Origin of the sequence: Shewanella sp. NKUCC06_TVS (assembly GCF_019345515.1) — a bacterium.
Taxonomy (GTDB): domain Bacteria; phylum Pseudomonadota; class Gammaproteobacteria; order Enterobacterales; family Shewanellaceae; genus Shewanella; species Shewanella oncorhynchi.
Genome location: NZ_JAHKQX010000004.1, coordinates 114,134 through 171,804, shown reverse-complemented (window position 1 = coordinate 171,804; position 57,671 = coordinate 114,134). Strand labels below are relative to the sequence as shown.

At 45.5% G+C, this 57,671-nt stretch carries 36 protein-coding genes (2 of these 36 running past the window's edge); 16 read left to right on the top strand and 20 right to left on the bottom strand.

The annotated features are described in order from the left end of the window. From KO531_RS06135 to aspA, 6 genes are all read right to left on the bottom strand, one after another. Nucleotides 1-885 carry the 5' portion of a porin gene (locus KO531_RS06135; RefSeq protein WP_105251337.1) on the bottom strand. It extends 183 nt beyond the left edge of the window, so the window shows 885 of its 1,068 coding nt (coding positions 1-885); the start codon lies at nt 883-885; its stop codon lies beyond the left edge, outside the window. A 230-nt stretch (nt 886-1,115) separates the two neighbouring features. Continuing rightward, nucleotides 1,116-1,841 (bottom strand): fumarate reductase iron-sulfur subunit, encoded by a 726-nt coding sequence (locus KO531_RS06130; RefSeq protein ID WP_113940031.1) that lies wholly within the window; start codon nt 1,839-1,841, stop codon nt 1,116-1,118. Then, nucleotides 1,838-3,847, bottom strand: a complete 2,010-nt coding sequence (locus KO531_RS06125; RefSeq protein WP_219250630.1) for a fumarate reductase flavoprotein subunit — start codon at nt 3,845-3,847, stop codon at nt 1,838-1,840. Before KO531_RS06125 ends, KO531_RS06130 begins: the two co-directional genes overlap by 4 nt. Nucleotides 3,848-3,998: 151 nt before the next feature. Next, the gene (locus KO531_RS06120; protein ID WP_168825590.1) at nt 3,999-4,724 is read right to left on the bottom strand and encodes a fumarate reductase cytochrome b subunit; all 726 of its coding nucleotides are present in this window, start codon (nt 4,722-4,724) and stop codon (nt 3,999-4,001) included. Nucleotides 4,725-4,863: 139 nt separating this feature from the next. Beyond that, entirely contained in the window at nt 4,864-6,165 is a 1,302-nt protein-coding gene (locus KO531_RS06115; protein WP_105251341.1) for an anaerobic C4-dicarboxylate transporter, read from the bottom strand. Nucleotides 6,166-6,279: 114 nt separating this feature from the next. After that, nucleotides 6,280-7,722 carry an aspartate ammonia-lyase gene (gene aspA, locus KO531_RS06110; protein ID WP_131524382.1) on the bottom strand — a complete coding sequence of 481 codons (1,443 nt, stop codon included), beginning with the start codon at nt 7,720-7,722 and terminating at the stop codon, nt 6,280-6,282. Between the two features lie 556 nt (nt 7,723-8,278). On the opposite strand from aspA, the gene ansB reads away from it, so the two are divergent. The 4 genes from ansB to yidZ all read left to right on the top strand — a co-directional run bounded on the left by ansB (nt 8,279) and on the right by yidZ (nt 15,043). Then, the gene (gene ansB, locus KO531_RS06105) at nt 8,279-9,337 is read left to right on the top strand and encodes an L-asparaginase 2 (RefSeq protein ID WP_219250629.1); all 1,059 of its coding nucleotides are present in this window, start codon (nt 8,279-8,281) and stop codon (nt 9,335-9,337) included. A gap of 485 nt (nt 9,338-9,822) precedes the next feature. Further along, complete coding sequence (locus tag KO531_RS06100; protein WP_251068853.1) at nt 9,823-12,657, top strand: M16 family metallopeptidase; 2,835 nt, start codon at nt 9,823-9,825, stop codon at nt 12,655-12,657. Between the two features lie 255 nt (nt 12,658-12,912). After that, a complete protein-coding gene (locus tag KO531_RS06095; RefSeq protein WP_219250628.1) occupies nt 12,913-14,109 on the top strand; it encodes an MFS transporter in 1,197 nt (398 codons plus the stop codon). Continuing rightward, nucleotides 14,078-15,043 (top strand): HTH-type transcriptional regulator YidZ, encoded by a 966-nt coding sequence (yidZ, locus tag KO531_RS06090; protein ID WP_219250627.1) that lies wholly within the window; start codon nt 14,078-14,080, stop codon nt 15,041-15,043. The genes KO531_RS06095 and yidZ overlap by 32 nt, the downstream gene beginning before the upstream one ends. A 17-nt stretch (nt 15,044-15,060) precedes the next feature. Here yidZ and KO531_RS06085 read toward each other — a convergent pair whose 3' ends face one another. After that, nucleotides 15,061-17,778: a DEAD/DEAH box helicase gene (locus KO531_RS06085; RefSeq protein WP_219250626.1), complete on the bottom strand. Its 2,718-nt coding sequence runs from the start codon at nt 17,776-17,778 to the stop codon at nt 15,061-15,063. Between the two features lie 372 nt (nt 17,779-18,150). Here KO531_RS06085 and KO531_RS06080 point away from each other — a divergent pair, with 372 nt between their 5' ends. Next, nucleotides 18,151-19,521, top strand: coding sequence for a DUF4397 domain-containing protein (locus KO531_RS06080; protein ID WP_198573419.1), 1,371 nt, complete (start codon nt 18,151-18,153; stop codon nt 19,519-19,521). A 249-nt stretch (nt 19,522-19,770) separates the two neighbouring features. Then, nucleotides 19,771-20,892 (top strand): sterol desaturase family protein, encoded by a 1,122-nt coding sequence (locus KO531_RS06075; protein ID WP_173247017.1) that lies wholly within the window; start codon nt 19,771-19,773, stop codon nt 20,890-20,892. 176 nt (nt 20,893-21,068) lie between these two features. Here KO531_RS06075 and KO531_RS06070 read toward each other — a convergent pair whose 3' ends face one another. Next, entirely contained in the window at nt 21,069-22,502 is a 1,434-nt protein-coding gene (locus tag KO531_RS06070) for a LysM peptidoglycan-binding domain-containing protein (protein ID WP_219250625.1), read from the bottom strand. Between the two features lie 210 nt (nt 22,503-22,712). Between KO531_RS06070 and KO531_RS06065 the strand changes: the two genes are divergently transcribed. From KO531_RS06065 to KO531_RS06050, 4 genes are all read left to right on the top strand, one after another. Further along, nucleotides 22,713-24,068: a leucine-rich repeat-containing protein kinase family protein gene (locus KO531_RS06065; protein WP_219250624.1), complete on the top strand. Its 1,356-nt coding sequence runs from the start codon at nt 22,713-22,715 to the stop codon at nt 24,066-24,068. Between the two features lie 296 nt (nt 24,069-24,364). After that, a complete protein-coding gene (locus KO531_RS06060; protein ID WP_219250623.1) occupies nt 24,365-25,579 on the top strand; it encodes an efflux RND transporter periplasmic adaptor subunit in 1,215 nt (404 codons plus the stop codon). Continuing rightward, the gene (locus KO531_RS06055; RefSeq protein WP_219250622.1) at nt 25,579-28,650 is read left to right on the top strand and encodes an efflux RND transporter permease subunit; all 3,072 of its coding nucleotides are present in this window, start codon (nt 25,579-25,581) and stop codon (nt 28,648-28,650) included. Before KO531_RS06060 ends, KO531_RS06055 begins: the two co-directional genes overlap by 1 nt. 199 nt (nt 28,651-28,849) lie before the next feature. Beyond that, a complete protein-coding gene (locus KO531_RS06050; RefSeq protein ID WP_219250621.1) occupies nt 28,850-30,667 on the top strand; it encodes a sel1 repeat family protein in 1,818 nt (605 codons plus the stop codon). 158 nt (nt 30,668-30,825) lie between these two features. On the opposite strand, the gene KO531_RS06045 is transcribed toward KO531_RS06050, so the two are convergent. Beyond that, the gene (locus tag KO531_RS06045; RefSeq protein ID WP_219250620.1) at nt 30,826-33,942 is read right to left on the bottom strand and encodes a M9 family metallopeptidase; all 3,117 of its coding nucleotides are present in this window, start codon (nt 33,940-33,942) and stop codon (nt 30,826-30,828) included. A 420-nt stretch (nt 33,943-34,362) separates the two neighbouring features. On the opposite strand from KO531_RS06045, the gene KO531_RS06040 reads away from it, so the two are divergent. Next, entirely contained in the window at nt 34,363-35,364 is a 1,002-nt protein-coding gene (locus KO531_RS06040) for an NAD(P)H-quinone oxidoreductase (protein ID WP_219250619.1), read from the top strand. Between the two features lie 490 nt (nt 35,365-35,854). Beyond that, nucleotides 35,855-36,259, top strand: a complete 405-nt coding sequence (locus KO531_RS06035; protein ID WP_105251357.1) for a hypothetical protein — start codon at nt 35,855-35,857, stop codon at nt 36,257-36,259. Between the two features lie 133 nt (nt 36,260-36,392). Here the strand turns inward: KO531_RS06035 and KO531_RS06030 are convergent, their stop codons facing one another. The 5 genes from KO531_RS06030 to cutA all read right to left on the bottom strand — a co-directional run bounded on the left by KO531_RS06030 (nt 36,393) and on the right by cutA (nt 43,051). Beyond that, complete coding sequence (locus KO531_RS06030) at nt 36,393-37,427, bottom strand: aldose epimerase family protein (protein WP_219250618.1); 1,035 nt, start codon at nt 37,425-37,427, stop codon at nt 36,393-36,395. A gap of 190 nt (nt 37,428-37,617) precedes the next feature. After that, nucleotides 37,618-38,763, bottom strand: a complete 1,146-nt coding sequence (galK, locus tag KO531_RS06025; protein ID WP_219250617.1) for a galactokinase — start codon at nt 38,761-38,763, stop codon at nt 37,618-37,620. 295 nt (nt 38,764-39,058) lie between these two features. Further along, nucleotides 39,059-40,714: a cation:proton antiporter family protein gene (locus KO531_RS06020; RefSeq protein ID WP_173246987.1), complete on the bottom strand. Its 1,656-nt coding sequence runs from the start codon at nt 40,712-40,714 to the stop codon at nt 39,059-39,061. 181 nt (nt 40,715-40,895) lie between these two features. After that, nucleotides 40,896-42,731, bottom strand: a complete 1,836-nt coding sequence (locus tag KO531_RS06015) for a protein-disulfide reductase DsbD (RefSeq protein WP_219250616.1) — start codon at nt 42,729-42,731, stop codon at nt 40,896-40,898. Further along, nucleotides 42,728-43,051, bottom strand: a complete 324-nt coding sequence (gene cutA, locus KO531_RS06010; RefSeq protein WP_113940010.1) for a divalent-cation tolerance protein CutA — start codon at nt 43,049-43,051, stop codon at nt 42,728-42,730. Before cutA ends, KO531_RS06015 begins: the two co-directional genes overlap by 4 nt. A gap of 225 nt (nt 43,052-43,276) precedes the next feature. Here cutA and KO531_RS06005 point away from each other — a divergent pair, with 225 nt between their 5' ends. Beyond that, nucleotides 43,277-43,873 (top strand): FxsA family protein, encoded by a 597-nt coding sequence (locus tag KO531_RS06005; protein ID WP_219250615.1) that lies wholly within the window; start codon nt 43,277-43,279, stop codon nt 43,871-43,873. 281 nt (nt 43,874-44,154) lie between these two features. Here KO531_RS06005 and KO531_RS06000 read toward each other — a convergent pair whose 3' ends face one another. The 3 genes from KO531_RS06000 to KO531_RS05990 all read right to left on the bottom strand — a co-directional run bounded on the left by KO531_RS06000 (nt 44,155) and on the right by KO531_RS05990 (nt 50,014). Then, on the bottom strand, nt 44,155-45,141 hold the full coding sequence (locus KO531_RS06000) for a DUF3187 family protein (RefSeq protein ID WP_251068850.1): 987 nt from the start codon (nt 45,139-45,141) through the stop codon (nt 44,155-44,157). 700 nt (nt 45,142-45,841) lie between these two features. Further along, a complete protein-coding gene (locus KO531_RS05995; RefSeq protein WP_219250614.1) occupies nt 45,842-48,928 on the bottom strand; it encodes an efflux RND transporter permease subunit in 3,087 nt (1,028 codons plus the stop codon). Nucleotides 48,929-48,931: 3 nt separating this feature from the next. Further along, on the bottom strand, nt 48,932-50,014 hold the full coding sequence (locus KO531_RS05990) for an efflux RND transporter periplasmic adaptor subunit (protein ID WP_105251364.1): 1,083 nt from the start codon (nt 50,012-50,014) through the stop codon (nt 48,932-48,934). A gap of 128 nt (nt 50,015-50,142) precedes the next feature. Between KO531_RS05990 and KO531_RS05985 the strand changes: the two genes are divergently transcribed. Continuing rightward, on the top strand, nt 50,143-51,132 hold the full coding sequence (locus KO531_RS05985; RefSeq protein ID WP_219250718.1) for a LysR family transcriptional regulator: 990 nt from the start codon (nt 50,143-50,145) through the stop codon (nt 51,130-51,132). A gap of 1 nt (nt 51,133) precedes the next feature. Here KO531_RS05985 and KO531_RS05980 read toward each other — a convergent pair whose 3' ends face one another. Continuing rightward, entirely contained in the window at nt 51,134-52,501 is a 1,368-nt protein-coding gene (locus KO531_RS05980; RefSeq protein ID WP_006086114.1) for an MATE family efflux transporter, read from the bottom strand. A 224-nt stretch (nt 52,502-52,725) separates the two neighbouring features. Here KO531_RS05980 and KO531_RS05975 point away from each other — a divergent pair, with 224 nt between their 5' ends. Both KO531_RS05975 and groL read left to right on the top strand, forming a co-directional pair. Beyond that, the gene (locus KO531_RS05975; RefSeq protein WP_006086113.1) at nt 52,726-53,016 is read left to right on the top strand and encodes a co-chaperone GroES; all 291 of its coding nucleotides are present in this window, start codon (nt 52,726-52,728) and stop codon (nt 53,014-53,016) included. 57 nt (nt 53,017-53,073) lie between these two features. After that, nucleotides 53,074-54,711: a chaperonin GroEL gene (gene groL / locus KO531_RS05970; protein WP_011847850.1), complete on the top strand. Its 1,638-nt coding sequence runs from the start codon at nt 53,074-53,076 to the stop codon at nt 54,709-54,711. Nucleotides 54,712-55,362: 651 nt separating this feature from the next. Here the strand turns inward: groL and KO531_RS05965 are convergent. Next, nucleotides 55,363-56,967, bottom strand: a complete 1,605-nt coding sequence (locus tag KO531_RS05965) for a non-canonical purine NTP pyrophosphatase (protein ID WP_219250613.1) — start codon at nt 56,965-56,967, stop codon at nt 55,363-55,365. Continuing rightward, on the bottom strand, nt 56,930-57,671 hold the 3' portion of the coding sequence (locus KO531_RS05960; protein ID WP_219250612.1) for a beta-ribofuranosylaminobenzene 5'-phosphate synthase family protein. Its footprint extends 218 nt past the window's final position; the window shows 742 of its 960 coding nt (coding positions 219-960); the start codon falls outside the window, past its right edge — the gene reads right to left on this strand; its stop codon occupies nt 56,930-56,932. Before KO531_RS05960 ends, KO531_RS05965 begins: the two co-directional genes overlap by 38 nt.

Genomic DNA, 57,671 nt, shown 5'->3' with positions numbered 1-57,671 from the left:
TCTGGACACGCCTAGCTTGATTTTATAGCTGTCAGTGATGGGATAGCTTGCAACTACATCCAGTGTTGAACCATCCAATGTTGTGCCATCGACGCTGTCTTTTTCAATGTTTTGGTAGGCTGCGGCGAGGAACAGAGAATTGAAATTTTTTGCTAGTGTTACACCGAATGTATTTTCATCCTTGTTGTCCTCTAACTCTTTATTATAAAAAGCTGCGGCAATGTAGATGAAGTCGGTTTTATAACGGATGCCCGTGTTAACGAAGTCACTGCCGCCACTGCCTTTATTGCCGTCGAATTGCGCATCGGCCGAAAATAACAGGTCGCCAAACTCTTTACGATAGGTCACGAGATTATTGAGCCTGAATGGGCTCGCACTGTCATAGGCCAGAGGTGTTCCTGAGCGGTTAAAGATATCAACGGGATCGGAAATCATTTCCTGTGTGACGGCTTGTTTACCTATGGCAACGCTACCAAAAAATCCCTTTAATCCGACATAGGCTTTGCGCGCATCGCCAAAGTCACCGTCATCTTTGATATCGACCTTAAATTCCCCTTTCGCAAAACCGACTAAGCCATTACCGAGTTGGTGCTCTGCAGCAAAACCTATCCGCGAGTTTGCATCGCCAACATCCCACACATCGTCCGAGTTAGTGTGGGTCAGGCCGAATGTTGGGCGTAAAGAACCATAAAAATTAAACTGGGTATCCGATGGCACTGATGGCTCATTTTCTTGAGCTTCGAGCATGGCGAGTCTCTGCTGAATTTGTTGTAATTCAGTGCGTAATTCGTCATTGGTTTCTGCTGTATTATTGGCTTGAACGGCAAAAATAGGTGTGGCAAAGCTCAGCACAAGTATGGCTGATGTAAGTTTAGACGGTTTCATTTATGTTTCCTTACATAACAACTACTCGCGTTCTGCTAATGGATTTTGTTGCCGATTGAGCGGTATCGCTAGTAGTAAGGAGCTGCACTTGTGATAGTGCTGGGGAGGCGCCTAACTAAGAAAATTAGGCTTCGTAACTCAGCAGCTGACAGATAAAACCTGCCAGCTGGCTTTGGAAAGGTGTTGCCCTAAAACCCCGCTAACGCAACGGGACTTTAGGTTAAGGAAAACTAGAGTATGCTTGCGGCCATTTTGCGGCGCAGGTAAGCGATTTGCTGCATGTGCGGCAAATCTTTGGGGCAGTTATCTTGGCAGCCGAGTAGCGTCATACAGCCGAAGACGCCATCTTGATTGCCTATCACATGGTAGAAATCATCCGCGCTGCGGCTGTCTCTGCTATCCATTTCAAAGCGAGCAATTTTCATCATGCCAACCGCGCCGACAAAGGTGTCACGCATTTGTTTGGTGGCGCAGGCCGACACACAAACGCCACATTCGACACAGCGTTCTAGCTCATAGATCCGCGCGGCTTCTTCGGGTGCCATTGGATTTTCGAGGCGATGAATGTCCTGATCATCGGGTCTAGGATGCAGCCACAGTTTTAAGCGTTCGGCTAATTCGCGCATAAATTTACCCGTGTTCACCGATAAGTCGCCAATCAGCTCGAAGCCGGGCAGCGGCATTAGGGTGATTTCGCCATTAGGATAATTTGCCGTTAACGTGCGACAGGCAAGCGTGGGGAAACCATTGATCACCATGGCGCAACTGCCACAGATGCCCGCGCGGCAGACAAAGTCGAACTGCAGTGACGGGTCTTGTAGCTCACGTAGTTGATTTAAGGCGATAAATACTGTCATGCCCGGTGTTTCAGTCAACTGATAACGTTCCATCTTTGGCTTGTCTTGGCCATCTTGCGGATCGTAGCGAAAGATATTAAAGCTGATTTGACGGCTCATAGTGGTTTGTTTCCTACCGGTTGGGCTGGAGTGATCGCTAAGGTATCGCTGAGGCGTTCATTAGGAGCCTGCAGGTGGCTTGGCAGCTCGTATGGCATCAGGGCTCGCTGCAGTGTGTTTCTATCGGGATCATCACCTAAGCTCGCGAGCACTTGATTGATTTCTTGTACGCGTTTTTCGGTATCTGGATGGGCGATAGTATTGTCGTTACCGTAGCCACGGTATCCCGGTGGTAGCTCCATTTTCATCACATCTAGCGCTTCATAACGCAGTACTGGTTCAAGTGATTCGGCATCTGGCCAAGTCGCCAGTGTGCGGTTGAGCCAATCTTTATCATTGCGTTGTGGGTAATCTTCCCGTGAATGGGCGCCGCGGCTTTCAGTGCGAGCCTCTGCGCCACAGGCGACGGTTAGGGCCACTTTCAACATACGGGTGACGCGCAGCGCTTCGACTAACTCAGGATTAGCGTGACGTTTTTTACATTTTAGGCCAAGATTTTTTGCCCGCAGCAGTAAGTCTTTCAAGCCTTTAATGGCTTTATCTAACTCGGGTCCATTACGGAAGATCCCGACGTAGTTCATCATGATGCGTTGCATTTCTTTCTTTATTTGGAAGGGGTTTTCTGTGCCGTTGCCTTCGATCAGTCCATCGATTTCTTGCTGCAATTTATTAATGAATTTTTGGGTCAGTGCGGTATCAATTTCTAAGTCGTTATTATCACAAAAATCAGCCACATATTTGCCGATGATCATGCCGCCGACCACAGTTTCTGCCACCGAATTACCGCCTAAACGGTTAAAACCATGCATGTCCCAACAGGCCGCTTCTCCGACACTGAACAGCCCTTTGAGTTGTGGACTCTCGCCTGTGGCATTGGTGCGCACGCCGCCCATGGAATAATGCTGGGTAGGCCTGACGGGGATCCAGTCTTTGCAAGGATCGATACCGAGGAAGTAATCACAAATCTCTTTCACTTCGCGCAGGTTGGTTTCGATATGTTCACGGCCCAGCTGCGTAATATCCAGCCACAGATGCGGGCCGTAAGGGCTTTCGACACCATTACCTTTACGCATGTGCTCTGTCATGCGACGGGAAACCACATCGCGGGAGGCGAGTTCTTTTTTCTCTGGCTCGTAATCTGGCATAAAGCGATGACCGTCTTTATCACGCAGAATACCGCCATCACCACGACAACCTTCAGTGGTAAGGATCCCCGCAGGCACTATGGCGGTGGGGTGAAACTGCACCGCTTCCATATTGCCTAAGGTGGCGACACCTGTGTCGAGTGCTAACGCTTGGCCTATGCCTTCGCAGATGGTGGCATTGGTCGATATTTCATAAATCTTGCCATAACCGCCGGTGGCGATGGTGGTGGATTTGGCGACATAAGCGCGCAATTCACCTGTGACTAAACAGCGGGCAATGACACCATGGCAACGCTTACCGTCATGGATCAGCGACAGGGCTTCAATCCGTTCATGTACTGGAATGCCCATGGAGATAGCTTGGTTATCGACCGCGTACAGTAAAGAGTGGCCAGTGCCGTCTGCGGTGTAACAAGTACGCCATTTTTTAGTGCCACCAAAATCGCGGGCATTGATCAGGCCGTGAGCTTCTTCGGCCTCATTGAGCGTTACCCTTTGCGCATTCATGATGACTTCACGCGGGCCGGCGGAAATTCTTGACCAAGGCACGCCCCAGTTGGTGAGTTCTCGGATCGCTTTCGGTGCAACGTGGGCAAACATGCGTGCGACGTCTTGATCGCAGCCCCAGTCAGAACCTTTGACTGTGTCTTGAAAGTGAATGTCTTCGTTATCACCCATGCCTTTAACAGTATTGCCTAGGCTGGCTTGCATTCCGCCCTGTGCGGCGGCCGAATGTGAACGTTTTGCGGGAATTAACGATAGCACTAAGGTATCTAGGCCTCGCTCTTTGGTGGCAATCGCGACTCTGAGGCCTGCCAATCCTGCGCCAATGACTAATGAGTCTGTATAAATGATTTTCAAATCAGATCCTTATCTAATAATTTAGATAACATTTCATGGATTTATCATTGCGCTCCTCGGGCATAGATGCGCGGCAACTATGTATCAGAGGAGGATCCGTATGTTGTTTGTCTTTCTATATAGGCTAGGTGCGCCGATAGCGTCATGCCCATTACTGAGGAATAAACGGTTGTACTGGCAAAACTAATTCGATACCAATATTGATATAGGTCACTAGGCTTAATGTGCCTAAACACAATAAATAGACGATCAATACTTGCGCTATAGTGCGGATAAGTGGGCGGTTACTACTCACACCCCACTTTAATATCACTCGGTATAAACCAACGATGCCGTGGAATAACACGATAGGTAAAAACACCACGTATAAGAGCCAAGCGTTATCGTGGTAAACCCGTTCGGCCGAAAGGTGAGGGCCAATATCAGGGTTTAAAATCATAGTGGCAAGATGGGCTGACACTAAGAAAAACAGTAAGAAACCGGTGATCATCTGCCAGAACCATGCTTGGGTATCTCTATGCTTGATAGTCGACATAAAGCCACGCATCGCTCGCCATTGGCCTAATTGCACTGGAAAACGACGTAGTGCGGTGGCGGCATGTACTGCAACAATCACCAGCATAATGACTGAAATGATCTGGGTCACTATGGGGAAGCCATGACCCGTCGAGCTAAACATACTGCCTTCTAAGAATTGCACCATGTGAAAAAAGGTTTCTTTACCAAATAAAATGCTCGCCTCGAAATGCATATGAAATAAGAGGAAAATACCTAATATAAGCCCTGTCACACTTTGTAAGCAGTCTGCTTTAGCCGACCAAGCTTGGCCAAATGGTCCGCCGTTAATGGCGGTAGGAACACGCGTTTTTGCTGACATTAATTCACCTCTTACTCGATTTGCTATGGCGTGAATGTACCTGCATCACGCCAAAACAAAGTCTATAGATACAGATTAAAAGAAGAGGGTTAATCCATTTGTAGGCATTAGCCCTGAGAGCACTTAGGGTAAAATTGAGCTACAGCATCATGCCGCCAAACAGGAAGGCTAATGCCACACTGGTGGCAATCGTCACAACGCCAGGGACCAGGAACGGATGGTTAAATACCGCCTTACCAATCCGTGTCGAGCCAGTATCATCCATCTCGACCGCAGCCAGTAGCGTGGGGTAAGTCGGTAATACAAACAGCGCGCTGACGGCGGCGAAAGAGGCTACGGCTGTCAATGGACTTACACCAATCGCCAAGGCTGCGGGCATTAGCGCTTTTGTTGTCGCGCCTTGGGAGTAGAGCAGCATGGAGGCAAAGAATAAGGTTACCGATAATAACCAAGGCTGACTTTGCAGTAAGGTGCCGGCAAGATCTTTGATTTCCTCGATATGATTCGACACTAAGGTATCGCCTAACCAAGCCACACCTAACACACAAACACAGGCTGACATGCCTGACTTGAAGGTGGCCGCGTTAGAGATTTCACTTGCGTCTAACTTACAGAAAATCGTAATAGCGGCAGCTGCCGTGAGCATCAGCACCATAATGGCGGCGTCGCGTGGCAATACAGGGTCAACAATCAAACCGACTTTGTCTGATATCGCAGTGGCATAGGCCATGACAGCCGCAATCGCCAGCAAGAAAATCATCACAGATCGTTTCGCGCCGGCTTTAATTTTGATCTCCGTTTTACCGCGTGTTTTGACTAAACCTTTGGCTAAGCGTTCTTGATAGACAGGATCATCGGCCAGTTCTTTACCCATTAAGTTGGCAACAACGGCGCCGACCATGCAGGCGAGAAAAGTTGAGGGAATACAAACGGCTAACAGTACTAAATAATCTACGCCAAACGGCTCTAAGATGCCTGAGAAGAACACGACAGCCGCTGAAATCGGTGAGGCGGTAATGGCGACTTGAGATGCGACAACGGCAATAGATAAGGGACGAGAGGGGCGAATGCCTTGCTCTTTTGCGACTTCGGCAATAACAGGTAAGGTGGAGAATGCTGTGTGGCCTGTACCCGCAAAAAGTGTCATGAAATAGGTGACGACAGGGGCCAGAAAGGTGATTTGTTTTGGATGCTTACGTAATAATTTTTCTGCCAGTGAGACTAAATAATCCATCCCTCCAGACACTTGCATGGCCGCAATCGCGGTGATAACTGACATAATGATGAGGATCACGTCAATCGGGATATTGCCCGGTTTGAGTCCCATCCCCGCGGTCAGTATCAGTACCCCGACACCGCCAGCGAAGCCGACTCCCATGCTACCCATCCTTGCACCAAGGTAAATAGCCCCGAGGACGATAATTATCTCTAATATAATCATAGTGTTAACTCTATTTTATTTTTAATTTCAATAGCCTACGCATGTTCACTCTGCGCAGGCTTATTCTTGAATCATCGAGTTATGGGCTGGGGAAGGCTCCCCAGCCCCACTGAGTTACACTTTGGCTTTGCTGGTGTTGCGTTTAGCCTGATATTTAGGATTCATCAGGTTTTCAACTGAGAGAATGTCATCGAGTTCTTCAACCGTTAACAAACCGCGTTCGAGTACCACTTCACGGACATTTTTACCCGTTTGGGCGCAAATTTTGCCTATGATGTCACCTTCATGGTGGCCGATGATTGGGTTAAGGTAGGTCACGATCCCGATAGAGTTCATCACATGGGCCATGCAGATCTCTGGATTGGCTGTGATACCTTCAACGCATTTTTCACGCAGGGAGATACAGGCATTACCCATCAAACTGAGCGACTCAAACATCGCCTGTCCAATCACAGGTTCCATTACGTTAAGCTGTAATTGACCTGCTTCGGCGGCCATAGTGATAGTGATATCGTTGCCGACAATCTTAAAGGCAACCTGATTGACGACCTCAGGGATCACAGGGTTAACCTTGGCTGGCATGATGGAGGAACCCGCTTGCAGCTCAGGAAGATTAATCTCCTTCAGACCTGTACGTGGACCCGATGAAAGTAAGCGTAGGTCGTTACAAATCTTGGACATTTTAATCGCCATACGCTTAATTGCACTGTGCAGCATAACGTAGGCACCACAATCGGATGTCGCTTCGATTAAATCTTCCGCTGGCACATAGGCGCGGCCAGTAATGTCTGCCAGATACTTAATGGCTAATGCAGAATAACCGACAGGCGTATTGAGCCCTGTACCAATGGCGGTTGCGCCTAAGTTCACTTCTAACAACAGCTCTTGGCAACGTTTGATGGACTTAATTTCTTCTCGCAATGTAACAGCAAAGGCATGAAACTCTTGGCCTAAGGTCATAGGCACGGCATCTTGCAATTGAGTGCGGCCCATTTTTAAGATGGTTTTAAACTCTGTGGCTTTAGTGTCGAAAGCGCTGATAAGGTCGGTTAATGCATCTAACAGAATATCGGTACTGTTGATGACCGCAATACGGAAACCTGTTGGATAGGCATCGTTAGTCGATTGGCATTTATTGACATGGTCATTAGGATTGATGACATCGTAACGGCCTTTTTCTAGCCCCATGATCTCCAGTGCAACGTTGGCTAATACCTCATTGGTATTCATGTTGACTGAAGTGCCTGCGCCTCCTTGATAAACATCGACCGGAAATTGATCAACAAATCGACCCGTTGTGAGTATCAGATCGCACGCTTCAATAATTTTGTCAGCGATTTCAGGACTTACAGCGCCTAATTCACTGTTAGCCATGGCAGCGGCTTTTTTTGTTAGCATCATGCCACGGACTAATTCAGGTACATCGGAAATTTTTTGATTACTCAGCTTAAAGTTTTCGATGGCACGCAATGTATGTATGCCATAATAAAATTCATTGGAAACTTCTTTCGTGCCCAATAAATCTTCTTCGATCCGTACGCTATTAGTATCTTTCATTTCGATCCTATTAAATCCAATTAATAGTAAGATATATCTCCGAGTATTGAGTTGTGGATGTGTACAATAAGTATACGTAACACATCAAGAATAACTCATCGAAAACATGAAGGAGAATCGTCTCCTTGACTATCGAAGTAGATCTTAACGCTTTGGCAATAACAGGATTAGGATGGTGATCACTTAACTGTATGAAATAGTGTATTTCTTTTTTTTCTTAGATAAGTCTCTCAACTCGGATCACTAGTGTGAGCCATTACTTTTTGATGCAAATTAGCTATAGATTTGTTATTCGTTAACCAATCGGCGACATATTTATTCAAGTGTTTTTAAAATTAAATAAACCATACGATATTTAATTGTCACTGCGTCAATAGCGAATAATCATTGATTAGTTAAATCTACTCAATAATAAATGCATGGTGTTTTCCTTAAAGTTTAAATAATCAATTAGATAACGCTAAATCTGTTATTTCATTTTAGTGAGAGCTATCACAGTGAGGCTTAGACAATAGTGCACACTGTGGGCGTTTATTATTAATCAAAGGATGTAAGCATGAATTTTCCAATGCGTAAGCTTTTGCTCTCGGTCACTTTAGGGTTATTTCTCTCCTCCACGGCGCAGGCGCTTCCACAGGTACGTATTATTGCCACGGGTGGCACTATTGCGGGAGTCGGACAATCGGCTACTGAGTCTAACTATCAGGCAGGTGAAGTGGGCATTAGTAGCTTAATTGCGGCCGTGCCTGAAATGAAACAACTTGCCGATATTCAAGGTGAGCAACTGGTTAAAGTCGGTTCGCAGGATATGAACGATAAAGTTTGGCTAGCCTTAGCCAAGCGCATCAATCTGCTATTGGCTGATAAAGATGTCGACGGTATCGTCATCACCCATGGTACTGATACCTTAGAGGAAACGGCGTATTTTTTAAATCTCACCATCAAGAGCGATAAGCCTGTAGTACTGGTTGGGGCAATGCGTCCATCAACTGCCATGAGTGCCGATGGCCCGATGAATCTGTATAACGCAGTCGCGACCGCCGCTAACCTCGAATCTAAAGGTCGAGGCGTGTTAGTGGTGATGAACGATACCGTATTGAATGCCCGCGATGTGACTAAGACTAACACTACAGATGTACACACTTTTGCCGCGCCTAACTTTGGCCCGCTTGGCGTTATCCATAACAGCAAGATTGAATACATGGGCAAAACTGAGCGTCAACATACAAGGCAAACGCCTTTTGATGTCAGCAAACTCGACAAGTTACCGCAGGTAGGCATAGTGTATAACTACGCCAATGCCAGCGATTTACCTGTCAAAGCTATGGTTGAAGCGGGTTTTGATGGCATAGTCAGCGCTGGTGTAGGTAATGGTAATATTTACCACTCAATATTTGATACCTTAGCTAAGGCGAGTCAAAAAGGCACCTTAGTCGTTCGCTCTAGCCGAGTGCCCACAGGCGCAACCACGCTTGATGCCGAGATAGACGATGCTAAATATGGCTTTATCGCAGCAGGTAATCTTAACCCGCAAAAAGCCCGCATTTTACTGATGCTGTCGTTAACGCAAAGCAAAGATCCACAGCAGATCCAACGTTGGTTTCAACAGTTTTAAGATTCAGCTGCGTGATAAAACAAAAGCCCTGTGAATATTCGTAGGGCTTTTGCATTTTGTCATTAATGGCTTACCTGTGAAGTTGTTTTTTCACGAGGCCATGAGCCGAAATATCTAAACAGTGTTGTGATTTTTAAAGCCAAAATTGTGAGGGTTCAACTCAGATTTTCAATCAAGATATTGCTCTGTAATTAAATTTAAGAAAGGGCTTGGCTAATTAAGCACTCAATATCTCACTAATATATGCATACCATTCCACAGTAACCATTAAATCCACAGCTGTTTCAGCTTCCTTCCTCGCTCATTATTTTTCGGCATATTCTGACTATATATCAAGGCGATAAACTATTTTTAGTACGGCATAAGGTATTGATTTTGTGACTTAAAGTGCTTTAGGTACTATAGTGAAAGCTTATTTTATCTGAAACATAGGTGAGCGCTTCCTAGGTTTCTTGTTTGATTTTGGGGGCAAAGTGCGAATTTTAATGAACAATTTCAAGGTAATTAGTTTTGTGCGTCAGTGGTTACTGCTGGCGTTTTTGAGTATGGCGTTGCCACTGCAGGCGAGTGAAGATCCGCTGTGGATGGGAACGACAGGCTTGCCTATGAGTGAGCGGATCCATACAGGTGAACTTGCCAATGGTATGCGTTATTTATTGGTGAGCAATAAGACGCCGGAGCAGGCGGTCATAGTGCGGATGCGGGTGGATGTAGGCTCTTTGATCGAGTCTGATACCGAGCAAGGATTAGTGCACTTTCTTGAGCATATGGCCTTTAATGGCTCGACCGGATTGGCGGCGGGGGAGATGATGCCGACATTGCAGCGCCTTGGCCTGAGTTTTGGCGCCGATACCAATGCTGTGACTGAGTTTCAGCAGACGGTTTATCAATTCAACTTGCCAAGTAATAGCCAAGATAAAATCGATACTGCTTTGTTTTTAATGCGAGAAATTGGCAGTAATCTATTACTTGACCCAGCGCTAATTGAACGTGAAAAAGCGGTAGTGTTGTCTGAACTGCGTGAACGTAGCGGTGCGGATCTTGAGAATTACCGTAACCAATTACAGTTTTTAATGCCAAACACATTGTTGTCAAAGCGCTTCCCCGTGGGTGAGGCGAACAGTATCAGTAATGCCAATCGCGAGGCGTTGCTGTCTTTATATCAGCGTTTTTATACACCCTCACGCACCACTTTAATTGTGGTGGGTGATATCGAGGTAGCCGCGGTAGAACAAAAGATAAAACAACAGTTTGCCAGTTGGAAAGCCGCGCCTTTGGCCACTAAAACCAAGGAACAAGCTATTGGTACTGTCGCAGAGCGCCAAAGTGTCGATGCGGCGGCATTTTTTGATCCAAGTCTGTCAACGTCAGTTTCCCTTGGCATGCTAAAACCCATCTCAGCGATTACCGATAGCCCTGCTGTGCGGGAGCAGGAAATGTTGCTCGAGCTTGCCCACGGCATCTTGTATCGCCGTATGGAGTCGCAATTACTGCATAGCCAAGGTTTATATGGTGTAAACCTGCAGGTTGGGCCGCAGTTTGATATTGCCTATGGCACACAAATGAGCCTAGGTACGCAGGAAAATAACTGGCAAGAGGGAATCGCACTCTTGGAGAAAACCCTGCGTCAAGCAAAAGAGTTTGGTTTTAGCCAGCAGGAAATTGACCAGCAAATCAAACGTATGCATAAGGGATATCAGCTAAGTGTCGCGGGTAGTAGTACCATTCACAGTGTGAATATTGCCGAGAGTCTAGTGTATTCGGTGGCGGGCAATCGCGTCCCTGTCGAACCTGATTGGCAGCTCGCATTTTTTGAAAAAATAATGCCAACAGTGACACCGCAAAAGCTAAGCCAAGTGTTTAATCAAACATGGAACGCCACGCCGTATTTGTATCTGACCAGCAATAAGCCCATTGAAAATGCTGAAAAACAGCTTATCGCCAGCTACGAGAAAAGCCGTAAACAAGCGGTGAGCGCACCAGCAATCAAGGCGATTGATGAGTTTGCTTATACTCAGTTTGGCGAGCAAGGCAAGTTAGTGGTCGACAGTCGCGATAAGGAAACGGGGATTCGCCAACTGCAATTTGCCAATGGCGTGCGCCTTAATCTTAAGCCTACCAACTTTAATAAAGGCACCACATTGGTCAGCCTAAACATTGGCTTTGGTGAAGTGCCATTCCCTGAGTTGGATGGTTTGTCTTATCTGTTTAACAGTGCGTTTGTGCAGGGGGGACTCAAGGCCCATGATTATGACAGTCTGCAGGATATTTTTGCTGGGCAAGATATTTCCATCAACTTAGGCCTGCGTGAGCAAAGTTTTGGCGGCGAGATTAGCACTAATGCCGCAGAGCTACGCACGCAGCTTGGCTTAATGACGGCTTATTTAATTGAGCCGGGTATGGATAAGCAGGCTGAGCAATTGTTTCGTGAACAAGTGATTGCCGAGCAACAAAGTATTCATAGCAACCCACAATCTGAGTTTTCTAATCAGTTTGCCCGTATCTCCCATAATGGTGATAAACGCTATGGTTATGGTGAGCCTGAAGAAATTCTCAAACGTCACTTTGGAGAATTAGCGCCGAGTTTCCATTCGGCCGTCGAGCAAGGGGCGATTGAACTCGCTATTGTGGGCGATTTTGACGAAGCGAGTGCCATTGCTGCTGTGGCTGAAACAATTGGCGCCATTAAGCGTAGCCCTATTGCTAATGCTCAGTCGATAGTACCTGTGTTTCCGAAAGTGCCCGTTCAGAAAACATTAACGCATTATGGTCAACTTGATATGGCGGCACTTGCCATGGTGTGGCCTACAACGGACATGACTCACTTGAGTCAACACGCGGGATTGGGTCTGCTGGAGCAAGTGCTAAGCATTCTATTAACGGAAAACGTGAGGGAGAAAGCGGGTGCGAGTTATTCGCCATCGGCCTTTTCTTACAACGATTTCAATGCCAGCGGTTATGGTTACTTAGGTTTGTTTAGCGTGACGACTCAAGCCATGTTGCCAACGGTTGCCGAGTATTTCACCGCCGCAGTTAAGCAAGTTAAAGCGCCTTCGGGGATCAGTGAGGACTTACTTAATCGAGCCCGCCAACCTGTGCTTGAGTGGATGCAAGCGGCGCCGCAAACCAATGGTTTTTGGTTAGATCTCACCTCAACCGCCCAGAGTCATCCCGGTCGTTTTGCTGCCTTTAAACAAAGGCAAGCGTTAGCGCAGCAGATGACAGTTGCAGAACTTAATAAATTGGCGCAGCAATATCTGCAAGACGATAGCAGTTTAATGATCCAAGTTCTGCCTGCACCGCCAGAACCTCAGCAATGAGTGTTGGGCTCATAGAATAGTAGACTGATCATTCACCGACATATCCCCTGTGGTCGCAAACCGCAGGGGATATTTTTCTACCTATTTCTTTCCCTATCTTCTGTTACCAACTTTTCTTTCACGTTCGTGGTGTTATGTCCCTCCCATAGGTCGTCAATGGAAATACCTGTTGTCGAAAATGCCACTCACAGATCTGCGCGAGTGAAACTAGGCTAGGCGTAACTTATGTGTGAGATGGCTAATGGGGTGAGGTATATGTTTCGATATCTATTGTGCAGTTTTTGTCTAGTGTTTTTGTACCCGACAGGGATAGATATGTACTTGGTCGGTTTGCCGCAAATTGCGCAGGATTTAGGGGCGAGTGAGGCGCAGCTGCATATTGCTTTTTCTGTGTATCTTGCGGGAATGGCGACTACTATGCTGTTTGCGGGGAGCTTAGCCGATAGGATTGGGCGTAAACCCATTACCTTGTTTGGCGCATTGCTGTTTGCTATTGCCTCTTACTTTGCCGGTAGTGCGCAAACCAGTGATCTCTTTTTAATGGCACGCTTTGCACAAGGGATAGGTGCGGGTTCTTGCTATGTTGTGGCTTTTGCGATTTTGCGTGATGTATTAGACGATAAACGCCGAGCAAAAGTGCTCTCTATGGTCAATGGCGTGACTTGCATTATCCCTGTGATAGCGCCTGTGATAGGCCATTTAATTATGCTTAAATTCCCATGGCCTAGCCTATTTAACACTATGGCGGGAATGGGATTAATGGTCTTAACCCTGTGTATTTTTGTATTGCGCGAAACCTATCCTAAACCGCAATTTCACACCACAGTTGAGCTGGGTGGGTATAAAGAATCCTTTAAACAGCGGTTTTTTCTCAGTCGCGTGGTGATAACGACTTTAGGTGTGACCACGATTTTAAGCTATGTAAATGTCTCTCCCATGTTGATCATGGGGCAGATGGGGTTTGACCGTGGGCAATATTCCAATACTATGGCAATGATGGCATTGGTGAGTATGTTAGCCTCATTTTCGACGCCCTTTTTGCTTAACCTGTTTAAAGAAAAATCGTTAATCTTGTTCTCTCAGACATTATTTGCCGCAGCGGCATTGGTGTTTATCTTGACTCAATTGGGCGGGGTTAGTCAGTCATTCAACCTGTTAGGTTTTGCTTTTGTTTGTTCCGGTTTTTCGATTGGATTTGGGGTCACCATGAGTCAGGCGCTCAGCCCATTTGTGGCTCGGGCTGGGGTTGCCAGCTCATTACTGGGAATTGCCCAAGTGTGTACTTCAGCTTTATATATTTGGGTGATGGGTCTGCTCGAAGTGAGTGCGATTAATATATTATTAGTGATCCTCGCTGTCGGTGCGCTGGTGAGCATTACACTGATCTTAGCGGTTCCTAAATTGCCGGAAATTGTAATTAATGACCAAATCCCTGAGTCGGCTCGATCTTAACTTATTGTTTATTTTGCAGCTTTTATTACAGGAGCGGAGTGTCTCTAAGGCTGCCAAAAAGCTCAATGTCACGCCATCCACTGTGAGTAAGTCGCTGGCCAAATTACGGGATTGGTTTGACGATCCCTTATTTGTCAAAACGCCGCAGGGATTTCAGTTAACGCCATTGGCTCACGGTATGGAGCAGGAGTTATCGGAATGGTTGCAAATGGGTAAGCAACTGATGGCTAAGCGCGGTGATGAGATGACCAAAGGGCTCACCTTCGAGTTAATGCTTGAGTCGCCTTTGTTGCTTATCATGCTTAATGAGCTGACTCAGGCCATTTATACTCAATACCCTGATGCAAAGGTGAAGGTACGAAATTGGGATTACGATTCACTCGAAGCGATTGTGCGTGGTGAAGCTGATATGGGGTTTACCGGCCGAGAAAGTCATCCACGTTCCAAGGAATCCCTTGATTTATTACCCTATTTTATCGATTTTGAGGTTTTATTTACCGATCTTCCTCAGGTGTATTTACGCCGCGATCATCCCGCCTTGCAGGAAGAGTGGAATATAGACACTTTCTTAAAATACTCGCATATCAATATCTTGTGGGAAAAGAGCGAAACCTGGGCCTTAGATGATGTGCTTATTGAGCTTGGTCTGAGTCGTAATATTGTGCTGACCTTGGCCAGTTTTGAGCAGTCACTGTTTGTCGCGGCAGAGCCTCACCACAACATGATGGCAATTGCGCCACAATATTGCGAACAATATGCTCGCCAATTACACCCTGACTTAGTGAGTCGTCCTATCCCGATAAGTGGCGAATATCTTGATAAACTCGCTATTCCTTTTACCTTAATTTGGCATAAGAGAAACAGCCACAACCCCAAAATCAATTGGTTGCGAAGCAAGATAAAAGCCATTTATCAACAGCGTGCGCATGATTAAGGCTGTTATTTACTGCATTAACTTGTTTGGGTAATACCCAATTGCTGACAAATATGTTGGATACAAAGTTCTCGCTGTTGGCACCATAGCCCGTAACTGACGGGGATAAGTTTAATGCCCGCGCGCTGTAAGAGTTTATACAGTTCAATATCGAAAAAGTCCGCCCAAGGTCCTGGGTAACCGATTAAATCTATTGCTAAATATTGGTTACCATAGTGACATAAAATATCCAGTTCTAGCCCCGCCATATGGTAGGCTCGCCAGACAGTTATGCCTTTTTCTTCAATCGCGAGTGCCACAGACTGGCCGAAGGTATCGAGGGAATCGACATAATTGTGTGCCGCTTGAAATTGGCCCGCCGATGCTAAGTAAGTTGCCAGTAAATTATTGTTGGGGAGCTCATGCGCTTGTACCGATAAAAATAGCCACTGCATTTGTTTAGCGCGGGTGATGGCGACATTGAACATATCTTCGCGATTTAAATACACGGCGGCGCGGCTGTCGTTGGCCGTAATGCTAAACGACAGCAGCATAATATCGCGTTCCTCACCTTGAAATCCAAAGGGTGTGGCAATCCGTAATTGGTGACGCTCGAGTTGTAGTGCGCTAAAGCGTGCGAGAATTTGCTGGGATAAATACTCCGTCTGATTGCGAAAGCAGGATAGTACACCAATGCTGGCGGGCACTAATGCATTCTCTTGTTCATCAATCAGTTGAGCTAACTTTTGAATTAATGCCTCCGCTTCTATGGCGTTAATGCCCTTGCTATCACGGCTGCCAGTCACATGGACTCTGTGTAAGTGCCCAGAGCTTGTGCAAGGTCTGTGCTGCATAATCTTCAGCATGCCTTGATAAAACTGCTGATTACTAAATTGGATCAGCTCAGGTTTACTCCGAAAATGCTCATTTAAAAATACCACTTGGGATTGGCTCGCAAGGGATTGCGATACTAAGTCGAGCATACTGGCATCACGGTAGCTCATTAGGCCGCGACAATCTGGGGCGAGTCCGAGTTGGGTCTGGATTTGGGTTTGTTTTGCGCGGGACAAAAACGAGAAATGGCGCAGCTGTTTGCTATCGCCCACCACCAGTGCCGCTTTTGCCCGCTGCAAGGCCGGTAAACAGGCGGCAATATTGGCTTGGGTGGCTTCATCAATAATCACTAGATCAAACATTTGCTGCTCCATGGGCAGCACTTTATGCAAGCTGGCAAGGCTCGATAACCAAATGGGAAAGGTTTGCTTTAAGGCATCAAAATCCGTTTTGTAGAAACCGTCGAGTTGCTTAGCGGACTGGCGGGCGCGTAACGCACTGGCAAAACTCACCAGTGTACTGCGCTTATGTTTGAGTAATTGGTTTAATCGATAGTGAGTTGCCAATTGTAAGTATTTGAGGCTTAAGTCTTCTTTTTGCGCTATCAGTGTCGTTAATTTATCGAGTTCATTCCATTGCTGGGCAAACCTTTTTATACCTGCACGGTAAGCCCAGTTGTAAAATCCTAAGCGCCAACGGGATTGTCCTTGTTGTAAGGTCGCCAGTTTTTGGCCGCGACGTATGGCATGGCGGCAATGACGTATAAAGTCCGCTTCCATTTTGACTTGCTGACGAGTCACAGTATTAAGTTGTTGTTTTGCATTGAGTAGCAACTTATCCGAGACGGCCTCATCAGATGCAGGGTGCTGACCATGGAGCATTTCATCAATCTGGTTTTTAAGGACTTTTATAAACTGCGGCGAGCCGGCTCGAATAAGACTGCTCCCAAGCTGGAATTGTTGTTGCAATTTATCGGCAATCACATCAACAGCAACATCAGTGTGGGCGACGATGAGGACAGATTTACCCCTTAATACCTGCTCTGCTGCCACAGTGGCTATGGTGTAACTCTTACCTGTTCCCGGCGGGCCTGAGATCTGCCCCAAAGTATGATTGGCCGCAATCTTTAAGGCCTGAATTTGCGCGCGGCTTAACAGCCCAGGAAGATAAGCCTCTTGCGTGTCTTCACTGGCGCTGATTGATGTTGTTTGTTGTGTTTCTGCGAATAGCGCTTTAAGCGGTGCTGATGGTTCAGCCGCTGTCATTAGTTTGTCGAGTTCGTGCAAAATGCCGCGACTTGCGATCGAACGTTCTGCCAAAATGATTTGGCTTCGACTGACAAGAAACTGCCCACGTTTACGGCATAAGCTAGTGAATTCAGCCTCATCGATCAGCTTGGGAAAATGCAATAAATGACTGGTATCGACATCGGCTTGGCCCGCCCGCAGCCAAGCTATCCAGCCACTGACATCCGTTGGATTATCGCGTAAATCTTGGCTTAGGCTATGTCCTTCAACGACTAATTTTTCTAATAGAGCTTCATTGATAGTGAATGGTCCGCTGCCAGCTAGAGTGTTATTGCTCTCTAGGTAGAGATTATCGCCGTCAGCCTGCAATTGGCATTCTCGATAAAGGAGTGGTGTCACGACTTTTCGTTTTTCGCCATTAAGGTCGACTGTGCCGCAGAAAAACAGACAGCAGTGCAATAATACCTTTTCGCGTAAATACAAAGCGCTACGTGCTAGTAATGCACTGGCGGGAGCAAATGGCACTGGCAAGCGGGGTAGGAAGCCACTGCTTAACTCGTCTTCATGTTGGAGTAATAGCTGATCTTGCTCGGCAAGCTTGTGGCTAGACCAGAGATTGATTTCGGCACTATCGTGTTGAAAACATTGTTTGTAGTAGTTGAGAATCCCTTGCAAATCCTATCCATCCCAAAGGCTTAATTGGCGATGCGAGAGTAACCTAATCGCATTAGTCGAACAAGGTTTGTACCGTCTGAGGATAGTTTATCCATAGTCGCTTTAAGCCTAAAAGAGAGGTGTTCGATAGAACAGTCATTTCCCACTGGAGCAGAATTTTTGAGAGGCGAGCAAAAGTATCAGCAGCCGCATTTGTATCAATTAAGGGCCTGAAAAGTGTGGTTTGTATCACTTTTCAGTGTGTTATTGAAATGTTTGTTAAGTGTTTGAGTTTGTAAAATATTTGTTTTTGTTTTTAGTGGAAATTGCCATTGTTGTCATTGTATAACTGCGTAGATTGAACTGAATTTTTGTCTGCTAATGAGGGAAACAATGATAAAAAGTAAGCTAAAGGGATTCGCTGCGGTGGCTGTTGCCTGTTTAGCGGTAACGGCATGTGGCTCAGATGATAATAATGAAGAGGGCACAGATCAAAATGCCACCTATGTGCAATTTTATAATGCTTCAGCTGGAAGCACTGCTACTGCACTCAAAGTTGCCGATAAAACCTATGAAAGTGTGATCTATGGGGACACTATGCCGCGATTTACGTCGACGGCTGGCGTAACTGCGATTGAAGTGATGGCTAAGGATGCCTCTGATAAAGATATCTCTATTTATAAAGAAAATATCGATTTGAAAGTTGCAACGGACCATTTCTTTGTATTACATGGTGATTTTACCGAACCTAAATTACTTAATATCAACTATTCTCGCACTGAACTCGATAAGCTCAACGAAGTGGCTGAAAACAGTAAAATGCAGCTCTTGATTGCCAATACTGCTGTACATGCCCAAGCCTTTGACGCTTATGTTTCTAAGTCGACCCAAACCTTTGCCGATGCCGTGATGTTAGGCAGTGTGGCCTACGGTGAAGTGTCGCAGCCGCAAGTGATGGATACGGGTGAATATAAGGTTTACCTCGCACCAGCGGGAACAATGAATGTTTCTTATACAACTGCGAACATTAAATTCAGTTCTAAGGTGCCTTATAAGCTGATTATCCGCGAAGGTTTTGGTGCTTCGGATTCAAAAATCACCTTGGACAGTGTCGATTCAACCACCAATGTTCGCAATCATGTAGCATTAGAAGCGAGTGTCGATTATCGCGTCTTTAACGGTTTAGGTTCGCACATTATCGATGTGAAAGTGGCTAGCAGTAAGCAAGATACTCTGTTTAGCGAAGTGCCATCTTTTGGGGTGACTAGCTATCAAGGTGCTGAGTTTAATGATTTTGGTGTGAGTGTGTTCGACCACGGTACGCAAAATAAATTGCTCGATAACGTGTTGATCACCCTTAACCAAGATGACATTAAAACCATCTTCATCTATGAGCAAACGACCGAGCAGGGCAGCCAAGTGAAGGCGATGGAGATGAAGCAAACTCAGACGCCAAGTCCCTATAGCTTTAAGTTCGACATTGTGAGTTTTGCCGATAAAAGCAATCTAACCGTGTATTTCTTAAAGGCAAATGACACGATTGAAACGGCTGTAAATAAGATCACCGCAGTCAATCCAGCAAGCCCTCAGTCATTGACTGTGCCAGCTGGCGAATATTCTATTAAGGTTATCGCTGTGGAAAACGGTACTAAAACCGTTGTCTATGCATCCGATTTAATGGATTTCAGCAATGAAGACAATGTGACTATGGTGCTGAATAAAGATCCTTCCACTAGTTTTGGTTATAACTTGATTAAGATCTAACCGCTATGGTGAGTGAACGGCTCTAATAAAACAGCGCTACTTAGGTAGCGCTTTTTTTGGCTGTTTTTGTGTGCTCGTTTTAGTGTGCTTAGTAGATTGAGCATTATTGTCTTAGCATTCACTTTTTATTGATTGTGGCTGCGGGGTTAATGTAGGCTGAACGGCAAAAATTAAGCCGAGCATTGCTGTGATGTGTATAACGCTGTGGTATGAATAACGCGAGCAATATAGGAAAAGGAGTTCACTGTGATGAGTAAAGGATTTAAAGACGGCCATTTCCAAATTGGTGAAGGCAGTATTAGCGGTACTATAGCGTGTATGTTAGCGATATTATCGTTTCTGGGTGTATTGGCGTTTCATTTTCCCGAATATCTCACTACTCCAGAATTACGCCAAAGCTATAATGTCGATGTTATTCGCAGCTTAATATTTGTCGCCTTAGTGGTATCGGGCAGTTTAGGTTTATTGAATTTTATTCGAAATAAAAATAAGCGTTTCGGCTTTGTGGCTTGGGTATTTGTAAGTTTAGCGATTGCTTTTGGTGGTCATCAAGTTGAAGTTGAGCCTTTTGCTAATCATAAGGTCTCACTGGGTTTAGATTGGTTTATTTTAGACTTATTAGGCTCAACCTTAATTTTCATTTTTATCGAGAAATGGCTACCCCATAAACCAGAACAAGCAATATTGAGACCCGAGTGGCAAGGAGATTTAAACCATTTTTTGGTGAATCACTTAGCGATTGGATTTGTATTATTGGTGGCAAACCAATTTGTGCAGTCGACCTTTTCTTGGGCTATTTCCAGCACAGTGCAAAGCTTTATCGCGGGTCTTCCCTTTGTGTTGCAACTGTTGTTGATTTTATTGGTCGCCGATTTAATGCAATATGCGGCGCACCGTGCCTACCATGAAATTCCTTTCCTGTGGCGCTTCCATTCGGTGCACCATAGCGCGAAACATTTAGATTGGTTGGCTGGTTCAAGGCAACATATGTTTGAGTTGATTGCTACCCGTTGTTTAGTGCTCACGCCGATTTTTATCTTGGGATTCTCCAAAGACATCATCAGTATTTATGTGATTATCGTTGGCGTGCAGGCGGTCTTTAATCATGCCAATGTGCAGGTTAACTTTGGCTGGCTACGTTACTTAATTGTCAGTCCGCAATTCCACCATTGGCACCATGCTTCTGATAAGGCGGCAATCGACCGTAACTATGCTGCCCATTTTTCTTTTTTAGATTACCTATTTGGGACTGCAGTTCGAGGTCAGAAAGAGTGGCCAGAGCAATATGGTGTCGTGGGCGATTACATGCCTGTTGGCATGTTTAAGCAGCAATTGTATCCCCTTGGTTTAGCGAAGAAAGACACAAAATAATGGCACTGCAACTGGAATGGTTTGTTTTGGAATGATTGTCCGGGAGTATTTGTTAGGTCAACTGAGTAGTAACGCTGAGCTGTGGCGGTTAACTCTGATATTGGGATAGAAACAAGCCCAACACAGCGCTTGGGAACCGCGCTTTGTTGGGCTTTTTGCCGTTCAAACTACAATCGTTATTCGGAAATTTTCAGTTCTTGGCCCGGCTTAATAATACTTTTGCCATTGAGCTGGTTCCACTTCATTAAGTCAGCCAGTTTAACCTTATTCTTACGGGCGATTTTATCCAGCGAATCACCAGATTTCACCTTGTAAGTAGTCGCTTTTACTGCAGGTTTATCGGTCGATGTTGAGGTAGTCGCTTTAGCTTTGGTCGACGACTTATTGCTCACTTTTTTATCTGTCTTCGCCTTGGTTTTAGTGGGTTCAGGCTCATTATCATTGCCTGCCATTGGCGTTAACAGTGTGAGCTCTTGGCCGATTTTTAGGCGGTCAGATGTCAGATTGTTAGCCTGTTTTAATGCTTTCACTGACATATCAAACTTGGCTGCGATTGTGCCTAGGCTGTCACCAGATTTGACAATATAGCTTTGGCTATCATAGCGTTTTTGAGCGTAGAGCTTGTCTTGATTTTCCTGATAATGACCTATGTTTTCCAGCGGTAAGGCGATTTGATATTTGCCTTTGCTGGGGATTACACCTTGGCGAAAGCCTGGGTTATAGGTTTTAAATTCTGCTTTGCTGAGCCCTGCTGCATTAGCAATCTGGCCAATATCTACGCCATTAGGTGCAGGCACTCTTTCCAAGAAAGGGCGGTTAGCAATAGGGGGGACTTTTAAACCGTAGTGGTTGGGATTTCGAATAATCTGAATAAATGCCAGCCACTTAGGAACTGTTTGTACTCGCTTAGCAGGGATACCCAGTGACCAAAAGTCCGTAGGTTTACCCTTGGCTTTGTTTTTATCAATGGCGGCTTTGATCACTAGCTCACCGGTATTGTAGGCGGCGACGGCGTTAATCCAGTCTTTGTCTAAGGTGTCGTATAGGTGCTGTAGATAGTCGAGCACTGCATCGGTTGAGGCCAGCGCATCTTTACGGCCATCGTAGGCAGAATTCACCGTTAAGCCAAAATTACGTCCAGTAGCAGGGATCATTTGCCACAGTCCTGCGGGGCCGTTAGCTTGTGCTAAAGGGTTATAGCCACTTTCGACTATGGGCAATAACGCCAATTCTAATGGCATGTTACGCGCTTCGAGCTGGCTGACTATGTAATATAAAAATGGCTCGGCGCGATCGCCAACCTGATTCATAAATTTTTGTTTATCATCGAAAAAGTTACGCTGTTTACGTACTTCGGCATCATCATGGACGTCAATGGTATTGGCGTGTTGGATCTTTTCCCACACATCGCTGTACTGCTCAACCACGGCGGGTGGCGTTTGATGCTGTTGTGGCGAGTGGTCGTTATCATTACTGACATCACTTGCAGTGGCATTGAATTCAGTGGTTGATGGGCTTGCTGATGTTGTAGCGCAACCGCTCAGTAGGGCCATTAGCATGGCAAGCATAAGCACTGTAAAAGAGTGCGTTTGGCGAAAATGTGTCCGCATGATTGTCCTGTGATGAGTTGACTGTGCATTCCATATTGGTGCACATGCTAATCTGTTTTCGAGTTTCTGGATAGCTCCCCCAAGTTTTACCTATAGTATCAAAGTTGTCTTAAGGCCGATTGTGCCGCCCTTTGATTGCAGATCCTGCGTTTAGCTTTATCGATTTATACGCTACCATAGCCGCGATTTTTCATTGACTTGGGTAGCAAAGTGCAGACGTTAGCGCAGTTAAGGGCAGGGCAGTTACAAGGGATCACACGTTTACAATTGGTTGAGGATTTAACCGAGTTCCCGCGGGAGATTTTTGATTTAGCCGATACCCTCGAAATCCTCGATTTATCGCATAATCAACTGAGCACTTTGCCCGAGGATTTACACCGCTTATCGCATTTAAAGATAATTTTCGCCTCGAATAATCGCTTTGAACATTTGCCTGAGGCATTAGGGCGTTGCACAAATTTAGAGATGATTGGCTTTAAGGCCAATCAAATCAAAACAGTGACTGCTGCGGCATTACCGCTGCAAACCCGCTGGCTCATCCTAACCGATAACCTCATTGAGACGTTGCCTACGGCCATGGGCGATTTACATCGTCTGCAAAAATTAGCCTTAGCGGGTAACCGTTTAACAGCCTTGCCCGAGTCGATGGCCAATTGCCGCAACTTAGAGTTAGTGCGTTTATCGGCCAATCAACTCCACGCACTGCCAGCTTGGTTACTCAGTTTGCCCAAACTGACTTGGCTCGCCTTTGCGGGAAATCCATTCAGCCATACCTTAGTCGATCCCCACGCCGATGTGGCCACAGTGGCGAATGTGACTCTGGGTGATATCAAGTTGGCTGAGAAGCTTGGCGAAGGGGCTTCTGGGGTCATTTATCGAGGCGATTGGTTGAATCAAGCCATGATAGCCGCGACGGGGTCGGCGCAGATTGCGGTAAAACTCTTTAAGGGTGAAGTGACGAGCGATGGTTATCCCGCTGACGAGTTAGATTGCTGTCTCACAACGGGTGATCATCCCAGCCTTATTAAGGTCGTGGCGCACATTAGCCAGAAAGATCAATTGGGTTTAGTGATGGAACTTATTCCGCCAGGGTTTAGTAACTTAGGGCTACCACCAAGTCTTGTCACCTGCACTCGCGATACCTTTAAAGACGGTAGCGAATTTCGCCTTGATGAAGTCGCCAAAATCACACACCAGTTGGCCGATGCAATGGCGCACATACATGCCAAACAAGTAAGTCATGGTGATGTCTACGCCCATAATATTATGGTTAATCAACAGATGAGCTTATTGTTTGGGGATTTTGGTGCGGCATCAAACTTACGCAATCTATCGACAGCAGAACGCTTAGCGATAGAAGCTATTGAAGTGCGGGCGCTTGGTTGCTTGATTGAAGATCTGTTGGCCTATGTGGATGCATCTGCCTATGTGAGTGCCTCGATTGGCCCTCTGTACTACACACAGTTGAGTGCGATTAAAGACGAGTGCATGCAGTTAGATGTGGCTCAGCGCCCCTGTTTTGCAGATGTGAAAAAGGCTATCGGAGCCCTGTTAAAAGGTAAATAGTGGCTTGCTAATAGGCTGGCTCTACACTTGTTTCAAGTTTGCTGTATTTTATGGTTGTTTGTGTGATTTAAGTGCTCACTATTGAGTTTATCGTTAAGTTATTGTTTTGTTTGGTTGTGTAACCGAGTTTTTACTGGCACTGACTAGGATTAAGCCTATAGGCTGTATACCCAAATAACCTCAAATTGCTGAAACAGGCACTTTGGGGGGACTTGGTATTAGTTTTGGGTTCAATCCGGTTTGCTGTTGTCGGATAGGATGTCCGTTGAATAGTAAGAACGATAGGTTTGCATACTATGTTTACACAAACGCTGTTTACACAAATAGTAACTGAACGAGCACGCAGTGCATGCGATATTTCATTAAAAAGCCATCCCCATCATCTCCCAAAGGCGCCCTTATTCGCGCCTTTGCCGTTTCTACTTGCGAGTGTTTTCGCTTTAGCCCCTATGGCCGTGATGTCGGCGGACAAGGTCGACATTATCCCTGTGACGGTCGAGGCCGTTAAAGAAACGTCCTTTGCCGATGTAGTGAATGAAGTCGGTAAAATCAACGCTATTGATTCAGCCACGCTGAACTTTAATGCTAGCGAAAAAATTAGCGCGATTCATTTTAGTAACGGCGACAAAGTGACTAAAAGCCAAGTGATTGCCGAGCAGGACAACATTAAAGCCAAGGCTGATTTAGACAAAGCCAAGAGCACCTTAGCACTGGCTAAAACTAAGCTGGAGCGTATCGAAGACTTACTGATTAAAGAACCCTTTGCGCTTGCTAAGCAAGATGTGGATGAGCTACGGGAAAATGTGAATCTGGCCGATGCGGATTTTCGCCAGAAACAAGCAACCATGAACGATTACCTGATCAAGGCTCCCTTCGATGGTCAGTTGACCAGCTTTAGTCAGTCTATCGGCAGTCAAATTGGTGCTGGTACGGCCTTAGTCACCCTCTATAGTTTAAATCCGGTCGAAGTGCGTTATGCCATCAGTCAGAAGGATTTAGGCAAGGCGCAAAAGGGCCAAAAGGTGAATGTGACTGTTGAGGCCTATGGTAATAAGGTATTCAAAGGGTTAGTTAACTATGTTGCTCCTGCGGTAGATGAAAGCTCAGGACGGGTTGAAGTGCATGCCGCCCTTGAAAACCCTGAGTTTAAGCTTGCTCCAGGCATGTTCGCCAACATCAAGCAGTTCTATAGTCTAGGGATTAAGCGTCTGTTAGTGCCGCAAAATTCGATTATTGCCAATAACGATGAACGTTTTGTCTGGCTAGTTCAGGGCGATAGCGTAGTAAAACAAGTAGTTAAACTCGCTCAAAATACGAATGACGGTTATGCCGTCGTGACTGAAGGTTTAGCCGAAGGCGATTTAGTCGTTAAAACGGGTATGCAAAACCTCAAGTCCGATAGCAAGATCAAAGTCGTGCAGGATAGAAACACTGCAGATAAAGCGGCAACATCAAGCGCTGACAAAGGTGCTGATTCAGTCTCTACTCCAAATATTGAGGTGGCTGAATAATGCGTTTACCCGAAGTCTGTATTCGTCATCCTATCTTCGCCTCCGTACTCAGTATTATGGCTGTGTTACTGGGCTTGATTGCCTTTCAAAAACTCGATATCCAATACTTCCCTGAGCATACCACCCACTCGGCATCTGTGAATGCGTCGATTGCAGGGGCGAGCGCCGATTTTATGTCGAGTAACGTGGCCGATAAGTTGATTGCTGCGGCTTCGGGCATAGATAAAGTCGATACTATGTCGACCGACTGTAGCGAGGGGCGTTGCTCATTAACGATTAAATTCAATGATGACACTAGCGATATTGAATACACCAACTTAATGAACAAGTTGCGTAGCAGCGTCGAAGGGATTAACGATTTCCCCCAGAGCATGATAGATAAGCCCACAGTTACCGACGATACTTCGGCCACAGATTCTGCCAGTAATATCATCACCTTTGTGAACGCGGGAGGCATGGAAAAGCAGGCTATGTACGACTACATTAGCCAGCAGTTAGTACCGCAACTCAAACAAGTTCAAGGCGTTGGTGCCGTTTGGGGGCCATATGGTGGCTCACAAAAGGCGGTCAGAGTCTGGCTCAATCCTGAGCAAATGAAAGCGCTGAATATTAAAGCTGCCGATGTGGTGGGCACGTTAGGCTCCTACAATGCCAGTTTTACCTCGGGTGCGATCAAAGGTAAGTCGCGGGATTTCTCGATTAACCCTTTGAATCAAGTTGAAACGCTTGAAGACGTGAAGGATCTGGTGATTAAGGTCAGCGAGGGTAAGATCATCCGCGTGTCCGATGTCGCCGATGTGGTGATGGGCGAGGAAAGTCTGTCGCCGAGTATGTTGTCTATCGGTGGACATAGTGCAATGTCATTGCAGATTTTACCGCTGAGCAACGCTAACCCAGTGACAGTGGCTTCGAACATTAAAGCCGAAATTGCACGCATGCAAAAACATTTACCCCAAGGCTTAGAAATGACCTTGGCCTACAATCAGGCTGATTTTATTGAAGCCTCCATCGACGAAGGGTTTTCTGCGTTGATTGAAGCGGTGATCTTAGTTTCGCTGATTGTGGTGTTATTTTTGGGTAGCCTGCGGGCGGCATCGATCCCCATTATTACGATTCCCGTGTGCGTGATTGGGGTGTTTGCTGTGATGTCGGCGCTCGGGTTTAGTATCAATGTGTTGACTATTCTGGCGATTATTTTGGCTATTGGCCTGGTGGTGGATGATGCCATTGTGGTGGTCGAGAACTGCTATCGCCATATTGAAAACGGTGAAACGCCTTTCAATGCGGCGATTAAAGGCTGTCAGGAGATCATTTTCCCTATCATTGCGATGACGTTAACGCTCGCCGCCGTGTATCTACCGATCGGATTAATGTCGGGCTTAACCGCCGATCTGTTTCGGCAATTCTCCTTTACCTTAGCAGCGGCCGTGATGATCTCTGGCGTGGTGGCGTTGACTTTGTCGCCTATGATGAGCGCCTATCTTATCAATACCACTGAGGAACACCCTAAATGGTTTAGCCGAGTCGAGAATGCGCTGCAGCAGTTAAATCATTTGTATATCAATGAGCTGAATAAGTGGTTTGTCCGCAAGCGTTTGATGTTTGGTGTGGCTGTGGTTTTGGTGGGTCTTGCGGGTATTGCTTACTGGCAATTACCCAAAATACTCTTGCCTGCGGAGGACTCCGGCTTTATCGATGTGGCGTCTAATGGCCCTACCGGTGTCGGTCGGCAGTATCATCTCAATCACAATGCTGAGCTTAATGGCGTGATGGACGAGCATCCCGCGGTTGGGGCTAACTTGTCCTATATCGAGGGAGAGCCTGTGAACCATGTGCTACTCAAACCTTGGGGTGAGCGCAGTGAGGGTATAGATGATGTGATCAGCGACTTGATTACAACATCAAAGGAAAACGTTTCTGCCTATAACATGTCGTTTAGCATTCGCTCAGCGAATAATCTCAATATTGCCAATAACTTGCGTTTAGAGCTGACGACCTTAGATCGGAATAAGGACGAACTCAGCGAAACCGCAGCCAAAGTGCAAAAATTACTCGAGGATTATCCTGGCCTGAATAACGTGGGCAACTCAGTGCTTAGGGATCAACTACGCTACGATCTGTCTATCGATCGCAACGCCATTATCCTCTCAGGTGTGAGTTATGGTGATGTCACTAATGCACTTTCTACTTTTCTTGGCTCAGTGAAGGCGGCGGACTTACATGCTACCGATGGTTTTACTTATCCTATTCAAGTGCAAGTAAACTTAGACAAACTGAGTGATTTTAAAGTGTTGAATAAGCTGTATGTCACTTCTGAATCTGGGCAAGCACTGCCATTATCGCAATTTGTGTCGATTAAACAGACTACGGCAGAATCTAACATTAAGACGTTTATGGGTCTTGATAGCGCTGAATTGACGGCAGATATTATGCCCGGCTATTCAACTGATGAAATCAAAACCTACTTAGATGAACAATTACCGACATTGCTTAATGATGCCCAAGGCTTTAAATACAATGGTGTGGTGAAGGATCTTATGGATTCGCAGGCGGGCACTCAGTCGCTATTCTTGCTGGCATTGGTGTTTATCTATTTGATTTTGGCTGCGCAGTTCGAAAGTTTTGTCGATCCCTTAATTATCTTACTGACTGTGCCCTTGTGTATTGTCGGTGCGTTATTGACCTTAGCCTTGTTTGGCCAGAGTGTGAATATCTATTCGCAGATTGGTTTATTAACCTTAGTGGGGCTAGTGACTAAGCACGGTATCTTGCTGGTGGAGTTTGCCAATAAGCAACAAGACCAAGGTTTGAGTGCGATTGAGGCGGCGCGAAGCAGTGCCAAATCTCGTTTAAGACCGATTCTAATGACGTCTTTAACCATGATTTTAAGTGCGATTCCTTTAGCCTTGGCATCGGGACCGGGCTCGTTAGGGTTAGCTAACATAGGTTTAGTCTTAGTTGGAGGTCTGTTAGCGGGCACTTTCTTCTCGTTATTTGTAGTGCCAGTGGCCTATGTCGCTATGGCGGAATTGAAGGCCAAGGATGTGCTTGCTAGACTGCGAAGTGCTTAAGTTGAGTTTTATGCGCTGGGTTTATCGAGCCTAGACTGAGAGGCATGGGTTCAACTTGCCTGTAAATACGTTATGATTTAAGCCAACGGCTAAACGCGTTGGCTTAATTTTTTGTCGATAACTTAATGATCTTTGTTGTATTTAAGCGAGTGTTTAAGTGCGAGTGGATTTGCCTCATCAGCGACGGAGAGCTGGCATTATGAGTTTGTTACATTGCTTTCATAGGGCTTTTTTATATTTGGCTTGCTCGGTTGGATTGATGTTTGCCTCTCCCGCCATGGCCTCTTTTTGGGATTCCTTATTTCGTAGTGAGTTGCCCGTCGATCAAGTGACTGCACCTGTAGATAGTCCGCGTTTCGAGTTCGTCGGCGTCTTACCTGCTAATACGCAATTAGAACTTGTCGGTTATTACGTCTCATCTGTTTGTACCCGAAAGGAAATCCGTTTTCCCAGTGGTGATATTGCTAATCCCTACCGCGCGACATTCGAAGAAACCTCAGTGCTGCGGCAAGTGATTAGCAGTGGTAGCAAAGCGAGTGAGTTTTCGCTGCCCTTAGCTTTGAATGGTGGCGGCGATTGTCAGTGGCGGCTTGAGGATTTAATGCTCGATGTGACAATTCTGCCGAACCATCCGTTGTGGCAAAGGGCTAAAGTACTTAAACAACAATACCTTGCTAAGTTGCAGCGCACTTCTGTTGTGGATGCGGCACAAGTTGCTAGCCAAACTACGTTGCCGACTCAAGTGTCACCCCACGATGATTTTTATTTAAGTCATGAACTTAATATCGATCCTATTTATGCGGGTAGCGAGGCGGATAATTCGTTGCTTGCGACTACGCCATTATCTTTAGCGCCAGTTTACTATCCAGTATTTATTCATTCTCCTAAGGAAGACAAACCTTTCGAGGCTAGGCTGAAAAGCAGTTTGCAGCAAATTTCTAGCCTATGGGCTAGTCCTTATACTCAAGCGGTTCGTCGCGGTGATGAGGCTGTGATGCGGGTGAATTTTAATCCACAGATTGCCGAACAGTATGAGGTCAATGTTTGGTATCAGCCTGATACGGTTGAGGTGAATTATCCCGATGGTACTCAATATACTTATGCTAACGGTGATGTGAAATTGTATGCCTATGGTAAACCTGAATCACAAATCAATACCTTAGCTCAAAGTGCCAAGGCCGAAGATAAGCGCTTCTTGGCACGTATCTATGAGCTTGGGCACGCCTTACCCAAGGATAAAATTAAGGCACGGAAATATTACCGTGAAGCCGCTGAAGCTGGTGATATTGAGGCGCTGCATTGGATGCGAGATCAAGCGGGTTACGCGGGGCGTGCCGATGAAAAGATCTATTGGCTGGAGCGCGCCGCGAGCTTTGGCGATAACGCGGCAAAGCTTGAGTTAATCCGTTTACCTTTATCGGTTATTGAGCGTGGCTTGGTTAATACAGGTGCGGATAAGGTCCGTGAAATGCAAGCATGGCAGCAGTTAAATCAGCTAGTTGAGCAAGGGTTGCCTGAGGCAAGAAGTCTGATGGCGTTTTATCAAGTGTTATCTTGCTCCCCTTACTTTAATGCCACAACGGCATTGGAAAATTATCGCCAAAGCGTTAAAGCTCAACCTGATTTAGCGCGAGATGCTGCCGAAACCTATTACTACTTTAAAGAGGATTTTGAGCAGAGCGAGGAGTTTTGGATCATTGCCGCCGAGCGAGATCTTTACGCCGCCGCTGAACTTGCCAATATCCTGTTATTGGAACCCTATAGAGATACGGTTAACGCGAGATACTGGTTAGAAAAAGTGACAACTTTGGGTGCCAAACAAGGCTTGCAGGCGGATATTCTAGGCAATGCTTACTTCCAGTTCGCAACGCTGTTAGATAAAGGCGAGGGTGGACCGGCCGATGCTAAAGCAGCGTTAACGCTTTATCAGCAGAGCATTGAAATGGCAGAGCGGTTTTCAAACGACTATGCAGTAAGGGCCAAGGAGAGAGTGCAAGTGCTCGAAGGGATGCGCTAATAACGTATTGTCGCTAAAGACTCTATGACGTCAGTGCTGCTTATTCAGCTTATCTTCAATAAAAATCCCTGCCGAAGCAGGGATTTTGTTATTTATTCAAATGCTTGATTTATGCGTAATGGCTAAAACTGCTTATTTAAGCAATGCGAGTCATCAAACTAGCGTAAATCAACCTGCAGTGCGACACCTGAACTCTGGGGTTCACTTTGCACTGTGATGTAATACCACCCCACGTTTGGCGCATTGACTGTGATGCTTTCCCGCGTGTTGGCGGGTGTCACAGAGGCTGCATCGAAGTGTTGAGCATTCGCCCAAGTCGTCCCCGAAAACAGGCTAACATCACCACTGCCGTGGGCGGAGTTGATGCTTAGCTGATTCGTTCCCTCTGGTACCCAAAGGTAATAATCGTTGCGCCCATCGGCGGTGCAAATGGCTTTGCCAGCACTGAGCTCACCATAACTTAAGGGTGATTGCGTCGCGCAGGCGTTGGCAATGAGCACCGGATCGGGTGTGTTACCCGTGCCTGTGCTTAAGGTCAGTGTTACGCCGCTAAACTCAGTGGCAGTATCAATCGTGATATAACGCCAGCCACGATTGGCGCTGAAGCTAAGCGATTCTTGATTTCCTGCTTTAGCACTCTTTGCATCGGCATTATCTGCGTCGGCCCACTGACTGGCATTGAAGTAAATATTGGCATCCCCAACGCCGCCCTTAGTGGTGACAGTGAACTGGGTATTATCTTCCTCAACCCAGAAGTAGAAGCTGTTACGCCCGCCACTGATGCACTCATTTTTGCCTAGGGTGAGCTTACCGTAATCTAAGGTCACTGCGCCGCAATTGGCTGGTGGCTCAGGATCCACGCCGCCATCCCCCAGATCGGGGTCGATATCAGCAAATAGCTCAGTGGTGCTGACTTGCATATCGACGCCGCCAAAGTCCCCCGATAAGGTAATGTAGTGCCAATACTCGTTAGGGTTTAACTGCACCTTAATCACTTGATAATTACCATTACCGATACCAGCGCCTTGGTTTTGCTCAGGGCTTGCCCAGCCTCTAGAATCGAAATAAATGTCAGCATCCCCCCAACCGCCGCCAATCTTGATCCAAAGCTCTTGGGCTGTGCGATCGGTATTGGTGAAGCTGAAACTGGCGCGGCCGAGTTTTGAATCGATACATTCCATCGGCACATCAATTTTCAGGCTGGCCGATTCAGTGTAACGGTAGGCTTCGTTAGTCACTTGGCAAGGCGAGTAATCCTTACTGATAGTGCCCGCTGGTCCTGTCCAGTTGCCTTCGCGGCCACTGGGCTCAGCGTCGACATCACTCGGGCCTTTATCGACTATGCCATCGTCAGCAGTGCTTAAACCACTGGCGAGCCAACCCTGCCATTCGTTATCGTAACGTGTGCCGATATTATCCATAAAGGCTTGATATTCTGCATATTGATCGTTGCGTAGGTAGGCTAGAATCTGTCTCACATCGTCCCTGTGGTGTTCAAACATGAAACGCACCGCCAGATAGCCCCAGCGATAGATGCGGTCTTGGCCAGATTCATAGTTGTTTTTGAATATGGTCGATAACATATACTCACCGGTTTCGCCCATGGCAATTGCCGCAGGGTTTGCGTCACGGTAAGAGATGTATTCCGCGAGGCCTTCAATCCACCAAATGGTATTGGCCGAAGTGCCACGACTAAAGTCACCAAACAGGTTATAGCGTCCATCGAGGTAGTGTACGTATTCGTGTTGCAGGTTCCAGACGTGGAAATCTGGCGTGCGCCATTCGGCTTCATAGGCGATGAAACGTGCCTGATTTTTGAGTCCGGCGGGCGAACCTTCTAAATACATGCCGCCATTGTCGGTACTGATACCAAAGATACTGTTGGCTAAGGATTTATATTCAGACGAACTGCCGAAGATCACTAGCTCTAAGTCATCGTTGTTATCCTGCCCCACGGGTTGCATGCCCGTTTCGAGTTTACTGTGGAAATAACTTTCTTGGCTGGTCAGCACATCACAGGCCCATTTGGCTTGATCTTGATAGAGATCTTGGGCGCGGATCTTAAGGCTGTCGGAGCATTTCCAATTAAAAGGTAAAGCATCGGCTTCTAACTGCGCCTTAAAACCACAGATATTGTAATCGTTACAATGGCTGCGATCGTAATAGTCGGCCATTTCTGCCGCCGCGTACCAAAGCACTTTGCTCGGTTCGGTTTTGCTGGTGCTGCTGAGGATGTTTTTGACCAGCTGGGTCACTCGTGGGCGCATGGCATCAATATAATACAGTCTAGACAACTCTTTAATTGAGTTGACCAAAAGGTACTCTGCATTGGTGCCTAACAAGTCGCGATGTTCGAGTTGGAAGTTATTTAGCGCATCTAAAATCTCTTGATCACGCGCGAACAGCGCCTGCATGTCATCATTCCATTGAGCGCGAAATAAGGTGGTAAACACTGAGTTTGCTGCGGCGTTCATGGCGAAACTGGCTTGCCAGTTAGCGTCGTAGTCCGTTAGCACTTTTATGGTGACATGATTAAAATCGGCGCCGAGCTCGGCTGAGTCAATCAGGATTAAGGCTTCTTTCAACACACCAGCATTAGCATCGGAGACAGTCCAAATCGCAGCGTTCGCAAATAAAGCATTAAGGGCAGATTTTAAGCTGACCTTAGCAGCATTGCTGTAAGCGGGCACATCATTTGGGCTGTAAAACTGCACATAAAGGGCCGCGCGGACAAAGTAAATATGCGACTCAAGATGCTGAATATCGACCCCAGTGTAGTCCTTTGCTTTAGTGGCAATGGCGTTGGCGACACTGATCACATTGGCCTCGCTAAATAGTGCGGTCGCGCTACTGCCTTTGAGGCTATAGAGTTTACCGACACATTCTGGCGTAGATTGGCTCAGTTCATTGACTAGTGCCTGGCCTGATTTCCCAACAAAGTCACTGCAGTCGCTGACTTGCATCGCGGCGCTACGATTCTGCAACTTAAGTGGGGGTTGTTCCGAGACCTCTATCTGACGTTTTTGGCGTGAATGAATCTTAGGCTGCTCTGTCATCGTCGGATCATTAGGGGATGCCATCAATGGCGTCTCCCGTAGCAGTGGTCTATGTGATTCAATTAAGCTAATCGGTGCAGAGGGCGGTGGCGGGACGGGTTGAGCTGGTGAACTGTTTGGTGTGTTGTTGCCTAATGGGGGGCTTGCATGAGTGTTATGGGCAAGAACGGGAGTTGCAATCGCTAAGCTAATTGCTGCGAAGAGTAGTGTGTTTTTCATTGTGTATCCGTAGTTATCTAGTCTGCAAAGCAGATCTTCCTTGGGCGTTATTTGATGCATTTAACACAGACTTGCATCAAACCTCATTGGATTATTTGCGTGATAACAATAGCGCGACAAACATCGCAGCCAGCAAATAATGCCTCAGAATAATGGCTGTAAGTTTTTAATATATCTAGTATTTGTCATAATATTTTTTTGATACATCTTTTCTGTTCAGCTTAGGTTCAGCTTAGGTTCAGCTTTCAGTTCAAATGGTTAACGTCAGCCGCTTGATTGAGTGCGATGGAATATAGAATGGAATAACTGTGGCTATTTGGCTTGAAATTGCGCTAGCTTAGCCGCATTAAGGTTTAGCAAACGAACCGTTTAAGCATAGCAATCTGCTATTAGGTTGGTGCCATTCTCACAGGAGCTTTTATGTCAGCTTTACCAAGCGAGTACACCCATATTCATGTTGAGCAACCTGGGGCGCCCGAGGTGATGCGGCTATCGCGCTCACCTTTGCCTGTCCCTGCGGCGGTGCAAGTGTTGATCCGCGTACATGCAGCAGGAGTGAATGGCCCCGATGTTAAACAAAGGGTGGGCGCGTATCCCCCGCCACCGGGTGCATCACCGATTATTGGTCTTGAGGTTGCTGGGGATATTTGTGCCCTCGGTGACGGCGTGAGCCAATGGCAAGTTGGCGATAAGGTATGTGCCTTAGTGCCGGGCGGCGGTTATGGCGAGTATGTGCTCACCTATGCTGCCCATTGTTTGCCTATTCCAACGGGCTTTAGTTATGTGCAGGCAGCTGCGCTGCCAGAAACCTTCTTCACCGTATGGGGCAACCTGTTTATGCGTGCGGGACTCAAAGCGGGCGAGACGGTACTGATCCACGGTGGCTCAGGTGGCATTGGTAGTACGGCTATTCAGTTGGCCAGTGCGCTGGGTTCAAAAGTGATAGCGACGACGGGACAGGATGAGAAGCGCGATTATTGCTTGAGCCTTGGCGCCGCTGAAGTCATCAACTATCGTACTCAAAACTTTGTTGAACCTGTGATGGCACTCACTCAAGATAAGGGCGTAAACGTGGTATTTGATATCGCGGGTGGTGATTTTATCAATCTCGACTTACAAGCCTTAGCGATGGACGGGCGTATGGTGTCGGTAGCTATGCAACGGGGGCCTAAAGCCGAGGTCGAGATTTTCCGCCTGATGGCAAAACGTATCATGTGGACAGGGTCGACCCTAAGACCGCAGAGCGTGGAGGCCAAAGCCGCCATTGCCGCTGAATTATTTGAGAAAGTTTGGCCGTTGTTAAACGCCCATAAAATTGTCCCCAATATTTTTGCAACCTTTCCATTAGCACAGGCCGCTAAAGCCCATGCTTTGATGGAGTCGGGTGAGCACAGGGGCAAAGTAATACTGACTGTCATTTGAGCTAGGCATACTGGATTTTGCAGCGACATATTTGCTTTAAGTCGCTGCCATTCGAGTCAATCTAGAAGACATTCTGACATCATAGTGGCTTAGTCATTGTTCGGTAAATATGAGTTTGTAGCGCTGTAATTAAATCTTCATGGATAACCTTGATGGTTAACTTTACAGCAACCTCGAATTGTTAACGTTGATGACTCATCAAACACCATAGATATGATTGCTTTTTCTTGGGAATAAAACTTGCCGCGTCGATTTTTTAGACTAAAGTCGTTAATGATTAAACTTTTTGGGTACTTTGGCAGAAATTAATACGTAATTAGTGAAAATTTCATGGTATGAGGCATTGATTATCGGAAATATTCTGTAAAAATACCCAGTTGAAAACGTCAGAGACTTTCAGGCGCTATTCGTGGATCAAAGCAAGCGATGCTTCGCTTATTCAGGCTAAAAAACTCATGGTGTATGTGTTGATTTAAGGGTATTAGCATATATGTATAACACAGCAAAGAAACAGGTTTGGTATGGTGAGCTGAGAACATCGAAAGGCAACGCGATTGTCGTCCATGACAACCAGCTGCCCGATGCCTCCCCAGGACGTATCTACCTATACAATACCGATCGCGATGCGATCATTGAGTATGTGGAAGATATAGTCAAAGTGAACCTATACGACTTAGATGAGGCTGCGTTAAAAGCTGCTGAGGCTAAGTTTGGTGGTGCATGGAAGGCGGCAAGATCTCAATTTATGAGTAAACATCAAGCTCGCATTGACTTGAACAACGTGAAGGAAACTGCGCCTGTACGTAAGGCGAAGCCTGAAGTTGAACCAGAAGTCGAATCTGATGCCGTTGGCGTGGATTTTGACGATGATTGGGGCGATGATTTTGATGATTAACACAGTGTCGGCCTAAGGGCTAACACTGTGAGTGTAAGGAATAAAGTAGTGTTTATTTTATTCCTTATCGCTTTATTTATTCCCTTCTGCTAAACCGCGCTTTCCTCGTTTTCTCAATTTTTATTGCGAATGGCTACGCATCGGCATCGAACTGATAACGACTGATGTGGTGATAAACCTTGCCTGGCATTAACCAAACATTATCACCAAAGCGTTCGCCTTGGTTCGGTGAGTCTGGCAGCATCTGCGGCTCTAAACACACAGCATGATGTTGATTTAATACCTGTTGATTGCGACCTACTGTGCCATTTAAAAAATTAGCACAGTACAGCTGCACACTCGGTTGATTAGTATAAACCGTCATAGCACGACCGCTAATGGGGCTGCTTAAACAGCCAAAACGGGCGAGTGAGCCATCGGGATTATTCATCATATAACAGTGATCATAACCGCGAGTGCTTGCGAGTTCAGCGGCATGCAGCTTGTCACCTAAGCGTATTGGTTGACTTAAATCGAAAATCGACCCAGTTGTATCGGCAATCCCAGTGGGAACACTGACATCATTCATGGTGAGATAGCGCTTGGCATCGATTTGCATCAGATGCTCATGATTGGTCTCTGTGCCATCGAGGTTGAAATAACTGTGTTGGGTGAGGCTTACGGGACAGGCTTTATCGACGGAGGCTAAGATTTCTACGTACAAATTATTGCCTGCGAGGCGGTAATCCAGCTGAACTGTGCAATTACCGGGGAAACCCATGTCGCCATCTGGGCTCATTAAGGTCAAACGCACACCATCGGGGAGTTGACCTAGTTGCCAGTTTTTACGATTAAACCCTTCACGGCCGCCGTGTAAACAGTTAGTCGCTTGGTTTACATCTAATTGATAATCATGACCTTGATAGTGCATTTTGCCGTTAGCGATGCGATTTGCAAAGCGGCCTGCAATGGCACCTAAATGAGCCGATTGGGTCAAGTAATCTTCGGCGCTATCACAACCTAAAACGATATTGGCACGTTCGCCGTGTTTATCAGGGGTCCACAGAGCGCGGATAATACCGCCTAAGCTGATGACTTCTAATGCGAGTATGCCATTGTCGATCCGAACCCGTTCGATTTCACCGCCGCGGGGATCGGTCCAAGGATCCAAAACACTGAAACGTACCATTTAGCTTCCCTCTGTGTTGAATATGCTCACTGCTTATTGTGTTAAATGAGTATGTTAACCCTATTATTTGCCATCAACAGCATAAAGTTCAGCGATGAATTCGTATGCTATCGACGACGTTGTCACTCTATTCGGTTGTCTTTGGTTTAAGTGCGGCTAAGTGCTTGTTCTAGCAAATTGCCTGTTCTGGCTAGTTATCGATGCGACCCGCGCCAGCGCTGGCGGAACATAAATACACTGTGGCATCGATGGCGGTTTTTTCGAAGAATTCATGTTCAACGGTGGCAACGACAGCGTCCGTCAGTTCATGGTCGACTAAGGCGACCACGCAGCCGTCGGTCATGCGGATGCCACCACGCTCGCCGATCACTTGGCTGACAATTTCAACTAAAGTATCAAATTCGGGCAGTGTGACTTCAAAATCATCACGCAGTGAAGCATGGGATTCAGCCATTAAACGACTGAATTTTTGGATGTTATTTTGCTCTAAGGCGCGAGCAGCATTTTGAGTTCTTTGGTTCTCAGTGACTACGTGTTTCGCCCGGCGGTATAGCACTTCATCTAAATCGGCCTTTGCACTTTCTAGTTGGCGTAAATCGAGGTGACGCAGTGCATCTAAGCCAAAGTACTCTGCCGCTTGTGCACACTCAGTGCGACGTTGCTCATTGGTCGCGGCTAAGCGTTGTTTCTCGATATGGGCATCTATGATAATAAGGCTTAGGTTTTCTGGAATGGGAATGGCTTCGCTATCGAGATCTAAGCAGTCAATCAGTAGTGCATGGTCTTGCTCACCCATGGCGCTGCACATTTGATCCATGATGCCACAGGCCGACTCAACATACCTGTGCTCACCGCGCTGTGCGAGTTGCGCCACCGCCATTGGGGATAAATGCAGTTGGCTGGTATCACTAATGGCTGTACCGAAGGCGACAACGAGTGCGCCCGAAGATGAAAGACCTGCAGCAAGTGGCACATCGCCCACAATGGCTAAGTCTAAGCCCTTGGCTAATAAGCCAGTTTGCGCCATAGCCGCAGTAAAACCTTTGAGGTAATTCACCCAGCCATCTTGCGGGTCCATGTCGTTTTCTTGGCCGAAAACCCACTCTTTAATTTGTCCTGGAAACGCATCGGCGACGGCTCGAAACTTAGTATCGTCACGGCGTTTTACCGCAATGACTGTATGAAAATTAATGGCTGCCGGGAGTACAAAACCGTCGTTGTAATCCGTGTATTCACCGATCAGATTGACTCGCCCTGGGGCTTGATATAAATCGTCGGCTTTAGTGCCAAAGGTTTGGACAAATAACTTAGTGGCGCGTTGCGCAGGGTTTGACATGCTGTAAAAAATTCCAAAAAAGCTGAGCTAATTTCGTTACCGTCATCGATTTATATCACGACTGAGTCAGCGATGTAACTGAGATTTTTTGCTGAAATGGCGATAGGCTGCAATGAGTAAATCGATACTGGGATGAGGAGGCAAAATAGCGTATTGAGTGTTTTATCTAGTTAATTGATTTGTAAAGATTAGTCAGCATTTAGTTGGATGCCGCACAAACTAGCAGAGGCTGTTACTGCTCGTTTGTGCGACCTGTTATGGCGTGATTTTAATTTAATGCAGCATTAGCAGGCACTTAACTACGTGGCTCCACATTAAGTTTAGGATCAGGCACTTGTACTGTATCTTCCGCTGGAACTGTGTTTTTCTCCGAGTTTTGCAATAGCTCGTAAATAACATGATCCACAAAACCGGCACCAGCGGCTTCGTACAGGTTGTACACACTGTGCACCCCCGATTCTCGAAGCGCCGCAGCATCGTCACTGTACTGCACAATTGCACTGATTTTGCCTTGATAATTCAGTTTTTTGAGTTGCTCAACTGCAAACATATTTCCCGCGTGGTGCGGCATGGCTAGCAGTACCAGTTCAAGATTAGGTGCTCTGTCGAGTTTTTCCCAAAAGTCGGTATCTGAGGCGTCACCTTGCACTACATTGCGACCCTTTGTTTTATGTAAGTCGACTAAGTCTTGCTTGTGTTCAATACCGAGAATTTCCCCATCAAATTGTTCCCTGAGTTCATCATAGGCACCGCTACCAATACGGCCCATGCCTAAGATTAAAAAGCGTGGATTGCCAATGGCGATGGGTCTGTCTTCTGGGTGTAACGGGCGTTTTTCGAGCTTGATTAAACGCTGCTGGAATCGCTGGTAGATATTACCGACGGTGGCGTTAAGTGGCGCGGCGAGTAAAAAACTAAAGCTTAATGCCACGGCGATGATCACTAGCCACTCGGGAGGTAACCAACCTTTATAGGTGGCTACTGCGGCGACGATCAAACCGAATTCACTGAAGTTACCTAGGTTAAATGAGCCCAACATAGAGGTACGTGAACGCAGTTTAAAGCGGGTAAGAATGTAAACAAACAGCAGGATTTTAAGTGGCACTAACAGCACTAATAGCGCCGCGAGTACGATATCCGATACCGTAGGTAAGCCATTGAGCCCTATGGTTAAGAAGAAGGCAACGAGGAAGAGTTCTTTAAAATAGAACAGGGATTTTGCCAGCTCGGAGGACTTTTTGTGGCCCGCCAACAAGATACCGATAATCAGTGCGCCGAGATCGGGTTTTAAACCAACAGATTCAAATAACCAAGCGCCAACCACGAGTGCCATAACTAGGCCGAAGAGCACTAAGAGTTCACCGTGGCCGACACGGTCGAACGCTTTATAGATGAGCGGTTTAGCTAGTGGCAGTAAGAGTAATGCAAAGGCCCATACCGAAGGTACATCGCCTTTAGAAATAGTTAAAAACAGTACGGCGAAGATATCCTGCATAATCAAGATACCAATAGCGACCCGGCCGTAGAGGGATTGCACGTCTCCTTTATCTTCTAACACTTTGACCGCAAATACGGTGCTGGAGAAGCTTAACGCGAAGGCAATTAACGTCAGTTGTTCTAGGTTCAGACTCGTGAGTTGGCTTAAACCTAGTAAGCCGAAGAGTTTCAGAATCGGCACAAAAATCACGATCGAGAGTACTAAGTGCACACTCGAACCCGCCCACACTTCGGCTTTGAACAGGCTGCGAATATCGAGTTTCAAACCAATAGCAAACAGCAGCAAAGTCACGCCTAGGCTGGCGAGTTCTTGCAGTAATGGCAGGCTTTCTTTATCTATTCCTAAGATGAACAGTACAAAGCCTGCCACTAAGTAGCCGATGAGCGGAGGGAGTCCTATACGGCTGACGAGCATGCCGCAGATGAGTGTAATAATGAGGATGCCTGGTTCCATGATGCTCCAATCTAAAAAGTCTAAAATTGTAAGTGATTGTATAAGAAATCTATGACACTTGGATAAAAAAGCGGACTTTTAATGAAAAAAGTCCGCTTTTTATTGGTGTTGCGGTAAATACACTTGGCCGTTAAAACACGCGCGAACTAAATCACTCTGGTGGTCTAAGCCTAAATCGTCGTTATTTCACGAGATGATCTAAATGGGTTGCAAAATCTTTGGGGCCCATAAAACCAGTCACGCGTAAATCTTCCCTTTGCTCACCTTGTTCGTTAAACATCAACAGCGTAGGCAAACCAAGCACATTGTATTTTTCGAGTAAGGCCACATCGACCTTGTCACTCTTAGTCACATCCGCTTGTAGCAGCACGATTTTATTCATGCGGGCTAACACGTCGGTATCTTTAAAGGTGATGGCTTCGAACTCTTTACAGGCAACACACCAATCGGCGTACAGATCGAGCATCACAGGCTTACCTTGGGCGGTAGCGGCTGCAATTTCTTGCTCAAGATCTTCAATCGATTTAATGCGTTTAAAGCCATGGACTTCTTCGGTCGTCGCCGCAGTGCCTACGGAATTGTTATTAAAACCAAAGTGTCCCATCACAGCTTGGAATCCGTAGGAGAAGCTCGCCAGTAGCGCCAGCGTTAATAGCACTGAACGTACAGTTTGTTTCCAGTTAAATTCACTGAGTTTGTTCTGATGCATCAAGTAGCCGGTGAAGCTTACGCCCCACAGTGACCAAAGCACATCGGATACTACGCCTGTCCAAATACGGCCAAGCATCACGATAGATACAGCGATCAGCAGGAAGCCGAAGATAGTCTTGATGATGTCCATCCAAGCGCCGGCTCTCGGTAATAATTTACCGCCTGAGGTGCCGATAATCAGTAGAGGTAATCCCATACCCATACTGAGTACATACAGGGCTAAGAAACCTTGGAGTAGGTCGCCGGTTTGGGCCACATAAACGAGCGCACCCGACAGCGGCGCGGTAGTACAAGGTGATGCGACAAGGCCAGAAATCACGCCCATTAAGAACACGCCAACTAAGTTGCCGCCTCTTTGATTATTCGAGACTGAGTTCATCTTCTCCTGCCAGCTCGATGGCAGTTTCAAATCGTATAGGCCAAACATAGATAAGCTGAGCACAAAGAACAAAATCGCGAGTACGACTAATACGGCAGGATGTTGTAATGCCGCTTGGTATTTTAGTCCCGCCGATGCAACCACTAACCCTAAGATAGAGTAAGTGATTGCCATGCCTTGGACGTAAGCCATGGACAGGGTAAAGGCTTTTGCGGTTGAGAGTTTTTGCCCTTGGCCGACAATAATACCCGACAAAATCGGATACATAGGGAATACGCAGGGCGTTAATGCCAGACCGACACCTAGACCAAAGAAGATCACTAAAGTCCAAATTAAACTGTCGTTCGACAGCATTTGGCTCAGGGTATCTTGCTGAGTAATGGGTTGCGTATTGGCTTTATCGGCAGTGCTTAGCTCAGTGCTGGTTTGCTCAGTCGTCGTGGTTGATTCGGCGCCTGCAATTAAGCCATCGTTGGCTGCTATCGCCTTTAAAATGACTTCATGTTTGGTCGGTGGATAACACAATTTACCTTCGGCACAACCCATAAAGGTCACTGTGAGTGTGGCATTTTCATCGGCCTGTTTTAAACTAACGGGAATATCGACATAGGTATAATAGACTTCTTGCTTACCAAAGTACTCATCTTCATGGGGCTTTCCCTTTGGTAGAGCGACCGTGCCTAACTCGGCGCCATTGACGCTAAATTTAAGCTTGTCGCGGTACATATAGTAACCGTCGGCAATCACCCAATTGAGTTTGACCTGATTACCTTCTTGCTTGGAATCGAAGGCAAATGCTTGATCGACAGGCATCAATTCAGGCTCACCCTTCATGAAGTCGAATTTGTTACCGAAAACCCCTTCACTATGAGCTAAGGGTGCAATAAGCAATAAAGAAGTGAAAATAAGGCTGAGTAGTTTTTTCATGGCTGAGTGTTGTCTTTTATCCAATCTAAGTAGGCTGGTAGCCCGTGGGTCACAGGCACGGCAATAATTTCGGGTACTTGATAAGGGTGAAGCCTAAGCACAAGTTGTTCTAACTCTGTATATCGACTTTGTAAACATTTAATCTGTAAGCTAAATTCTTGCTCTTCACAGATTTTTCCTTCCCAAGCATAAATTGAACGTATCGGGGCGGAAATCTGAACACAAGCGGCAATACGCGACTCAATTAAAGCTCGGGCCAAGGTATTGGCTTGTACTTCATCGGGGCAGGTAGTGCTAACCACTAAATACTGATGCTGCATGGTGTTAGGTATCGTCTCTTAAGAATCTTAAAGTTCGCTTAAGCCAACTCCGTTAGGCTACTTTACGTGTTTTAATGGTCTCATACATTAGCGGGTTAACAAAAGGGTGAGCTAAATATCAGTGTTTTGCTCCCTTACTTCGTCCTAATGGTTATCCTGACTTGAATTAAGACCGGATAACCCCCATTTAGTTTACAGAGATAGTCAGATAAACCTGAGGTCGGTATGTTTTTCATTATTTTTTTACTCTTTGTGCTGATCCCAGTAATAGAGCTGTCGGTGCTGATCCGTGTGGGTGAAGTGCTTGGCACTTGGACTACCATAGGTTTAGTGCTCTTTACCGCCGTGCTCGGGGTCTCTTTGGTTCGCAGCCAAGGCTTAAACACCTTAATGCAAGTACAACAAAAACTGGCTCGTGGTGAAGCACCGGGGCAAGAAATCGTTGAAGGTATGATGTTAGCTATGGCGGGTATCTTGCTCGTGATCCCCGGTTTTGTGACCGATGCCATTGGCCTATTATTCTTGACGCCATTAACCCGTCGCCCCATTGCTGCTTTGTTGTTCAAACGCATGCAGTTACGGGTTGTTGCCGGTTTACAGGGAACAATGCACGGTGGCTTTCAAGCAGGCCAAGGCCCTTTTGGGCCTAAGCCACAGGACCCATTTGGCCAAGCGCCATTTGATGATAGTGTGAAAAAGGACGGTAATGTGTTTGAGGGAGACTTTGAACATAAAGTCGATCCAAGTGATATCAAACCCGCTAGCCATCAACTCTCTGATAAAGCGCAGGACAAAGAACAGGATAAAGATCCTAAGTATTAGCATTAGTCTCGTATTGTCTCAGTCGCTTGTTGAGTTAGTTTGTTATTGGATTAACTCAGTTGATTATCGCGTTTATTCGCTTGAGTTTTCTCCCTAATATCCTTTAGATACCAGTGGCCCACTGAATCAATCTGACCTGTGCCGCTGGTTCACATCCCCCGTAATCGCCATTTCACTCTTAAAAAACTCCAATCCTAATAACCCGCTCACTCAGCATAAGAGTGAACATGATATTAGAGAAAAACTTTTTGATCGCATTCATGCGATAAAGTAAGGTATTTTTAAATCATGACTCTGTACCCAAGAGAAAAAGCAATATCAGTGCTGTTGTCCATGTTGAGTAGATTTTCGACGATAGTGAATTCAATTGCACTGTTATTCAGATAATACCTATAGCCTAGAAATACTTCGTGGGAAGGTTTTGAAAAGTCATTATCTGTTTTGAGTAAACCTTCATAATGATGTAATTCAATAAGCCAACCATGGCGTCCCATTAAATACTCATAACCTAAAGATAACATTACAGCATGGTCTTTATAGTCTATTCCAGATAGACTTTCATCATTTCGTCTAAAGCTTATACCTGTTGTGGAGTAAAAATGATGCATTCCAGATGTATAGCTATAATTCAGCTGTAGTGCTTGCTCAAAACGGTTATCTACAAATGGGCCAGAATTAACATGGTTGTAATATAAGCTGCCACCTATTGATAGACCATAATTATCCTCACTAAGCAATTGATATTCTAAATAGAAATTTAGGGCATTCGTTAGCGTATCGCCAGAAAGATCAGGTTGATTGATACCATTCTTTGAAAATATTTGGTTTTTGTCTTTGATTGTATTGTCGCGGCCATTTTGACCCACACCAAATGCATCATGAAACCAGATAGTGACCGAGTCAAGATGGTTATCCCCACTAAAACTCCACTTATAATTAGTATCAAACATCCATTTTTCAGTGAGTTGCCACTTTATTCCGCCATTAAGAGAATTATGATAATAGTCAGCATAGTAATCGTCAGTTTCAGCCCATACACTTGCTACTGTTGCAGATCCGTATATCTCTTTTTTCCCTTCAGGCAGTGCAAATCCTGAACGAAGTAGAGGCGTTAAGCTACCCGCATGTGTAGGTGATTGGGCATGCACACGAACTGGCCCATAATGACTATAATTGATATTTTCTGCGAAAGTACTCGGTAAAAATATTACCGTATAAATTAGATGTGCTCTAATAGTCACAAATAAAATTTTCTTTGCATATTTCATCGAAAACTCTTTTTTAGCTAATCTCTATTAAAAGCAATGTTTTGTAGTGAGGCTGATGTTATGTATAAATGACTTAAATTTTGTCTGTTTGAAGCAATAAAGTTTTTGATTAGACAGATTTCTAATTGATTTTAGAATTAAAAACTACAAAAAACATACCATAATAATACAAGTGCGAGCCAGAATGACCTACAGATAAACGGGATTGTAGTGAGTATTAGTAAAGTGCTAATAACTGCCAGTAATATAGTCTGTTTACTCATTGTCTGGACGCTATCAAAGCGTAATTTCATGATGTTTCTCAAACACAAATTAGTATTTCAACAAAGTAATAACATTATTTATGTTGTTAGTTATAGGTGTTGGTATTACAGATGACATTGCAAATGAATAATTAGCACTAAATATATCGCTGCTATTTACTCGTGTAAATGTGTGTAACTGGTAATTGTCCTGTATTAGCGGTGAAAATATGGAACTGATAGTTCATGTTTTTAATTAATATATTTATTTATCAGTCATATTAGTTATCGTAATTAAAGATAAATCTCAGTTTGCCAAACTTGTTTATCTAATGGATGTGTTTGTTTAAATTGTCCCTCAAACCGTAATAGATCAAAAATGAAATGGCCAGCCAGCCCACTTGCATAGGGACTGACTGGCCGCGCCGGGAAGCGTTTTGGATAAAATGCGGAGCAGGTTAGCTGGGTGATTGACCTCCTGTTGCCGTCGCTTTGATATTGAATACTAGGCTGTACATCACTGGCAGTACGATGAGCGTCAGCAGAGAAGCGAAGCCTAGACCGAAAATAATTGTAATCGCCATAGAACCGAAAAACGCGTCGGGGATCAGCGGTATCATCCCGAGCATAGTGGTTATTGCGGCCATCATCACTGGACGAACACGGCTTACACAGGAGTCGATTAAGGCAAAATAGGCTGGTTTGCCTTCACTGAGCTCGAGGTTGATCTGATCGACCAAGACAATACCGTTTTTAATCACCATGCCCGACAAACTCAGTAATCCGAGTAGTGCCATAAAGCTGAAGGGCGCATCGAACAACAAGAGTCCCGCCGAAACCCCAATTAAGGCCAGTGGCACAGTAAACCAGATCACTAAGGGCTGACGCACTGAGTTGAACAAGAATACGGTAATCAAAAACATCGCCAGATAACCTAAGGGAATCGAGCTAAATACCGACGCTTGTGCTTCACCTGCGGTTTCAAATTCACCGCCCCATTCCAAGCGGTAACCTGCGGGCAGGCTGATCGCTTCGACCTGGTCTTTGATTTTGCGCAGTACAGAATCGGCGGTTTCATTGCTACCAAGCTTAGGATCGGCCATCACAGCGAGCATGCGCATGCGATCGCGGCGCATCACCAGTGGATTTTCCCACTCAGTGTTGAAGCTACTGACTACTTGGGTGGCGGGCACAAAGGTATTGTGTTCGCTGCTCCAAATTTGCAGCTTCCACAGGCTGTCCGCTTGCAAACGTTCTTCGGCGGGCGCTCTGGCGACGATGGGCAGCAAGTGGCTGGTTTCTCGGTATAAACCTATTTGCTTACCGCTAAAGTTAACCAATAGGGCATTGTCGAGGTCTTGCTTGCTGATCCCTGTTTCGCGCGCTTGGGCATTTTCCAGTTGCGGACGGATCAGCGGCACCTGATTACGCCAGTTGTGACGTATGCCATCCATGCTCGGTTCGGCGTGGAAAATGGCCTCGGCTTGAGCACCTAAAGCGCGCAGCACTTCTGGGTTATCACCGTAAAAGCGTGCCTCAATTTTAGCGGCGGGCGAAGGGCCGTTCTCCATGTTTTTTAAACGATATTGTGCCTGCGGGAAACGTTGATTTAACAAGGTTTCTAACTCTGGCATATAGGCTTTAACGGCGGTCAAATCTTGCATTTCAACAATCAACTGGGCAAAGGCGGGATAGCCTTTTTCTGGCTGATAGGGCAGTACGAAGCGCTGCGAACCTTGGCCAATAACGGTTGTTAAGTGTTTTAGCCCAACGTCTTTTTGCTCGTCCAGCGCAAGCATTAACTTCTCGATATCAGCGGTAAAACGCTCGGTCGCCTTGATGTCAGTCCCCTCTGGCATCCAGATATCCACAAAGAAAATCGGCGTATTAGAAGCAGGAAAGAACACATTCTTGATATGACCAAAGCCCACTACAGCGCTGAAAAGCATAGCGATAACCAGCAGTATGCTCACCAGCCTAAAGCGCAGTGCCACAATTAAGCTTGTGCGATATAAGCTGAAGAACCAGCCCTTGTAGGGGTCTTGGGCTTCTTCATCGCTCGGCGCATCTTTAAATAACAGATGACAGAAAAACGGCGTGAGTGTGATGGCCGTGATCCAGCTGATAAACAGTGAAATCATCAACACTTGGAATAAAGAACGGCAGAACTCACCGGCGGCATTTTGCGATAAGCCAATGGGGGCAAAGGCAATAATGGCAATCACAGTCGCGCCCAATAGCGGCCACTGGGTTTGGGACACTATCTGTTTGGCCGCTTCCAAACGGGTCTTACCGCGACGGATACCAATTAAAATGCCTTCAGTAACGACAATGGCGTTATCGACCAACATACCAAGGGCAATAATGAGTGCGCCGAGGGAGATGAGCTGTAGATCAATCCCGAGCACTTTCATCACGATAAAAGTACCTAGAATCGTCAGCAGTAAGATCAGGCCCATCAACAGGCCTGAGCGCAATCCCATAAACAGCAGAAGCACGGCGATCACTATGGCAATGGATTCCATTAGGTTGATTAAGAAGCCGTTAACTGTCTCATCTACCGCCTGGCTTTGATTATAAACCGTCGCTAAATTCATGCCGATTGGGCGTTGCGATTCAAGCTCGGCTAAACGGTCACTGACCTTTTTCCCGATTTCGACTACATTCACACCGCTAGAGAAAGAAATCCCCAGTGATAACGCTGCTTCACCTTTATTGTGATAAAGCACGTTAGGGGTTTCGTCATAATCCCTTTCAATATTGGCAATGTCGCCAAGGTAAATCAGCTCAGAGCTACCCGGAGGGCTGACGATCAAACGCGCGAGATCCTGCACATTGCTAAATTCGCCCGTGGGATGAATGCGGATACGGTTATCGCCAATCACTAAGCTGCCCGCGTTAGAGACGACGTTTTGATTGTTCACTAAGCCATAGATATAGCTCTGATCTAACCCCAGTGCCGACAGCTTTTGCTGGGAGATTTCAATCACGACTTGCTCGGTGACGTTGCCAGCAACAGAAACCTTTTTCACTCCAGGTACTAGCACTAGCTCGCGGCGCAGATAGTCGGCGTAATTGCTCAACTCGCGGTTGCTGTAATCAGGTCCCGAAAGGTTAAATAAAATGCCATACACATCGCCAAAGTCGTCCATCACCTTTGGCGTTGCTGTGCCCGGCGGCAAGTTTCCCGCAGCATCATTAACTTTACGACGCACTTCATCCCACACCTGCGGCAGGCTGGTTTTATCGTAACTTTCTTTAATCTCGATTTGGATTTGTGATAAACCCGCACTATTAATTGAAGTCACATGCTTAATGGCGTCGAGTTGCTGCAGGGCATCTTCGAGCGGTAATGTCACTTCTTCTTCAACTTGCTCAGGCGATGCACCGGGATAAGCCGTGATCACTAAAGCTTCTTTAATGGTAAATTCGGGGAATTCTAATTGCCCCAAACCGGTAAAACTGACGCCACCACCCACGAGTAGTAGCAACACAAACATCCAACTGATGACTTTGTGGCGTATCGAATACTCTGCAATGTTCATCAATTACACCCCACGCTGCCAGCGTAGTGGTTTGACTTTCATACCATCGGATAATTGAGACACTCCAGCGCTGACGATGAGATCGCCCTTGTTGACGCCCGTTAAAATCTCAACACCTTGATTACTCACGCGTCCTAGCGTCACCATCGTCGGTTTTACTTCACCCGATTGCGCTTGATAAATCCACACTTGCACTTGGCCATCTTGGTCGCGCTTATCGATAGCGGTCACTGGCACTACCGTTGACGCGAGGGCACTAGGATCTTTGACTAAGGCTAAGGTCAACTCGGCACTCATTCCTGGAAGTAACTGAATATCTTGAGGTTGAGGTAACGAAAACACCACTTCATAGGCTTGGGTACCCGGCGTGACTTGAGTCGAGTATTCTTTAAATTTGGCATCGAAACTTTGCTCGGGGAAGGCACTAAAACGCACCTTAGCTGTAAAATGAGCTTGATCGGTATATTGCTTCAAACCCGCCGCCATCGACTCGGGAACTTGAATGCTAATATCGAGCAAATTATTGTTTTGTAATGTTAATACCCCTTGGTTTGCTTGCACTATTTGGTGGTTATCCACTAAACGTTTGGCGACTGTACCGCTAAAAGGCGCCGTTAAACGGGTGTAACTCAGTTGATCGCGTGCAGCGGCTAAGGCGGCGGTGGCCGATTTGAGTTGCGCTTGAGTGCTATCAAACTCAGATTGTGAAATCAGCTTGCGATTGAGTAGCTCAACTTTACGTTTAAAGTCAGCGGCTAACAGTTCATGCTCCGCCTCGCGGGTCATTAAATTATTGTGGGCGTCCCTGTCATCAAGTTTTGCGAGCAAGCTACCTTGAGTGACTCTTTGCCCTTCAACTAATGCCAATTCTGTTAATTGTCCTGAAATGCGGAACGATAATTCTGCGCGACTATTGGCGGCAACGCGGGCTGGAAATGTTCTGAAATCTCCGTCTTCTACATTGAGTACTTCAAACAGTTTAACCGGACGAATTGTTGCCACTTGCACTGAACTTTCCGCAGGCGAACAACCACTGATCAGGGCTGGAAGCAGCATTGTCAGCGGCAAGAGTCGATATGATTTCATGGTGGAGATTTCCTAGTTAACAAATTGTCAGCATTTCTGGGCGCGAAGATACCAGCTAAATTAGTTGCAATAAACGGGATACTTTGGGATTATCAGTCCCACATAATGAGATTGAACTTAAGGTCAAAATGAAGACAGAGGACTTAGCGTTATTCCACCGAATTGCTGAAACCGGTAGTTTGATTGAAGCGGCGGATTTACTTAACTTACCTAAATCGACTGTGAGTCGACGTTTGCAAGCCTTGGAAGATGAGCTGAACATTAAATTGTTCCACCGTCAGAGCCGCTCTATGACGCTCACTTCTGCGGGCAGTCATTTTTACCAGCGCTCGCAGAATATTTTGGCTCAGCTCGACGAAACCCTATTCGAAATGACCAATGACGATGCTGAGATCAGCGGGCATTTGCGCATTCAAATGTTCCCCATCCACAGCATGAAAATCTTGATGCAAGCCATTTTCCGCTTTATGGATATGCACCCTAAACTCACCTTAGAAGTCATCAGCAGTTCAGAATCCGTTGATATGGTGAAACATAATCTCGACGTGGCTTTTGTAGTCGAGCCTGCGTTGGATACCTTAGATTTAGTAGTGCGGCCAATTTTTACCACTGACTTACGTTTTTACGCGAGTCCTCAATATTTAGCGGCACATGGCACACCTAAAACACCGAAAGAGATTGAAGCGCATAATGTGTCTATGTTCCGTTTATCCAATGGCAAAATCTTTAATGAGTTATTTATCGGTTCAGAACAAGAAGTGAGAGTCAGAGGTAATTTCTGCTCAAATAGTATTGAAGTGGCGGTTGAGTTTGGATTGCAAGGACGCGGCATAGTGTATGCACCTTCTGAAGTCGTGGATGAATATGTACAAAGCGGTGAGTTAGTGACTTTGTTACCTGAAATCCAGCCCCACCAAGGCGAGTGTTTTTTGGCTTATCCATCAAGACGTTACGTGAGTTTAGCCTGTCGACGCTTTATCGACTATATCATGCAAGAGTTAGTCCCAAATGGCGTGCCGATCAACATGAGCGAGCAAGGCCCACGTCGATCCTGCAAAGCCTCTACGGGAGCGTTTTCAGACGACGTGTTGCGCTTTCCCGTTAAAAAATCAAGCTAGTTTACCCCTCGCTAATGGCGTTTGCGGTCGTGATCTTTGTGGGCTCACAGATCCGCTGCGCCAGCCAATAACAGGCAATTCCCATCAAAATATTGGTCACAGGTAGCGCGAGCAGCAGGCCTTTAACGTCACCTATATACGATCCCAAGGCTGCTAGCGGCAGCATGAGCAGTACTAAGCGGCACAGATTGATGACTAATGAACTCATAGGCCTGTGGTAGGCATTGAGCGAGGTCGCGACAATAATCACTATACCCAAAGGTCCGTAGGCGCAGGGCAGCACTAAGATATAAAAACTTAGCCATTCGATAACCTGCGGATCGGTACTGAATAAATGCGCGATAGGCTCGGCTAAAAAGATCAGGGGGATATAGAGTAAGGTTTGGAAAATAAAGATAAATTTTATCGATAATAGTAGGGCTTCTTTCGCTCTGTGTGGCTGTCCTGCCCCTAAGTTTTGCGCAATAAAGGGCATTAAACTCGACGACAGTGCCATCACTACGATTAATAGCACTGACTCTAACCGAGTACCGGCACCAAAGGCTGCCACGGCGCTGTGATCGATATGCGCCAACATGGCCATAATAATGGCATTGGCTAGTGGATTGATTAAATTCATCAAGGCGGCGGGTTGTGCGATATGGGCTAGTTTGCTCCAGTTCGCGCGCATTCTGTCTATGTCAAAGGCGGCCCATTCGAGCATTTTGCGCCTGACAATCAACAAATATCCCGACAAAGATAAGGCAATCAACCAAGCAAACAGGGTTGCAATTGCGGCGCCTTGGATTTCTAAACGTGGAAATGGCCCAATACCAAAAATCAGTAACGGATCGAGGATAAGATTGATGATTGCTGCCAGCGCCATGATCATCGCCGGCGAGCGGGTGTCGCCAGTGGAACGTAAGCCTTGATTGCCTACCATCAACAATACCAGCAGCGGTGCGCTGACATACCAGTAAATCATATAGTCGTGGATTAGCGGCAAGCTGTCATCGTTTGCCCCGAGTAAGCGAAACAGTGGCGTAATAAAAATGCTACCCAGTGCGGCTAAACTGGCGATCAAGACAAAGGTGAGCAATAAGGCATCATGCAAGAACACTTTGGCCTTGTGGGCATTACCCGAACCGATAAGTCGACCTAAATTGGTCGAGACTCCAGCGCCAATACCAATGGCGATGCTCGAGATCACTAAGGTTACCGGAAAGGTAAAACTGATGGCGGCTAAGGCTTCAGTGCCCAATTGGCTGATAAAAAAAGTGTCAGCGAGGCTGAAACCTAGAATGGTCATAATGCCAATTAAGTTGGGGAGGCTCATGTTGAGCAGTACACGACCAATTGGCGCGGTGAGCAGCCCGTGTCTGTCTTTCATGGAAAAATAGTGCCTTGTTAGCGAGCGGAGGCGAGATTCTAGCAGGATTGTGCGGACTTGAAAAAACCGACATCAAAAAATTGAAGTTTTTTTTGTAAATGCCCTTGGATCTCGACACTGTCAGCCCCATATCTCAGACAGCAAAAGAGCAGACTAAGGTGTCTGTTTTTTTAATCACAAATAGGCTCGATTGTAGGGCATCAAATCATTAGGAGAGTTCATAGATGAATATTCGTCCATTACATGACCGCGTAATCGTTAAGCGTCTAGAAGTTGAATCAACATCAGCGGGTGGCATAGTACTGACCGGTAGCGCCGCTGAAAAATCAACTCGCGGTGAAATCCTTGCTGTGGGCAATGGCCGTATTTTAGAAAATGGCACAGTTAAGCCACTGGATGTCAAAGTGGGTGACGTGGTGATCTTCAACGAAGGTTACGGCGTTAAGAAAGAAAAAATCGACGGTCAAGAAGTCTTGATCCTGTCGGAAGCTGACCTGATGGCAGTAGTGGGTTAATCCTCAGCATCAATTCGACATTCCAATTAATCATTAAAAATTTAAAGGATAATCAAGATGGCAGCTAAAGAAGTTGTATTTGGTAATGACGCTCGCGTAAGAATGCTGGCTGGCGTAAACATTCTCGCAAACGCAGTTAAAGTGACCTTAGGCCCTAAAGGCCGTAACGTGGTATTAGACAAGAGCTTCGGCTCACCACTGATCACTAAAGACGGTGTTTCTGTTGCCAAAGAAATCGAGTTAGAAGATAAATTCGAAAACATGGGCGCGCAAATGGTGAAAGAAGTTGCTTCTAAAGCCAACGATGCCGCCGGTGATGGTACTACTACTGCAACTGTACTGGCTCAAGCCATTGTAGTTGAAGGCTTAAAAGCCGTTGCAGCCGGTATGAACCCAATGGATCTGAAGCGCGGTATCGACAAAGCCGTTATCGCTGCAGTTGCTGAATTAAAAGCCTTATCACAACCTTGTGCAGATTCAAAAGCGATTGCCCAAGTTGCGACTATCTCTGCAAACTCTGACGAATCTATCGGCGAAATCATCGCAACTGCGATGGAAAAAGTCGGTAAAGAAGGCGTGATCACAGTTGAAGAGGGCCAAGCGTTAGAAAACGAATTGGACGTAGTAGAAGGTATGCAGTTTGACCGTGGCTACCTATCTCCATACTTCATCAACAAGCCAGAAACGGGCAGCGTTGAATTAGATCACCCATTCGTACTGTTAGTAGATAAGAAAATCTCTAACATTCGCGAACTGTTACCTATCCTTGAAGGTCTGGCAAAAACCGGTAAGCCATTGCTTATCGTTGCTGAAGACGTTGAAGGCGAAGCATTAGCAACTTTAGTTGTGAACAATATGCGCGGTATCGTGAAAGTGGCTGCCGTTAAAGCACCAGGCTTTGGCGATCGTCGTAAGGCAATGCTGCAAGACGTAGCAATCCTGACTGGCGGTACTGTAATTGCTGAAGAAATCGGCCTAGAGCTTGAAAAAGCAACGCTGGAAGATTTAGGTACAGCTAAGCGTGTTGTGATCACTAAAGACAACACCACCATCATCGATGGTAACGGCGAGCAAACACAAATTGCTGCTCGTGTAAGCCAAATCAAACAACAAGTTGAAGAGTCAACTTCTGACTACGACAAAGAAAAACTGCAAGAACGTATGGCTAAACTAGCTGGCGGCGTAGCAGTAATCAAAGTTGGCGCAGCGACTGAAGTTGAAATGAAAGAGAAAAAAGCCCGCGTTGAAGATGCTCTGCATGCAACTCGCGCTGCGGTAGAAGAAGGCGTGGTTCCTGGCGGCGGTGTTGCTCTGGTTCGCGTAGCGTCTAAGATCGCTGAAGTTGAAGTATTAAACGAAGACCAAAAACACGGTGTGGTTATCGCACTGCGTGCAATGGAAGCACCACTGCGTCAAATCGCCACTAACGCGGGTGAAGAAGCGTCAGTTGTTGCTAACACAGTGAAGAACGGCAGCGGTAACTTCGGTTACAACGCCGGTAATGACACTTACGGTGACATGTTAGAAATGGGTATCCTTGACCCAACTAAAGTGACCCGTTGTGCATTGCAATTCGCTGCGTCAATCGCAGGTCTGATGATCACTACAGAAGCTATGGTTGCTGAAATCCCACAAAATGCTAGCCAAGATATGGGCGGTATGGGTGGGATGGGCGGAATGGGCGGCATGATGTAATCTTACTGGTCTAAATCGGTGATAACTGCGTTGCTTCACCACTCGTTTAAGAAAGCTAAACGTCGTGGTAAAGCGCCTTGTTCTAACTCGATTTATCCTACGTAAGATACTTTGCTGGTCTGGAGCCTAAAAGCCTCAAACCAAAGTTCTTGTAAAAGAAAAACCCCGATACTGGTAACAGTGTCGGGGTTTTCTTTTTGGTCTGGCAACTTGGGGAAGTATTGGGTGTACTTACCTACACTTTTTGAGATTTAAGCACTGAAATTGTTGCTAAAAGTGTAACATCGTATACTTTTGCTGGTGGTTAGGCAGTTCCATCATTCTTGATTGTTTTTAAAAGCAGAATCAAAGTCGTGGGGCTTCACCCCACACCCGACCAAGGAGGACTGCTCGTCCTATCCTCCTTGGATGCTCCAAGACGCCCCTAGCGAAGTGACATGCATTGGTTAGTGGCTTCGTGCTTATTCGAAAATCGCTAACGCTTCCGATGGTACATCCTGTACCCCGAAAGCTAGCGAGGCATCCATGCCTCGCTCACGCGCTTTTCTTCAACACCCTCCAGCAACTTCGCAGGGGATGGTGAACTTCTGTAGCCTTGGCGTTGGCTGTTAAACCCAAAAGAGTTATGCCTGCCCTTTTTTCTTATATGAGTTATAAATTGTATTTTTTAAGCAATAGCTTTGCATGTCCAACACCTGTGTTAGAAAGCCGATATGTTTTTCTTCTATTTTTTTTATCATATTTTACTTCAAAGAAAACATCGAACTTCATATTTAAAAGTCTCCCAATATTCTCTCTAAATTTAGGCTTGTCTAGAATGAAGAAGTTATTAAGGTTTCTGCAAATATCACCTGTTGTGAGATAATTACTTTTTTCTCCGTCAGTTTTCAATCTGTATAATGTTATTATAACTAAGTCATATAGTCTTTGCTTATTTCCATCTATTTTTGATTTTTCAATTGTTTCAGTGTTGTATGTGTCGGAGTTTAAGCATTGGCTTGAGTACTTTTCGTAATAAATAGATTTTGTTTCGTTATTTTCAATTGTCAGAATACCACTTCTTTTTTGCAGAACTTCAAGCCCCATTCCAAGTTCTCTAAGATCTCTTTCTTCTAAGTTCTCTGTAGTATTTGTAGTTTCACTTCGATTTCTAATTAATTTCCTTTTAATTCTTAACTCTGAGTTTGCTGTAATATTTATTACTTTTATCTCTCCTGATGTTAGGTAGTTATCTAAGATGAAATCAACTTCTTCAGCTTTCCTAAATCCAGTAATTATTACATTTGACCAGTTGTATTTCTCTAGAAAGTCAAGTACTTTTTCAGCAACTAAAGTAGGTCGCTCTTTAAGAATTCTTTGAGCAAATTCACCTATTTTAACATCGCTTCTTTCTCCATGTGTTTCTAAATAAATTAAATGCATGAAGTCTGATGCTTCAATATGTAAAAATGAATGCTTTTCTGCTAGATAGTCAGCAATCGTTGTCTTTCCTGTGCAGCTAAGCCCAACAACAATGTGCAAACTGGATAAGAATGACGCATCTCTTTGAGATCTAATTGTTTTTGTTTTATTTATTATTAATTTATTTTTATGAAGAAAAATTAATAGATCTTGGAATACTCCTTTTCTAAAATCATATTTATCGGCAACTTCAATAGGCATCTCACTAATTATAGTTGATTCATTCTCGGGACAAAACCATTTGTTGAATGTTTTATTATCTAGCCATGGATATATCGGATTTGTTTGTAAGTCATAATTAACTTTTTCTGTTATGGTGCCCTTTGTATAGCTAGAAAAGTAAAACTCATATGGTGGTATTGTCGGTAAATATAACACAAGGTCAGATCTAACTATGACGTTTCTATTATTGTTTGAAAATAATAATTGTAAATCAATCGTCTCAAAGTTAGTTTCTCGCATCCAGTATTTTATATCAGTACCTGGATATTCTAGATTGTTTTTGCTTAAGGCATCAATTATTACTGATGTATCTTCTAATATGAAGGGTTGGTACGGACTTAATCCTGCAGAAATGGCTTTATCTTTAGCGCTCTCAAGGCTTTCTTTTAACAGTTTTTCTCGATCACTAGTTCTAGGTTCATCATAATTTGCATGGTAAGTTTTTTCTCTGAAATTGGATATTTTTACATCGTAATTTCTTACTAAGTATTGAGCATGCTGTGTTTTTGTTCTATTAGATGTAAAGAATATTATTTCAAACATATTCAATGTCTCTTCCAGTATTGCAAGCACTAAAAGTCATCAAATTATAGTTATCTTTATCTAGACAGCTTTCTATTCCTCTAATGTTTCTTGAAAAAAAGTAAATACTGTTTCCAAAACTACTCATTCCTGCACAGTCTACTTTTAGGCTGTTTAAATAATTTATTAGATTAATATTAGAATTGTTCTGATTTATCTCAGATTTCTTCCAAAATGTATTTTGCGTTTCATTTATACTAGAGCAAAATAGTTCATAGTTAGATTCTTTTATGCTGGAGAAAGTCCCAAATATTGCTAGGTATGAAGCAAAATATGCCTCTGAATCTGGAATTGGGCATGTGCTTTTGAAAAAATTAACCTCATTTATATCTGATATTTCATTTCTTTTTTTAGGAAGGATAATCCCAAACTCCCAATTAGGGAAATCACATCTAGCTAGTACATTAGAAATTGAAATTGTACTTTTTTGTGATGATGGAAGATGTTCAATATTATCTGATTTTATTCCTATATCTATTAAAAATCCACCGCTAAAGTATGTATTAATTCCAATTCCTGATGTACCTCCGCGTTTAGATTCTTCGATTATTTTATTGTGATCTACGCTCATATTGTTGCATAAAAATAAAGCTTCGATACAAGCAAGCGTCACCGCTGTACCAACCCCAAGACCTATATGGAAATAATAATTTCCATATAATTCAATTTTTATAGATTTTTTAAGTTTATATTTT

Bases quoted from the DNA above. Each gene is read 5' to 3' on its own strand.
- KO531_RS06130 (WP_113940031.1), bottom strand. From the start codon at position 1,841: ATGAGCCGTCAAATCAGCTTTAATATCTTTCGCTACGATCCGCAAGAT.
- KO531_RS06120 (WP_168825590.1), bottom strand. From the start codon at position 4,724: ATGTCAGCAAAAACGCGTGTTCCTACCGCCATTAACGGCGGACCATTT.
- KO531_RS06115 (WP_105251341.1), bottom strand. From the start codon at position 6,165: ATGATTATATTAGAGATAATTATCGTCCTCGGGGCTATTTACCTTGGT.
- aspA (WP_131524382.1), bottom strand. From the start codon at position 7,722: ATGAAAGATACTAATAGCGTACGGATCGAAGAAGATTTATTGGGCACG.
- ansB (WP_219250629.1), top strand. From the start codon at position 8,279: ATGAATTTTCCAATGCGTAAGCTTTTGCTCTCGGTCACTTTAGGGTTA.
- KO531_RS06100 (WP_251068853.1), top strand. From the start codon at position 9,823: ATGAACAATTTCAAGGTAATTAGTTTTGTGCGTCAGTGGTTACTGCTG.
- KO531_RS06095 (WP_219250628.1), top strand. From the start codon at position 12,913: ATGTTTCGATATCTATTGTGCAGTTTTTGTCTAGTGTTTTTGTACCCG.
- yidZ (WP_219250627.1), top strand. From the start codon at position 14,078: ATGACCAAATCCCTGAGTCGGCTCGATCTTAACTTATTGTTTATTTTG.
- KO531_RS06080 (WP_198573419.1), top strand. From the start codon at position 18,151: ATGATAAAAAGTAAGCTAAAGGGATTCGCTGCGGTGGCTGTTGCCTGT.
- KO531_RS06075 (WP_173247017.1), top strand. From the start codon at position 19,771: ATGAGTAAAGGATTTAAAGACGGCCATTTCCAAATTGGTGAAGGCAGT.
- KO531_RS06070 (WP_219250625.1), bottom strand. From the start codon at position 22,502: ATGCGGACACATTTTCGCCAAACGCACTCTTTTACAGTGCTTATGCTT.
- KO531_RS06060 (WP_219250623.1), top strand. From the start codon at position 24,365: ATGTTTACACAAACGCTGTTTACACAAATAGTAACTGAACGAGCACGC.
- KO531_RS06055 (WP_219250622.1), top strand. From the start codon at position 25,579: ATGCGTTTACCCGAAGTCTGTATTCGTCATCCTATCTTCGCCTCCGTA.
- KO531_RS06050 (WP_219250621.1), top strand. From the start codon at position 28,850: ATGAGTTTGTTACATTGCTTTCATAGGGCTTTTTTATATTTGGCTTGC.
- KO531_RS06045 (WP_219250620.1), bottom strand. From the start codon at position 33,942: ATGAAAAACACACTACTCTTCGCAGCAATTAGCTTAGCGATTGCAACT.
- KO531_RS06040 (WP_219250619.1), top strand. From the start codon at position 34,363: ATGTCAGCTTTACCAAGCGAGTACACCCATATTCATGTTGAGCAACCT.
- KO531_RS06035 (WP_105251357.1), top strand. From the start codon at position 35,855: ATGTATAACACAGCAAAGAAACAGGTTTGGTATGGTGAGCTGAGAACA.
- KO531_RS06030 (WP_219250618.1), bottom strand. From the start codon at position 37,427: ATGGTACGTTTCAGTGTTTTGGATCCTTGGACCGATCCCCGCGGCGGT.
- galK (WP_219250617.1), bottom strand. From the start codon at position 38,763: ATGTCAAACCCTGCGCAACGCGCCACTAAGTTATTTGTCCAAACCTTT.
- KO531_RS06020 (WP_173246987.1), bottom strand. From the start codon at position 40,714: ATGGAACCAGGCATCCTCATTATTACACTCATCTGCGGCATGCTCGTC.
- KO531_RS06015 (WP_219250616.1), bottom strand. From the start codon at position 42,731: ATGAAAAAACTACTCAGCCTTATTTTCACTTCTTTATTGCTTATTGCA.
- cutA (WP_113940010.1), bottom strand. From the start codon at position 43,051: ATGCAGCATCAGTATTTAGTGGTTAGCACTACCTGCCCCGATGAAGTA.
- KO531_RS06005 (WP_219250615.1), top strand. From the start codon at position 43,277: ATGTTTTTCATTATTTTTTTACTCTTTGTGCTGATCCCAGTAATAGAG.
- KO531_RS06000 (WP_251068850.1), bottom strand. From the start codon at position 45,141: ATGAAATATGCAAAGAAAATTTTATTTGTGACTATTAGAGCACATCTA.
- KO531_RS05995 (WP_219250614.1), bottom strand. From the start codon at position 48,928: ATGAACATTGCAGAGTATTCGATACGCCACAAAGTCATCAGTTGGATG.
- KO531_RS05990 (WP_105251364.1), bottom strand. From the start codon at position 50,014: ATGAAATCATATCGACTCTTGCCGCTGACAATGCTGCTTCCAGCCCTG.
- KO531_RS05985 (WP_219250718.1), top strand. From the start codon at position 50,143: ATGAAGACAGAGGACTTAGCGTTATTCCACCGAATTGCTGAAACCGGT.
- KO531_RS05980 (WP_006086114.1), bottom strand. From the start codon at position 52,501: ATGAAAGACAGACACGGGCTGCTCACCGCGCCAATTGGTCGTGTACTG.
- KO531_RS05975 (WP_006086113.1), top strand. From the start codon at position 52,726: ATGAATATTCGTCCATTACATGACCGCGTAATCGTTAAGCGTCTAGAA.
- groL (WP_011847850.1), top strand. From the start codon at position 53,074: ATGGCAGCTAAAGAAGTTGTATTTGGTAATGACGCTCGCGTAAGAATG.